Origin of the sequence: Gilliamella sp. B2772, assembly GCF_026536985.1 — a bacterium.
Classification (GTDB): domain Bacteria; phylum Pseudomonadota; class Gammaproteobacteria; order Enterobacterales; family Orbaceae; genus Gilliamella; species Gilliamella apicola_E.
On sequence record NZ_JAFNNB010000001.1, the window covers coordinates 862,863 to 920,533 of the forward strand.

General features: G+C 33.8%; 39 protein-coding genes and 4 tRNA genes (2 of these 43 cut by a window edge). 15 read left to right on the top strand and 28 right to left on the bottom strand.

Translation table 11 applies throughout. The annotated features are described in order from the left end of the window. The 12 genes from J3T98_RS04105 to manD form a co-directional block, all read right to left on the bottom strand. Positions 1-1,276: the 5' portion of an RNA polymerase factor sigma-54 gene (locus J3T98_RS04105; RefSeq protein ID WP_416380524.1), read on the bottom strand. The gene continues 140 nt to the left of window position 1, outside the view; the window shows 1,276 of its 1,416 coding nt (coding positions 1-1,276); it begins with the start codon at positions 1,274-1,276; its stop codon lies off the left edge, out of view. A 6-nt stretch (positions 1,277-1,282) separates the two neighbouring features. Then, entirely contained in the window at positions 1,283-2,008 is a 726-nt protein-coding gene (lptB, locus tag J3T98_RS04110; RefSeq protein ID WP_065562280.1) for an LPS export ABC transporter ATP-binding protein, read from the bottom strand. A 1-nt stretch (position 2,009) separates the two neighbouring features. Further along, the gene (gene lptA, locus J3T98_RS04115; protein WP_267330076.1) at positions 2,010-2,564 is read right to left on the bottom strand and encodes a lipopolysaccharide transport periplasmic protein LptA; all 555 of its coding nucleotides are present in this window, start codon (positions 2,562-2,564) and stop codon (positions 2,010-2,012) included. 3 nt (positions 2,565-2,567) lie between these two features. After that, complete coding sequence (gene lptC, locus J3T98_RS04120) at positions 2,568-3,134, bottom strand: LPS export ABC transporter periplasmic protein LptC (protein ID WP_065562282.1); 567 nt, start codon at positions 3,132-3,134, stop codon at positions 2,568-2,570. A 101-nt stretch (positions 3,135-3,235) separates the two neighbouring features. After that, positions 3,236-3,514: an acylphosphatase gene (gene yccX, locus J3T98_RS04125; RefSeq protein WP_267357528.1), complete on the bottom strand. Its 279-nt coding sequence runs from the start codon at positions 3,512-3,514 to the stop codon at positions 3,236-3,238. 318 nt (positions 3,515-3,832) lie between these two features. Next, a complete protein-coding gene (locus J3T98_RS04130) occupies positions 3,833-7,000 on the bottom strand; it encodes a filamentous hemagglutinin N-terminal domain-containing protein (protein WP_267357526.1) in 3,168 nt (1,055 codons plus the stop codon). Positions 7,001-7,775: 775 nt separating this feature from the next. Beyond that, a complete protein-coding gene (locus tag J3T98_RS04135) occupies positions 7,776-9,470 on the bottom strand; it encodes a ShlB/FhaC/HecB family hemolysin secretion/activation protein (RefSeq protein ID WP_267362203.1) in 1,695 nt (564 codons plus the stop codon). Between the two features lie 315 nt (positions 9,471-9,785). After that, positions 9,786-10,469, bottom strand: a complete 684-nt coding sequence (locus J3T98_RS04140; protein WP_220225096.1) for a GntR family transcriptional regulator — start codon at positions 10,467-10,469, stop codon at positions 9,786-9,788. A gap of 132 nt (positions 10,470-10,601) precedes the next feature. After that, positions 10,602-12,083 (bottom strand): mannitol dehydrogenase family protein, encoded by a 1,482-nt coding sequence (locus J3T98_RS04145; RefSeq protein WP_267357522.1) that lies wholly within the window; start codon positions 12,081-12,083, stop codon positions 10,602-10,604. Positions 12,084-12,095: 12 nt separating this feature from the next. After that, entirely contained in the window at positions 12,096-13,448 is a 1,353-nt protein-coding gene (locus J3T98_RS04150; protein ID WP_220225098.1) for an MFS transporter, read from the bottom strand. A 57-nt stretch (positions 13,449-13,505) separates the two neighbouring features. After that, entirely contained in the window at positions 13,506-14,522 is a 1,017-nt protein-coding gene (locus J3T98_RS04155; RefSeq protein ID WP_267362204.1) for a Zn-dependent oxidoreductase, read from the bottom strand. Between the two features lie 15 nt (positions 14,523-14,537). Then, entirely contained in the window at positions 14,538-15,752 is a 1,215-nt protein-coding gene (gene manD, locus J3T98_RS04160; protein ID WP_220225100.1) for a D-mannonate dehydratase ManD, read from the bottom strand. A 424-nt stretch (positions 15,753-16,176) separates the two neighbouring features. On the opposite strand from manD, the gene J3T98_RS04165 reads away from it, so the two are divergent. Both J3T98_RS04165 and pabB read left to right on the top strand, forming a co-directional pair. Then, entirely contained in the window at positions 16,177-16,743 is a 567-nt protein-coding gene (locus tag J3T98_RS04165) for an anthranilate synthase component II (protein WP_065734224.1), read from the top strand. A gap of 2 nt (positions 16,744-16,745) precedes the next feature. Beyond that, a complete protein-coding gene (gene pabB, locus J3T98_RS04170) occupies positions 16,746-18,482 on the top strand; it encodes an aminodeoxychorismate synthase component I (RefSeq protein WP_267357518.1) in 1,737 nt (578 codons plus the stop codon). 58 nt (positions 18,483-18,540) lie between these two features. On the opposite strand, the gene J3T98_RS04175 is transcribed toward pabB, so the two are convergent. The 3 genes from J3T98_RS04175 to J3T98_RS04185 are packed head-to-tail and all read right to left on the bottom strand — an operon-like array spanning position 18,541 to position 22,010. Continuing rightward, positions 18,541-19,119 (bottom strand): PqiC family protein, encoded by a 579-nt coding sequence (locus J3T98_RS04175; protein ID WP_267357517.1) that lies wholly within the window; start codon positions 19,117-19,119, stop codon positions 18,541-18,543. After that, positions 19,119-20,756 carry an intermembrane transport protein PqiB gene (gene pqiB, locus J3T98_RS04180; RefSeq protein WP_267357516.1) on the bottom strand — a complete coding sequence of 546 codons (1,638 nt, stop codon included), beginning with the start codon at positions 20,754-20,756 and terminating at the stop codon, positions 19,119-19,121. Before pqiB ends, J3T98_RS04175 begins: the two co-directional genes overlap by 1 nt. A gap of 15 nt (positions 20,757-20,771) precedes the next feature. After that, complete coding sequence (locus J3T98_RS04185; protein WP_267362205.1) at positions 20,772-22,010, bottom strand: PqiA/YebS family transporter subunit; 1,239 nt, start codon at positions 22,008-22,010, stop codon at positions 20,772-20,774. A gap of 419 nt (positions 22,011-22,429) precedes the next feature. Here J3T98_RS04185 and recA point away from each other — a divergent pair, with 419 nt between their 5' ends. From recA to J3T98_RS04225, 8 genes are all read left to right on the top strand, one after another. After that, a complete protein-coding gene (recA, locus tag J3T98_RS04190) occupies positions 22,430-23,476 on the top strand; it encodes a recombinase RecA (protein WP_065562294.1) in 1,047 nt (348 codons plus the stop codon). Then, the gene (locus J3T98_RS04195; RefSeq protein ID WP_267357515.1) at positions 23,476-23,976 is read left to right on the top strand and encodes a regulatory protein RecX; all 501 of its coding nucleotides are present in this window, start codon (positions 23,476-23,478) and stop codon (positions 23,974-23,976) included. The genes recA and J3T98_RS04195 overlap by 1 nt, the downstream gene beginning before the upstream one ends. 196 nt (positions 23,977-24,172) lie before the next feature. Then, positions 24,173-26,806: an alanine--tRNA ligase gene (gene alaS, locus J3T98_RS04200; RefSeq protein ID WP_220225106.1), complete on the top strand. Its 2,634-nt coding sequence runs from the start codon at positions 24,173-24,175 to the stop codon at positions 26,804-26,806. Between the two features lie 139 nt (positions 26,807-26,945). Then, on the top strand, positions 26,946-27,146 hold the full coding sequence (gene csrA / locus J3T98_RS04205) for a carbon storage regulator CsrA (protein WP_065562297.1): 201 nt from the start codon (positions 26,946-26,948) through the stop codon (positions 27,144-27,146). A 123-nt stretch (positions 27,147-27,269) separates the two neighbouring features. Next, positions 27,270-27,362 (top strand) — tRNA-Ser (locus J3T98_RS04210). 18 nt (positions 27,363-27,380) lie between these two features. Next, positions 27,381-27,457: transfer RNA gene (locus J3T98_RS04215), tRNA-Arg, on the top strand. Between the two features lie 17 nt (positions 27,458-27,474). Next, positions 27,475-27,551 (top strand) — tRNA-Arg (locus J3T98_RS04220). Positions 27,552-27,570: 19 nt separating this feature from the next. Next, positions 27,571-27,647 (top strand) — tRNA-Arg (locus J3T98_RS04225). A gap of 503 nt (positions 27,648-28,150) precedes the next feature. On the opposite strand, the gene J3T98_RS04230 is transcribed toward J3T98_RS04225, so the two are convergent. Beyond that, positions 28,151-28,423, bottom strand: a complete 273-nt coding sequence (locus tag J3T98_RS04230) for a DUF4190 domain-containing protein (protein WP_267362206.1) — start codon at positions 28,421-28,423, stop codon at positions 28,151-28,153. 600 nt (positions 28,424-29,023) lie between these two features. Here J3T98_RS04230 and serS point away from each other — a divergent pair. Next, entirely contained in the window at positions 29,024-30,316 is a 1,293-nt protein-coding gene (serS, locus tag J3T98_RS04235; RefSeq protein WP_267362207.1) for a serine--tRNA ligase, read from the top strand. Positions 30,317-30,390: 74 nt separating this feature from the next. After that, a complete protein-coding gene (gene rarD, locus J3T98_RS04240; protein ID WP_267357513.1) occupies positions 30,391-31,287 on the top strand; it encodes an EamA family transporter RarD in 897 nt (298 codons plus the stop codon). A 53-nt stretch (positions 31,288-31,340) separates the two neighbouring features. Here the strand turns inward: rarD and pflA are convergent, their stop codons facing one another. From pflA to J3T98_RS04275, 7 genes are all read right to left on the bottom strand, one after another. Continuing rightward, positions 31,341-32,099 (bottom strand): pyruvate formate lyase 1-activating protein, encoded by a 759-nt coding sequence (pflA, locus tag J3T98_RS04245; protein WP_267330064.1) that lies wholly within the window; start codon positions 32,097-32,099, stop codon positions 31,341-31,343. Positions 32,100-32,360: 261 nt separating this feature from the next. After that, complete coding sequence (gene pflB / locus J3T98_RS04250; RefSeq protein ID WP_220225109.1) at positions 32,361-34,643, bottom strand: formate C-acetyltransferase; 2,283 nt, start codon at positions 34,641-34,643, stop codon at positions 32,361-32,363. A gap of 64 nt (positions 34,644-34,707) precedes the next feature. Then, positions 34,708-35,556: a formate transporter FocA gene (gene focA / locus J3T98_RS04255; RefSeq protein WP_267362208.1), complete on the bottom strand. Its 849-nt coding sequence runs from the start codon at positions 35,554-35,556 to the stop codon at positions 34,708-34,710. A 294-nt stretch (positions 35,557-35,850) separates the two neighbouring features. Then, the gene (locus tag J3T98_RS04260) at positions 35,851-45,666 is read right to left on the bottom strand and encodes an SdrD B-like domain-containing protein (protein WP_267362209.1); all 9,816 of its coding nucleotides are present in this window, start codon (positions 45,664-45,666) and stop codon (positions 35,851-35,853) included. Next, complete coding sequence (locus J3T98_RS04265; protein ID WP_267362210.1) at positions 45,666-49,208, bottom strand: hypothetical protein; 3,543 nt, start codon at positions 49,206-49,208, stop codon at positions 45,666-45,668. The genes J3T98_RS04260 and J3T98_RS04265 overlap by 1 nt, the downstream gene beginning before the upstream one ends. 387 nt (positions 49,209-49,595) lie before the next feature. Further along, positions 49,596-50,666: a membrane-bound lytic murein transglycosylase MltC gene (gene mltC / locus J3T98_RS04270; protein WP_267362211.1), complete on the bottom strand. Its 1,071-nt coding sequence runs from the start codon at positions 50,664-50,666 to the stop codon at positions 49,596-49,598. Positions 50,667-50,675: 9 nt separating this feature from the next. Continuing rightward, positions 50,676-50,945 carry an oxidative damage protection protein gene (locus tag J3T98_RS04275; RefSeq protein WP_065562305.1) on the bottom strand — a complete coding sequence of 90 codons (270 nt, stop codon included), beginning with the start codon at positions 50,943-50,945 and terminating at the stop codon, positions 50,676-50,678. Positions 50,946-51,145: 200 nt separating this feature from the next. On the opposite strand from J3T98_RS04275, the gene J3T98_RS04280 reads away from it, so the two are divergent. From J3T98_RS04280 to J3T98_RS04290, 3 genes are all read left to right on the top strand, one after another. After that, on the top strand, positions 51,146-52,357 hold the full coding sequence (locus J3T98_RS04280; RefSeq protein ID WP_267362212.1) for an aspartate aminotransferase family protein: 1,212 nt from the start codon (positions 51,146-51,148) through the stop codon (positions 52,355-52,357). 67 nt (positions 52,358-52,424) lie between these two features. Continuing rightward, positions 52,425-53,036, top strand: a complete 612-nt coding sequence (gene yihA / locus J3T98_RS04285) for a ribosome biogenesis GTP-binding protein YihA/YsxC (protein WP_416380604.1) — start codon at positions 52,425-52,427, stop codon at positions 53,034-53,036. A 12-nt stretch (positions 53,037-53,048) separates the two neighbouring features. Further along, positions 53,049-54,035 carry a serine/threonine protein kinase gene (locus J3T98_RS04290; RefSeq protein WP_267362213.1) on the top strand — a complete coding sequence of 329 codons (987 nt, stop codon included), beginning with the start codon at positions 53,049-53,051 and terminating at the stop codon, positions 54,033-54,035. Between the two features lie 89 nt (positions 54,036-54,124). Here J3T98_RS04290 and J3T98_RS04295 read toward each other — a convergent pair whose 3' ends face one another. The 5 genes from J3T98_RS04295 to J3T98_RS04315 all read right to left on the bottom strand — a co-directional run. Next, entirely contained in the window at positions 54,125-54,421 is a 297-nt protein-coding gene (locus tag J3T98_RS04295; RefSeq protein WP_065562309.1) for a GIY-YIG nuclease family protein, read from the bottom strand. Positions 54,422-54,504: 83 nt separating this feature from the next. Next, the gene (locus J3T98_RS04300; RefSeq protein WP_267362214.1) at positions 54,505-55,140 is read right to left on the bottom strand and encodes a histidine phosphatase family protein; all 636 of its coding nucleotides are present in this window, start codon (positions 55,138-55,140) and stop codon (positions 54,505-54,507) included. A gap of 14 nt (positions 55,141-55,154) precedes the next feature. Then, entirely contained in the window at positions 55,155-55,526 is a 372-nt protein-coding gene (locus J3T98_RS04305; protein WP_267362215.1) for a hypothetical protein, read from the bottom strand. An 82-nt stretch (positions 55,527-55,608) separates the two neighbouring features. Further along, positions 55,609-56,643, bottom strand: a complete 1,035-nt coding sequence (locus J3T98_RS04310; protein WP_267362216.1) for a zinc-dependent dehydrogenase — start codon at positions 56,641-56,643, stop codon at positions 55,609-55,611. Continuing rightward, on the bottom strand, positions 56,621-57,671 hold the 3' portion of the coding sequence (locus J3T98_RS04315) for an FGGY-family carbohydrate kinase (RefSeq protein ID WP_267362217.1). The gene runs 482 nt beyond the window's last position; 1,051 of the gene's 1,533 nt are visible here — the last part of the coding sequence; its start codon lies off the right edge, out of view; its stop codon occupies positions 56,621-56,623. Before J3T98_RS04315 ends, J3T98_RS04310 begins: the two co-directional genes overlap by 23 nt.

Here is a 57,671-nt window from a genome sequence, read left to right on the forward strand (position 1 = left end):
CATCTGAAATATATTTTTTAATTAATGCCCGAATTGCTGTGGAAGAGGCTTCCCCACCGGATTGAGTGTTAACATGACTTGAGAAAAAGAATTTTAACTCAAAAATACCGGTTGGGCATTGTAAATATTTTTGCGTTGTCACTCGTGAAATAGTCGATTCATGCATATCTATAGCTTCAGCAACATCAGATAAAATCATTGGCTTCATATATTCAGCGCCATTTTCAAAAAAGTCTTGTTGATGCTCAACAATAAATTGACTAACTTTTAATAACGTCTCGTTACGATTCTCGACACTTTTTATAAACCAATTAGCGTCTTGTAAATGTGAGCGAATATATTGGCTGTCATGTTCATTGCTGACTTTTTCCATCGCAGCATAGTGTTGATTAATACGTAGCGTTGGAACAGTATCATTATTTAATTCTGCTATCCATTTACCATCAATTTTTTTCACTACAACGTCCGGAATAACATAATCAGGTGGCGTGGTATTAACAGAATCCCCCGGATAAGGCTGTAAATGTTGAATAAAGTTAATAGCTTCTTTTAGTTGCTCATCAGAAGCATTTAATCGTTTTTTCAGTGTCCGGTAATCATGACTTGCTAATAAATCTAAATAGTCATTGATGATCTCTTTTACTAACGCCGGTGGTGTTACATGTTGGATTTGAATAGATAAACATTCTTGTAATGTTCTTGCTCCAACCCCGATGGGATCAAAATGCCAAATTCGCTTTAATACTGCTTCAACCTCGTCGAGCTCAATTTCATTATTACCTTGTTCCTCTAAAATTTCTTCAGTTGAAACAGTCAGGTAACCTCTTTCGTCTATTGCTTCAATAATGGATAGCGCAATTGCACGATCTACCTCACTAAAAGGCGTTAAATCTAATTGCCAATTTAAATAATCATGCAAGGTTTCGTGTGTTTCACCTTGATAGATAGGTAACTCATCATTACGATAATCTGAATAGGTTCCTGATGGTGTGCCTGCAGTATAGATATCATCTAAAGTTGCATCTAAAGGAATATCCTCTGGGATTTCTTGACTATCGAGTGCTTCACGAGTATCAATATTTTCGCTAGGCTCATGCTCTTCAACATTGATCTCATCGTATTGATCAGCAACCTCTAATAGTGGATTGTTTTCAAGTGCGGTTTGAATTTCTTGTCGTAATTCTAATGTAGACAATTGCAACATTCGAATCGCCAGTTGCAATTGTGGCGTCATTGACAACTGTTGCGATACCTTCAGTTGTAACCCTTGTTTCATCATAATCTATAATCTGAATTCATGTCCTAAGTAAACACGTTTTACATATTCATTATTTAATATGCTATCTGGCGTACCTTCAGCAATTAAATGTCCCTTATTTACTATATAGGCACGTTCACAAACATCAAGCGTTTCACGGACATTATGATCCGTAATTAGTACCCCTAACCCACGATCTCGCAGATGTTTGATGATATTTTTGATATCAATAACAGAAATCGGATCAACCCCAGCGAATGGTTCATCAAGTAAAATAAATTTTGGATTAGCAGCTAAAGCTCGAGCAATTTCAACTCTTCGTCTTTCACCGCCTGATAAAGATTGGCCTATATTGTCTCGAATATGTGTGATATGAAATTCTTCAAGTAACTCTTCTGCTCGATTTAATTTTTCATTTTTGTCAATATCTTGGCGTGTTTCTAAGATAGCCATAATATTGTCTATAACAGATAATTTTCTAAATATTGAGGCTTCTTGAGGTAGATAACCAATACCTTTTTGAGCACGCTCATGTAATGGTAAAATACTGATATCATGATCATCAAGATAGATTCTTCCTGCATTTAAAGTCACAATGCCAACTACCATATAAAAAGTAGTAGTTTTACCCGCACCGTTAGGACCAAGTAAACCAACAATTTCACCAGAATTGACTGTGAGACTTACATCTTCAACAACACGTCGTTTTTTATAAACTTTTGCGAGGTTTTCAGCTTTTAAAATTGACATTTTATTTATTCATCTCTTTAACTTGACTTGGGATGATAGTAGATTTCACCCGTCCTGAATTACCCGGCTGCGCAAGTATTCGTTGTTTTTTGACATCATAAGTAATGATCGGACTTTTTATACGGTTATCTTGCTGAATAAGCTCCGCATCACCTTGTAGTACAATATTACTTTCTTTCACATCATAAATAACTTGTGATGAATGACCTGTTACAACTTTATTATTTTTAGGCATAATTTGCTTATATCTTACAGGGTTACCATATCCAGTAATTTTTTGTTTGGTAGAGTCTTGCATATCGGTTATAACAACCTTATCAGCCCAAATGGTAAGACCTTCCTGAACAATCTGTACATTACCACTAAAGGTAATAATATTTTTTTCAATATCGATTTGTTGGTTATCTGCATCAATTGTAATAGGTTTATCATTAACAACCATCTTTTGATCTTTTTGAGGGGAAGACGCTTCAAAATTAGGCTCATTTGCAAAACAAGCAAATGATACATATAACATAAAAAATAATGGATAAATTGCTTGTTTTCTCAATCTCATTTTTTATTGTGCCTCAGTATTATAATAGGTTTTTATATTCTCAAGTATATTTGCCGTCTTTTCTCTTAAATCGCCAACTAACCCTGTCCCCGTCGATAAAAAGCCAATCCCTTTTATTTTTACAGGATCATTTGATGTGACAAGTTGTGTTTTTAAATCGACCACTGCGTTATCTGTCAATACTTGCTGTAATTGTGAATCAGGTGATAAATTTGTTAATTGTACATCTTGATAAAGGTAGATTAATTTATCATTAGTCAATGTTGCACGTTTTGCTTGAATATGCCAAGTCGCGGCATGTTCCTGATCGTAAAGCGTGACATTAGGTAAATCAAAATCTGTATTTTCATTGCTATCAAAATGTTTTACTTTGCTTGAAGCAATTTTATATACCATAGTGCCTGATAAATCATAGACATTGGTTATCATCTCATCACTTTGATAAATGGGTGTATCAGGCGAATTTGCGTTTGATGGTGCGACCGAAACACTATCTTCTGTTTGGTAAACAGAATAAATACCAATTATCAGAATAAGGAGTAGGATACAGATTAAATTTTTTTTATTCATAGTTTACGTTAATTATGTAAATAAAGTTAATCACTAATAAAAGTAGACCTTTATTACAAATCACCCAAAAATTGCCTTATTTTACTTTATTTTTTAGTAAATTAATATCTAACATTAAAAGAAGTTAAATCATTTTGGGGTACCATTTGAATAATTTTAATATTTGAAATTTTTGCTGAAGTTGGTCCTCCAGAATTAAGCCAATTGACTAGTGAATCTATCTGTTTACTTTCGCCAAGTGCGATAATTTCAACATCACCATTATCTAAATTTTTGACGTAACCTGATAAATTAAGTTTTTTTGCTTCCTGATAAGTAAAAAATCGAAATCCAACACCTTGAACTCTTCCACTAACCTGTATTTTAATTTGTTTTATCATCATATAACCTAAATAATTCAAGTTTACCTATTAGCCTAAATCAGTTATCGTTTTAATTAAACACTAATATTAATATTTTGGTTAAAATTTATTAAATTATTTAAAACATTAGTAATCTATCAGGCTGATTTTCTTTTGAGTGAAATTGATAATATGGCTTCTAGTTTATTTAATTTTCAACCATCAATACTAATTAAGTAAAAGTAAGGTTGCATAAAACACATAAAAAAGATCCTAGATTATTTTGCCTTAAAACAGGATAAATAAACTAGGATCTTATTTTATTTAAGTAATGTTTTTGAAATTCAATTAAAATGATTAATTTTCAATTATTGTATTTTGATTGTTATCAACAAAATCGCCTTGCATATAGCCTTTATTGATAAATTCAACCATATTGCCATGTATTGTTTCTGTAATCATACTACCCTGACTTGAATTTTCAAATTTATCACCTGATAATCTAATATGTATGTTTGATTTCAATTTGCCATCATTTTTGATGTTTTTACCATTAATATTAATAGCGTGATTAGCTAAAATTGATCCTTCATTGTGTATTTGATTTCCCTTTATATCAATTTGCCAATTTGAGCTTAATTCACCTGATCTGTAATTTTTGACATTGTTTGAATCAAATCTTAGATAGTTAGCTGAATATAATTTGTTATGATTCTCAACATCGGTTGAACTAATATCGAAATTATGAAGAGCATTTGCATTACCATAATTTTCAAATTTATCACCTGCTATGGAAATATCAGCACCCTTAATTACGCCAAGCCAATCATTTTTGAAGTTTTTTGCATTAATAACAGCCTTGATAGTATCTATCAAACCATTATTTAGGATATTATCACCTCTCAAATCAATTTGCTTATCGGATTTTAAAATACCTGTTGAGTTGTTTGTAAAATTGGTAGAGTTAATTGTAAGGTATTCTCTAGATAACAAATTTGAAGCATTCATAACATCAGTTGAATTAATATAGAAATTATGTTCTGCTCGTGCACTACCATAATTATCGAATTTATTACCACTTATCGTAATATCACCACCTTTAATTACTCCATACCAATCATTTTTGAAACTATCTCCAAAAATGATAGCTTTTTTAGACGCTATTATTTCACCAGTATTGACACCACTTTCAGTATTAATTTTGATATCACCACTATTGAGTGTACCAATCACTTTAGTGCCATCTTCTGTAGTATAACGTCTATTGTTAAACTCTTTCTTGGCTTTAATTTCAATAAGATCAGCTGATTTTATTTGTGAACGATTTTGGAAATCATGTGCTTGAATTTTAACAATATGGTCGGATTCAATTGATGAACCATGATCATTATTTAAATATTCCGTATTCAAGTTAACTTGATTTTTTGCAAAAATTTTGGCGTAGTTATCAATTTTTTTAAACGCAAGGTCCAATACATTTTCTGCACGAATTTGACCTTTATTATCTAAAGTATCACCTTCTAAATTAACATTTCTACCTTCTATAGTAGCTCCATCTCTATTGTGTAGTGTTAATACATAGCCTTTTAAGTCTTGTTTTGCCTGTAATTTTCCAATATTTTCAAGGTAATCGACTTCTAATTCCAGATTTTCAATTGGCTCAATTTTTCCATAATTAATTAATTTAATTGCATTAATATCAGCATTGTTTGCAACTATATTTCCGTACCAATCATTTATTAATGATTCAGATTTTATGTTTAATTGATTGCCGGCAATTATATCTTTTTGGTTTCCAAATTCATGAGTCAAAATATTCAAATTATTATTTGAGTATATCACGCCTTTATTAACCAGTTTATCAGCTTTAAATTGAACATTCTCACCCTTAACAAGACCAGCTGAATTATTGGTTTCAAAAATATTACTTACTACTGATACTTGCTTGTCGCTCGAAAGTTCTCCTGAATTGGTAACATCTAACACGTGAACAGTAAGGTCTTCTGAAGCATGAGCTTTACTTCTGTTAAATAATTTATCACCTTGTAAAAGTATGTGTTTGGCTGAAATAGAACCACCGTAATCGTTTATAATTTCTTTACTAGCAATATGAACTTCATTATCAGCTGACATATTACCTTGATTTTGGGTAAGTTCAGACTTAATATCAATTCTATTTTTTACTTTCATATCACCAGTATTTTTAGTTACATAACTTGTAACATCAACATCTTGAGCGTCAATTGTTGCCCCAAAACCATTATTAAATTCATTACCTTGAGCTGTTACCGTTTTACCTGCAGTAATTACACCATTATTACCAGTCCAACTCCCTGATGAAAAATTAACATTTTCTCTTGCCTGTAATGTGCCATTATTTTTGATTTCGTGATAACTAGCTAATGATATATTCTTATTTAAACTTTTTATTTTTCCATTATTTTCGATAGCATTACCTTTACTTCTCAAACTTACATCACCAACAGCATCTATTATATTTTCATTAACAACTTTACCATCAGTAGTAATATTGATAGAACCAGCGTTGGTATATATTTTACCTTGATTACGTACACCTACACCATTTTCTGTACCTACCATAGTAATTTTACCGGCATACATTCCACCTAATGCGGAAACATCAAGCGCAAATTCAGGTTTATCTGAATTAGAATCCGCACCTTGTCTTTCAACCTTACTTAAATCAGCACTGACTTTATTTTTGCCTGTTACAATATTGACTTCATTATCTGCCCATAACTTTGCATTAATTGAAACTGAACGAGAAATTAAATCAGTATAATTTTGACCGCCACTACGTAAACCATCACCTTGGATTTCAATTTTACCTTGTCGGACATCGTAACCTTTTAATTCGCCATCTTCCATGATCGGCTTACCTGTAGTTAATGTTGTACGATCAGCATTAATAAAACCGCAACCATTACAAGTAATACCCGCAGCATTAGCAATAACCACTTGAGCTTTTTGACCCGCTACTTCAATAGAGCCAAGTAGTTGACTTGGATTATTAGAATTTACTTCATTTAAAATGACTCTTGCATTATTTTTTAATCCTTTATTCCCATTAATATTTCCTGCTAACTCGGTATTTGTATCGGTGAGTGAGTTATTAAGAATCAAACCATCTTTTGATACATCAAATTGTGTAAATTTGTTATGTGATATACCGCCTTTAGTTGGAGATACGATATCAACTTGTGTCGTACCATTATTTAATTCTTGAACATTAGGTCTTTGATTTTTTCCTGCACTAGGATCTACAACGACACCACCTGCATAACTATTACTAACAACACTTACCATACCTAAAACAACATAAGATAAGAAAACTATAGGTTTTAAAACTGCTTTTTTCTTACCTATAATATCCGCTTGAGTATTCGTATCTTTTTTTCTTTGACTCTTACCTGAAATAGCTTGATGTGATTTAACAATTTCAGACACCACAATAAATAATCCACGAGCTTGATTAAAAATAATCCGATAAAAATTTTTATTCATAGTATTTCGCCTTTCATCTTATTTTGTTATTCAAATGTCTAAACAAAAAGTTATTATTTCCAATAAAAACGATTTATTTACAACGATTAATATCTACCACAAAATAAATTGCAAATAATTAGTTATTTACAACTTATAACAATATGATTTATTTATCTTTTATAACCAATAAATAAAACTATATTTTTAGAGAACTACTTTTACTACAAACTTAACTTTAACTATAAAATATAATCCATTTTCCTAGCTACCATTAAATCCAATTTATTGTTATGAAAGAGTTATTTAAATTATCTATAAGATATTCAAAGAAAAACCAAAGCATCAAATGTACTTACTTTATTTAAAAAGGGGAAAGGATATGTAGCATCCAAACAGGCAAATTAAAAATTAATAGCCATTTATTGAAGACAAATTAAATGTGATCAATAAAAAGTCTCCTTTTTAATATTACTCATACCATAAAACCATATTACTAAGTTGTATTACGTTACTGACATTAATAAATATTAAAAATCACAAAAACTTTTTACTACAAAATGATAATTAAAAACTCAATTAATTCTTGATAAATTGTGGTGTATCTCTTAACAAAAGCTTATAAAGCTATTGCTTATATTATAATAATACTCAATATAACATAAGATAAAAGATTTTTTCATTATTTATATACATAATTTTTATTTGTTTTCTAACTAATCCTTAGTTTATCAACAATTTTTTATTATAGAGTTTTTTTTGGTAAAAATTTATTACAAATAAAGAAACTGAAATACTAGTAAGTCCAATTTAAATAAAAGGCAACTGTTAAATGATTTGTTTTAAAATTATTCGGTTTGTGCAATGGCACTCCAGCAAATACATCATAATAGACATTAAATTGTTGCCCCCGTATACCAAGTGCTGAACCAACAAGCCGTTTACCGCTCAACCGTTCTGAATTTCGCCCACTTACTTGCCCAGCATCTAAGCCAAAATATAATTGTTGCCTTATAGGCATTTGCCAAATCAAATCATTACGCAGATACCAGCCATTATCAGCCGTCAACATTTGCTCGCCATCAAATCCTCTAACAGTCCAACGACTTCCGATCGAAAATCGATCAGGCGGTGTTAATTTATTACCTCGTGTCATTTGACCATTATAATCAACACTATAAGCAAAATTCTGATTACCTAGATTAAATGGAGCATAAAATGAAATATCAAACTTGAAAATATTAGTCAACGCACTAGCTATATTTATTTCTTCTTCTCGAGCTTTTTCTGCACCGAACCAACGAACTCCTTTTTGATACCAGACATCAACATCTAAAGTCATATCGTTAATATAATGACGATGTTGTAACCCTAATTTCCAATTAGTTGTTTTCCGGCGCTGATTTTCAAGTTCAAGGTCATTCATAAAGTTGTGAGATTGTCTTAAATTAATACCATAACTTAATGTTGTTTTTTGTGTTGAACTACGGTGCAATACCCGGCTAACTTTAAAATTATAATTTTTACTTCGACCTTTATATTGATAATCTACAATACCGGGGATATTTTGGTGATAAGTATTGCCATAAATTAAAGCATCAAACATCCAATATCCATAGGGGATTGAATATGAAAAATAATAATCCCGGTTGCCATATTTGTCTTTATTTTCAAGATCATGGTCACCAGAAACATAAAATGAGTCGCTAAATCCAAGAGGATTATCTAGATAGAAAGTTAATCCACCTAAATAACGTCCCGTATCTTTAGTGCCTGAGTTATCTACAGACATTCCTACCCGCCAAAACTTTGATTGATTGCGTTTTATAACAATTTCGGTTTCCCCTTCTTTAGCACCAGGGATTAACTCGATTTTAGCATCTACAGTAGGAATTCTTTGTAAATTCTCTAAACCTTGTTCAAGTGATCGTAAATTAAGTAATTCACCACTTCTTAAAGGAATACTGGTATACAAATTTGCATAGGTATCACTATCTTTTGAATAGTGTATACTTTTTACTGCCCCCTTTAAGATTAATAGAGTGAAAGTACCCTGTGATAAATCTTGTTGTGGAGCAACCACACGAGTAGTAATAAAGCCATAATTAATAAGTTGGTTTTGCAATTCGGTCATCAATAAATTCAGACCTTGAGTACCTAAACAACGCCCTTCGGCTTGCTTTGTTAAAGGACTTAATGGAACATAAAAAGGTAAAGTTTCTTTTTCTAATAACTTAACATGAGCAATCGGGAAACATAATTTTTCTTCTGGAAAATCAATATTATTAATTTTCTTTAATGGGGATAATAAATTAACATCAGGCGTTTTGGGGGATAGCGCTTCTTCCGCTGCTTTTTGCCGTTCCTGTTGATAAATTAGCTGTTTGTCACTAACTTTTTGATTTTGATTGGTTACTTGCGAATCTGCCTCAACATAACCAACAAGAATAAAGACTACTACAATAACTGATAACTTCCTGACATTCATCATTTTCTTTACCAAAATTATAATATTTATGCTTTTGTGCTGTTATATGTTAAAACGATTACATGATTTAGTCTATAAAAAGAATTAATCAAAAATTATGATACAAAAAAATAAAGTTTAAAAACATCAATTCATCAATAAGAAAAGTTAAATAACTCTTCTTTTTTGAGGCAATCAGCGATATTTAGATATATAAAAACATTGATGAATATTTCTTAAATTAGCACACAATGAAAAAAACTAAATTTTATTTATTTTTATTTAAGAAAAAATGATAATGAAAATATATAATGTTTATCGCCTTTGAAATATAAAAAATTAATCAACAAACCATTCATTATGCTGTTGTGATACTATTTTTATCGTTTTTAATATAGTTGATAAATGCTCATGAAGTGCAAGTATTGCCATTTCTGGATCATGCTTTTTTAATGCAATAACAATTTTTTCATGCTGTTTAACTAGATCTTCTGGTGGGGATATATCTTCTAAAGTAAGGTATCTGACCCTGTCCATCATTGCTTTGATATTTTCGACGGTGTCCCATGCCATGGGACAATCAACAACATTCATTATAATCTGATGAAATTCATCATCTTTTTCAAGAAAATAACCAATATCTTTATGTTTGTTAGCTTCAATTTGTTCTTTTAAATTTTTTTCAAGTAATAAAAGATCTGAATCATTAATTTCTTGTGCTGCGCGTTTAATAATTGCACACTCAACAGCATCACGAATAAATTGACCATCAATTACTTTTTTAACAGATATTTTACTTACAAAGGTGCCACGTTGTGGAAGAATTTGGACCAATCCAGCTTCTGCTAGTTTAATAAAAGCTTCACGAACTGGTTGGCGTGAAACATTAAATTGACCCGAAATGTCTTTTTCAGACAATAAAACACCTGGTAATACTCGGCAAGTGATAATGGCCTTTCTTAATTGGCGATATATTTGTTGATTAACAGGTTCTGAGATAGTTAACGCTTCAGATTTGAACATATATTACTTTCAAAAAACAAATTACAAGAAAAGAGAATATAGGGGATTTTTGAATATAAGAAAAGTTTTTTATTTAATAATAAAAGTGCAATCATCTAAAGATGATTGCACTTTGCTTATTAATTAGTGGAATTAAAAATTTTGAGTTATTTGTTTAACTGTCTCTTTCGCTCCTATGTCTCTTAAAGAATGATAAGCTTTAGTTACCTGTGCAATAAACAATGGATTTTGGGGTAGATCCTCTCCAAAAACATGTTTTAAAGATAACAGCGCATTAACTCGATCTTGATTATCAGAACTATTTAAAACCAACTCTTTTAATTTCTCAGCTGCTGGATCGCAAACTTCAATAACGTTACCACTATCATCCACGCCACTAACATAACGCATCCAAGCTGCAATACCTAAAGCTAAACAATCAAATGGTGTACCATTAGCCAAATGATATCTAACAGAATCAAGCATACGTTGAGGAAGCTTTAATGTTCCATCCATTGCGATTTGCCATGTACGATGTTTTAAACCGGTGTTGCGATATCGATCTAGTAATGAATCAGCATAAGCTGACAAATCAACATTTTTCACCCGTAATGTAGTTGCTTGCTCATTTAACATTAAATGCCTAGCTGCTTTAACATAATTAGGATCTTGCATACATTCATCAATATGCATATAACCAGCTAAATAACCTAAATAAGCGAAAAATGAATGGCTACCATTTAACATACGCAATTTCATCTCTTCATAAGGCAGTACATCATTAACTAATTCTGCTCCTGCTTTTTGCCACTCTGGACGACCAGCCACAAAATTATCTTCAATCACCCATTGTCTAAATGGTTCACCAGCAATACCTGCCGGATCATCAATACCACCAAGTTGTTTTTTTATTTTAGCCATTGTTTCTGGCGTTGCAGCGGGTACAATTCGATCAACCATTGTTGATGGGAAAGTAACATTTTCCTCAATCCATTGCGCTAAACTTTCATCGCGCTGCTTAGCCAAGGCTAACACAACATTACGAGTAACATGTCCATTTTCTGGCATATTGTCACAAGACATAACTGTAAAAGGTTTTAAACCTTGCTCTTTACGTAAACGTAGGGCTTCTACAATGACACCAGGAACAGATTTGGGTGTATGTGGATTAGTTATATCATGAATAATCAATGGATTATTAGTATCAATTGATGCCGTTGATGGTAGATAGCAATAACCTTTTTCGGTTACAGTGATTGACACAATTGCAATTTCTGGACGAGTCATCACATCTAAGACTTTCTGAATTCCATCAACATCTGCATGTAATGCTTCTTTTGCAATACCTACAACACGAGTATTCCAGTTGTCATAAGACATTTCACACACACTAAATAAACAATCTTGTTGTTTTAAATCTTGAATTTGTGCTTCACCACCTATCAAGTTAACTTCACAATATCCCCAATCGCTATCATATTGTGCAGCCAATATATCTGCATAAATAGCTTGATGAGCACGATGAAATGCCCCAAAACCAAGATGAACAATTTTGGTTTTAATTTTGCTTCTATCATAAGTTGGAACAACTACCTCTTTAGGTAGTTGTGATAAAGTTTGATTCGATAATCTCATTATTTCTTCCGTTTAATTTTTACTATCTGCCGCATCATGTAAGTCAGCTAAATCACGATCTTTTACCTCAGGCATAAGAATAGCCGAGATAAGACCAATACATGAGTAAACAATAATCATAGCCACAATTGGCCACCAATCATTTACCATTTTACAGAAAATTCCAGCCAGAATTGGGCCAAATCCTACGGCAATTAAACCACCTGCTTCTTTAGATATTGCCATTTGGGTGAATCGATTTCGAGCACCGAACATTTCGGCCATGGTGATGTTTTCTAGGGCAAATAAACCTAAAACTGCAATATTATGAATGAGAATCAAACATAATGTAATAGTATTTACAGAATGATTTATATCTACAATGATAGATAACATTGGGTATGCTAGTATAATTGCAGACAATGTTAGTATTATATAAGGAATTTTTCGACCAATCTTATCTGATAACCAACCTAAGAAAGGAATAGTCAAGAAGCCGACAATTGAACTAAACATAATTGCATCAGTTGGAATACTTTTATTAAATAATAATGCTTGCACTAAATATCCCGCTAAGAAAGTTTGGATTAGCCCAGAATTTCCTGCTTGACCAAAACGTAATCCTGTAGCTAACCAAAATGATTTACTTTTAAACATTTCAAGTAATGAGATATGTTTTGTAACATCATTATCATTTTTTAGCGTATTAGTATCATTAACCTCATCAAATACAGGGCTTTCTTTTAAATTCATTCTTAACCAAATTGCAAAAATCATAACAATAACACTTGCTATAAATGGAATGCGCCAACCCCATGCAACTAATTGATCTTTATCTAATAAAAAGAACATAAATGCCCATATTGCTGTTGCACTTAATGTCCCACAGTTAGTTCCCATTGCAACTAATGAAGAAATTACTCCTCTTTTCCCTTTCGGTGCATATTCAGCGAGCATTGTTCCTGCACCAGAAATTTCAGCACCGGCACCTAATCCTTGAATTATACGTAAAATAACCAACATCAATGGCGCTAAAATACCTACTTGAGCATAAGTTGGTAGTACACCAATTAACGTAGTACATACCCCCATCATGGTAATAGTAATGAATAGAACTTTTTTACGACCGATAGCATCACCCATGCGACCAAAAACGAAGGCACCAATGATTCGTGCAACATAACCAGCACCATAAGTACCCATTGCTAAAATCAACGCCATAATAGCAGATTGTTCTGGAAAGAAAATTTCATGAAAAACTAAAGCAGCACCTAAAGAATATAATTGAAAATCCATAAATTCTAAAGCTGTTCCTAACCAACCTGATACTGCAGCTTTAACTAAATCCGAAGTATCCCTCTCACACTTATTTCCTATATTATTCATACTGTTCTCTCTTTTAATATTTTATCTAAAAAGGTTTTTCACAAGACTTTTTTAGTGCTAATTAAAGGTCAATAAAACTTTGCAGCAATGTTTCTGATCTTTTTCAAAAGTTTCAATCGCTTGAATTACTTGGGTATAATCAAATTGATGTGTGATTAACTTTTTGGGGTCGATTAATTTTTTCTTTAACCAATCGATAACAACTGGAAACTTATTCGCATTTAATCGAGAAGAAAAAATAGATAACTCTTTACTGGTTATCCCTTGTTGAGTAATTACACAAGGATCACTTGAAAAGCCCATGATTAGGATCCTTGCTGCAGGGGAGGCAATAGAAATTGCTTCTGGCAAAATCGAAGGATGACATGCAGCGTCAATTATAATTGTCGGTTTAATATTAAGTTTTTCTAATTCATTTTTCAGTGATAGATTAGTATTATTGATAACTTTATCTGCACCGCTGGTTTGTGCCATAGCCAACCGTTCATCAATTCGATCGACAACGATAACTTGTTTAACTTTATAAACATTTTTTAGCGCTTGTACTGATGTTAGTCCCATTGGACCTGCACCATAAATTAAAGCAACATCATTTTCAGCTGGTTTCAAATGACTAGTAGCATTCGCTGCAATAGTAAACGGTTCAATCATTACAGCAAATTCATTACTAATGTCATCTGGAATCGGATAGGCATTTTTGCTTGGCACTGTTGTATATTGACTAAATCCACCATCACGGTGAACGCCTAAAACAGTCAAAGATGTACAAACATTGGGACGGCCAACTGAACAAGGATAACAACAACCACAGCTAATGACGGGATCGACAGAAACACGTTCACCAATTCTTGATCGATCTACTCCTTCACCTACTTCATCAATAACACCAAAAAATTCATGTCCTATAACTCTTGGGTATTTTGCAAATGGGTTGTGCCCTCGATAAATATGACTATCTGAACCACAGATGCCAGCTAGTTTAACTTTGACTCTTACTTCACCTTTAGCTGGTTGAGGAAGTTCACGTTCCTCGATTTCCAGTTCATTAGTTTTTTTTACAACGATACTTTTCATATAAGCTCCCTCAATTTACCAATTCCACAACGTGCCATCTTCTAAACGAGCAATTGGCAAATAAGCGGGGTTGTATGGATATTTAGCTGCTAGTTTTTCATCAAAATCGATCCCTAAACCTGGTTTGTCACTTGGGTGCATATAACCATCAGTAAAGGTCCAGTTTGGTGAAAAGACTTCTAGCATTTGCTCTGAGTAACCCATAAATTCTTGAACACCAAAGTTAGGTACCCACATATCAAAATGAAGTGCAGCTGCATGACAGATTGGTGATAAATCTGAGGGGCCATGAGAGCCTGTTCTAACTTGATAAAGCGACGCAAAATCAGCTATTCGACGCATATGAGTTATACCGCCTGCATGGGTTATTGTGGTTCGGATATAGTCAATAAGCTGTTCTTCAATTAACTGTTTACAGTCCCAAATACTGTTAAATACTTCACCTACGGCAATTGGTGTTACGGTGTGTTGGCGAATTAAGCGGAAACATTCTTGATTTTCAGCTGGTGTTGGGTCTTCCATCCAAAATAGGCGATAGTCTTCAACACTTTTACCAAATCGAGCTGCTTCAATTGGTGTTAAACGATGGTGCATGTCATGCAATAAATGTTCGTTAAAACCAAATTTATTTCTCACTGCCTCAAATAATTTTGGTGTGAAATCAAGATATTTGTCTGTTGCCCAAAACTGTTCTTCTGGATAGTTACCTCGTGTTGCTGGTTCGTAAGCTAAGTTTTTACCTTTACTTTGACCGTAAGTGGTTTTCATTCCTGGTATGCCACACTGTACTCGAATGGCCTTAAAGCCCATTTCTTTATGTTTAGCATAATCATCTAAGGCTTCTTCAATATCTTTACCTGTGGTGTGGCAATACACCATTACACCGGTACGAGAAGCTCCACCTAATAATTGATAAAGTGGCATATTGGCAACTTTACCTTTGATATCCCATAACGCCATATCTATGGCTGATATCGCTGACATTGTCACAGGTCCACGACGCCAATAGGCACCTTTATAGAAATATTGGAAAATATCTTCTATTTGACTGGCATCTCGCCCTATTAATTGTGGGCAAAGATGATCTTTAAGATATGATGCGACGGAAAGTTCACGTCCATTGAGCGTTGCATCACCTACTCCATATACGCCGTCATCTGTCGTTATTTTTAGTGTGACAAAATTCCTTCCTGGACTACAAACAAAAACTTCTGCTTTTACAATTTTCATTGAATACCTCATAAATAATTTCTGTAGCAACAAATTAATTTATTAAATACTACCATACAAGTAGATTAGTATATTTTTGTGAGTAAGATCACATTAAGAAAAAATATGACAAAGAAAAAAGTGTTTTTAATATGCTTTTTAAAAGAAACGTTTAAGTAGGGATATGTTATGCTTTGAGCATTATTGACGGTGGAATATCATTTATTTTATATACCATCCAATGTTATAGATGGTTTCGATCCCCTAAATTTTTACTTAAATTGTATTGAGAAAATACGTTCCTCAAAATTTCAAAAAAAGTTGAGGAACGGGGTTTTTGAAAGCTTATATATAAACTGCTTTATGTGATATCCCTTTTTATAATAGAATCATCTGTCACATTTCAAACCTTCATTTTTTAAAATAATTAGTATTGGATATAATTTTGATTCTTCTGATTGATAACTACGATTCATTTACATTTAATATATATGATTACCTGTGCCGTGCTGGCGCGAAGGTTATGGTCATTAAAAATGATGAAAAATCTATTGATGAATTAAAACGATTGTCGTTTTCTAAAATGGTAATTTCCCCAGGGCCAGGTACGCCAGATAATGCTGGGATATCGTTGTCAGCAATTCAGGCTTTTGAGAATAAATGTCCAATACTTGGTATCTGTTTAGGCCATCAAGCGATTGCTCAATATTTTGGATTCTCGATTATTAAAGCACCTGTACCCATGCATGGAAAAATTGATGAGATCATTCATGATGAAAAGGGATTATTTTCTGGAATTAAAAATCCTCTGTCTGTTGTAAGATATCATTCGTTAATTGTACAAAATTCGTCAAATGAGTCACCTTTAACAATCACTGCTACTAATAAACAAGGGTTGATTATGGGGTTACGTCATAAAACATTACCTATCGAATCAGTACAATTCCACCCTGAAGCGATCAAGACTGAATTTGGTTTAAAAATGATAAGCAATTTTGTTAGTGAGCAATAAGCATGAAAATTTATATCGATTTTGAGGGGCAACGTAAATATTTTTGTGATCCAATAAAGATTATAAAGTCATCTGATTATCACTCAATAAAAAAACATATTGATGAGATAGAAGAGTTTATACAACAAGGTTATTTTGCCTGCGGTTATCTTGCTTATGAAAGCGCTATGGGTTTTAATGAGTCAAATAAGACCAAAATAGTCACAAAGTCAGACCAGGATTTACCTTTACTTTTTTTTGGTATTTTTGAGAGCTATACAACAATAGTTCATACTGAGTGTGCTTCACCCGAGTATTTTGAATTGTCTTGTGACACAAATATTGACGAATATCAGCAGAAAATTAGTTATATTCGATCACAAATTGAATTAGGCAATACTTATCAAACTAACTATACCATTCAATTTAACGCTCCATTCAATGGTGATCCTTTAGATTATTATCATTTTCTACAAAAAAATAATCAGGCAAATTATTGTGCCTATATTGAATTTGAAAATTATCATATTTTATCTATCTCCCCTGAGCTATTTTTTAAATTAGAAAATAGAACCATTACAACTAAACCGATGAAAGGAACAGCAGCACGAGGTTTAAATTCTGACCAAGATAAACAACAAGTGGCCTTGTTGAAGTCAGAAAAAAATCTTGCTGAAAATATGATGATTGTTGATTTACTTCGTAATGATTTAAGCAAAATATCAGTGCCAGGTTCAGTAACCGTTCCACATTTATTTACAGCAGAAAAGTATCCGACTGTCTGGCAACTCACTTCAACTATTCAAGCAACCGTAAAAGAAAATATAAGTTTGTATCAGCTATTTCAAGCGCTGTTCCCGTGTGGTTCAATTACTGGTGCGCCCAAATCAAGTACCATGCAAATCATTAGTGATATTGAAAACTCGGCCCGTGGGGTTTACTGTGGCACAATTGGTTATGTAGAACCTTTAATGAAAAAGGCAGTATTTAATATTCCAATACGAACTTTAACCATACATAATCAACAGTTGAATTATGGTGTTGGTGGTGGCATTACATGGGATTCAACTGCTGATGATGAATATCATGAGATTTTAGCTAAAACAGCTATCTTAAATCGAACGCTGACTATTCCTGAATATATTATTGAAACATTATTGCTTAAAGATGGCGAGTTGGTTTTGTTTGATATGCACTTAGATAGGTTGATAAATTCAACGAGTTATTTTGATTTTGAATGTGATATTCAAACAATTAAACAGACATTAACTAATTTAGCAAAAACTCATTCATCAGGAAGATATAAAATTAGGCTTCTGCAACCTAAATATGGCCAAGCAAAAATAAGTCTCGATAAACTTACTCATTCAATGGTAATTGATAAGCTTGATTTTGCACCCAAATGTGTCGATAAGGAAAACACTTTTCTCTATCATAAAACGACTAATCGACAACACTTTCACGAATTAGCAGTTGGGCAAGAATATATCAATTATAATCAATATGATGAAATCACTGAGTTTGTTAATGGTAATATTGCGTTGTTGATTAATGAAAAGTGGGTAACACCAACTATTACTTCGGGTTTACTTGCTGGTACTATGCGACAGTATTATTTGGATAATCATCAATTAACCGAGCAAAAGATTGTCAAACAAGATATTTTGCAAGCCGAGAAAATAGCATTTATTAATAGTGTGCGAGGATGGGTTGAAATTAAAGACCAGATATTAGATAAATTAAAAGCACAGTTTTCATGATCTGAAATTAAGAGCAGAGAACATTCCGTCATCATATTGACGGAATGTTTAGTAAGTATTAATGTTTAATTGAATTTGCAAAGTCTAATTCTTCATTTTGCCAGCCTTCGGATAAGGCTTTTACCAAAGCATCATAACCATTTGTTGCAAGTGGAACATGACGTTCAATAGCTTTAGTAACGATTTTACCTTTCTTATCTGTCACTACCCAGCGTCCTTTTATGATTGCATCGCCATTATAACCGCCATGGAAACCATCAATAAAAAGTTTAACTGTAAGAGATGGTGTGGTAATTGATTTAGTTGACACCAAATAATTAGGTAAAATTTGAGTTAAGTCTTGTGATAATCGATCGGCAAGTTGTTGAGACAGCGTTGATGCCCATAAATGATTAGTTGCTGTGACATATTTTATGTCCTGTGTTTGCAGAACAATACCGGGTTTGTTTAAGAAACTAGCTACCTCAATGGACTCAATCCAAATAAAATGATCTGTAGTTTGTGTCATTCTTGAGCCAGTCAAATTACTAGTTAATTGAAAATAACTTTTACTCGGTGCATTTGATGAACAACCAATTATAGTTCCTAATAATGTCACCAATATCGTAACTTTTAGCGTTCGAATTAATTTAACCATTATTTCTTACCTCTGGCTTTGGGTTCTTGGTCTTTTTTATTTGGCGCTGAGAAAATCAATGCATTACTTTTATTATTTAATGTATTAAGTAAAGGGGTCAGCTCGTCCATCATTAGTTGAATTTTCTGTAAACTTTCGATCATTTGCGTGTTAAGTTCAGATCCCGGTTGCAACCCTTTCATGGTCTCGTGTAATGAACGAATTGCCTTTTGTAAATCCTTAGGCATAGCTTGCATCTCTTTACTCGCCATAATTTGATTTAATGAATTCATTAGTTTTTCACTTGATTCTAATGATTTATTAAATTGTGTCATCGTGTTATTCAACGGTAAACTGTTAAAGTTGTCGAGTAATTGCAATATTTTTGCTTGAATTTGAGCAAATCCTGTTGATGTTGTTTCGATAGTATCGTAACCATATTGGTTAGCTAATTTTATATTGTATTTATTTTTTAAATCAGGATAAAAATCTAGATCAATATAAAGCGCACCAGTAAACATATTGGACGTTTTTAATGATGCTCTTAGTCCATTTTTTTGTTCATCTTTTATCAAAGCTGCTATATCGATCTTATCATCAACTAATTCTGATAGACGATCAGGCTCTATTCTGATTAATACTGGTACTTTTTGGTTGAGAATTGATCTTTCTTTTAACATTTCTGTGGTATAAAACGGTACTTTACTCACTGTACCCAATCTTATACCATGATATTCCACTGGCGCACCTTCGGTTAATCCCGATATGGAATCAGTAATCATAATTAGAAATTCTTTATATTCAGTGTACTGTGAATCTTGAATCGATTTTCTATCTTCATATAATTTATAGACATCATGTTGCTTCGCCGGTTCACCTAGTTTTGCGCCATCTGGTAAATCAAAGCTGATTCCACCAGACATTAGAACATCTAACGAAGGAACTTCAAGACTTGCTCCACGTGATGATAAAGATAAATTGATACCACCCTCTTTCCAAAAGCGTACATTTTCGGTAACTAATGCATCATAGGGTTTGGTTATAAAAACTTGATATTTCATTTTACGAGCATCGACATCAAATAAGGACGTTTCAACATTACCGACTTGATAACCACGGAACATCACTTTTGCACCACGAGGTACTACACCACTTTGGTCACTTTCTAAATTTAAGCGAATTCCTTTTATACTTGGATCAGATAACGGTGGTGTATCAGATAGAATAAATGGGTTATTTTTGAAACTATGCGTATCGTTGCCTGAGACCAGTTCAATATATACACCAGATAAAATAGTGCCTAGTCCTGTCACACCATCACGGCCAATTTCAGGTTTAACTACCCAAAAAATTGAGTCATTTTTTAACAATGGTTCCATATCATTATAAATTCGACCTTTTATGACGACTTTCTTGTAGTCATCAGATAATGTCACTTCATCAACTATACCAACGTCAACACTACGATTTTTGATTACTGTCTTACCTGCAATAATGCCATTTGCATCATTGGCTAATAAGGTAAAAGATGTGCCTCTATCAGCAAAGTGGGCATAGATAATCCATAATCCAACAACGGCGGTTACTATGGGAATAATCCATATTGCAGAAATTGCTCGGATTTTAATTATTTTTGCTATTTTTCTTGAGGTTGCCATATTATTCCTATTATTCTATTTTTGATTTCGATCCCAAAGTAAGCGTGGATCAAATTTTTGGGATGCAATCATAGTAATGATGACGACGGTTGCGAAAAAAGTAACACCAATATCAGGATAAACTCCCATCATTTGTTGGTTTCTAACTAAAGAACAAACTACAGAAACAACAAAGATATCTATCATTGACCATTTACCAATAAATTCTACCGCATTATATAATTTCTTCATTTTTAAGCAATTATGTTTATTTTTATCTTTCACGGCTAAAGCAAAATAACATAACCAGCTGAGTGAAATAATCTTTAAAATTGGAATAACCACACTTGCGGAAAAGATAACTAATGCCACTGGTACATCCCCTGACTGCCACATATAGATAACACCATCCATAATAGTTGAGGTCGACGCTGAGCCAAATACAACTGTGATCATAATTCCGAATAAATTAGCGGGAATATAAATTATTAATGAAGTTACCAATAATGCAATTGTCCATTGTATTTTATCTCGCCCTCTTACTTGGCTTTTTTGTTTACATCTTGGGCATTTGGCATACTCAACAGGGACGATTGCATGGCAACATTGACACAATTTTATATTTTGAGAAATTCCCGTCTCACCAACTTCTAGTGCTTTTATTGAAAAATTACTTCGATGAATTTCATTCCAGATTTTACCCGGAGTGAAGATAACTAAAGCTTTAATATAAAAGAATACGAATAAACAAAATGCCCAAAATGTGCTAGTGACACCAATATTGCCATAACTCATTAATTTAACGAAACTAACTAATATGCCTGTTAAAAATATTTCAGGCATACACCAATGTTGGAATTTTTCATAAACAATAAGTAAATCTCTTTTCCGATATTTGGTTAAATTAATATTTGAACAAAGTAAGGCAATAATAGATAAATTGAGTAATGGAAAGACTAATACGAAAAAAATAAATAATGCTGAAATATAACTATATTTATCAATAAAAAGTATTCTTGGAATGTCTAGCACACTTACGCCATTGACATTACCAACTAAATTGATATCAATAAAAACAAAACCACAAGCAACAATGAGCATAATTAGAGAGCAAATTGCATACATTGCCGCTCTAAACTTCATATTGACATTGTTTTTAAATAATATTGTATTACATCGTGGACAAACAGCTTTGTGGCCAACTGCAACATCAGCTAATTCGATGACCAAATCACAATGAGAACACAATACATAGTCTTGACTATCAGTGGTCATTATTTTCCTTTATTTATGTTTTAAGCTATAAAGATGTTTTTGATTAGCATAACATTTAGGTATAAAAATCTTCAATGATTATAATATGTTGAGGCAATTAATTTAATACATCAATAACGACTAAAATTTATTTCTATCATCATACCAAATGGTCTTTTTTTATGAAAGTATTACCTAATTAAATTACCTTAATTTGATTATTCTCATTTTTTAAAAGCTCTATTTTTTAGTCGCCTTTTTAAATAATTCAATATCTTTTTCAGCACTAGATCATAAACAAATTCTGCAAAAAATTAATAAATTTTGTGACCAATTTCACAGAGTTAACTAATTTATGAATGTTTATAAAAAAAACTTGATACTGTATAACAATACAGTATAATGTACCCCAATATCCTTACTTATTGGAATTTTATTATATGAATGAAAACAAACAACGTGCACTTTCTGCAGCATTAAGCCAAATCGAGAAACAATTTGGTAAAGGTTCAATAATGCGTTTAGGTGATACTCAGACACTAGACGTAGATGCGGTTTCAACAGGTTCTTTAGGGTTAGATATTGCATTAGGTATCGGCGGCTTGCCAATGGGAAGAATTGTTGAAATTTTTGGGCCGGAGTCATCAGGGAAAACAACATTAACATTATCTGTTATTGCTCAAGCACAAAAAGAAGGTAAAACCTGTGCATTTATCGATGCTGAACATGCTTTAGATCCTATCTATGCAGCTAAGTTAGGTGTTCAAGTCGATGATTTATTAGTTTCTCAACCTGATACAGGAGAGCAAGCTCTTGAAATTTGTGATGCATTAGTTCGTTCTGGTGCAGTTGATGTGATTATTGTGGACTCGGTTGCAGCATTAACACCAAAAGCAGAAATTGAAGGTGAAATGGGCGATTCTCACATGGGGTTACAAGCACGCTTAATGTCTCAAGCATTACGTAAATTAACCGCTAATATCAAAAATGCAAATTGTCTTGTCGTTTTCATTAACCAAATTCGTATGAAAATTGGTGTAATGTTTGGAAATCCAGAAACCACTACCGGTGGTAATGCCTTAAAATTCTATGCATCTGTTCGTTTAGATATTCGTCGTACTGGTGCGGTAAAAGAAGGCGAAGATGTTATTGGTAGTGATACGCGTGTAAAAGTAGTTAAAAATAAAGTAGCTGCGCCGTTTAGACAAGCTGAATTCCAAATCCTTTATGGATGTGGTATCTCTAAAGAAGGTGAATTGATTGATTTAGGTGTTAAACATAAATTAGTCGATAAGGCTGGAGCTTGGTATAGCTACAACGGTGAGAAAGTAGGTCAAGGTAAAGCAAATTCAATTAAGTTTTTACAAGAACATCCTGAAATTGCCAAAGAACTTGAAACTAAATTACGCGATTTATTGTTAAACAGTCCTGCTGTTTTCTCTGCTGATGATGAAGACGTTTCGGCAGATGATGAAAGCTTTGAGTAATGGAAAAAAAACTCAATAAATTAATCTTAAATAAAGCTGTGCAATTACTTGCACAGCGTGATCACTCATCATGCGAACTTAGCCGAAAATTAACATTATTTTTTAGCAAAAAAATTACTTGCTCAAAAGATGATTATCCAGAACAACTAAATAAGTTAAAAACAGAAATAGGACATGTAATTGCACACTGTACTAATCAACATTGGATGGATGATAAGCAGTATATTGAAAAGTATATCTTTATGCGTGCTCATAAAGGTTATGGAAAATATAAAATAAGCTTGGAATTAAAACAGCGAGGTTTGTCATCAGATCTTAGTAGAGAGTTATTACTTTTAGCTGATATTGATTGGTCAAAAATTGCACATCATCAATTATTAAAAAAGTTCAAACTTATCGACCCCCAGAATAATCAACAAAAACAAAAAGTAATACAATTTTTAAAAGCTCGAGGATTTACACAACTTGATATAAAAACTGCGTATAGTTTGTTGACTTAAATTATTATAGTCCCTACAATATTACTTAGATAATACCCATTACGTAAAAAGCTCTCAAGATCTTTTAATTTTATTCCTTATTACTTATTAATAGTAACTAGATCAATCGTTGTACTAAGAATATTTACTTTTCAACTTAAGTTGTAACGGGTATATTACTATGTCTAAAAATTTATCGTTTAATATGGAAGCATAAATGAAAAGCACTGCAGAAATTCGTCAAAGTTTTCTTGACTTTTTCCATAGCAAAGGACACGAAATCGTTGCAAGTAGTTCCCTTGTTCCACACAATGACCCAACACTTTTATTTACAAATGCGGGAATGAATCAGTTTAAAGATGTTTTTCTTGGTATTGATAAAAGACCTTATACCAGAGCAACAACATCTCAACGTTGTGTGCGAGCAGGCGGAAAACATAATGACCTTGACAACGTAGGTTATACTGCTAGGCATCATACTTTTTTTGAAATGCTTGGGAATTTCAGTTTTGGCGATTATTTTAAACGTGATGCGATTCATTTTGCTTGGGAACTACTAACCAGTGAAAAATGGTTTAATCTACCAAAAGACAGATTGACGGTTACTGTTTATGCAACTGATGATGAAGCATTTGCTATTTGGGAAAATGAAATCGGTATTCCTAAAGAGCGTATCATCCGCATAGGCGATAATAAAGGTGCACCATATGCATCCGATAACTTTTGGCAAATGGGTGATACAGGACCTTGTGGACCTTGTACAGAAATTTTTTATGATCATGGTGATCATATATGGGGTGGACCACCTGGAAGTGCTGAAGAAGATGGTGACAGATTTATTGAAATTTGGAATCTCGTCTTTATGCAATTTAACCGTCTCGCTGATGGTACTATGGAACCTTTGCCTAAACCATCAGTTGATACTGGTATGGGGCTTGAACGAATAGCAGCTGTGTTACAACATGTCAATTCAAATTATGATATTGATCTGTTTAAAACATTAATAAAAGCTGCAGCTGAAATCATTCAAGTTAAAGATTTAGAAAGTAAATCATTAAGAGTAATTGCAGATCATATACGTTCTTGCGCCTTTTTAGTTTCTGATGGAGTCCTACCTTCAAATGAAGGGCGTGGTTATGTATTACGTCGAATTATTCGCCGAGCAGTACGCCATGGACATATGTTAGGTGCTAAAGATATTTTCTTCTATAAGCTAGTTAAACCATTAATTGACGTAATGGGAAGTGCTGCTAATGAATTAGCAAATAATCAAAAGATAGTTGAAAATACACTTAAAACTGAAGAAGAGCAGTTCTTAAAAACATTAGAACGGGGTTTATTCTTACTTGACCAAGAGTTAGGTAAGATTACTAACAATGTATTACCTGGCGATATTGCTTTTAAACTCTATGATACTTATGGTTTTCCATTAGATTTAACCGCTGACGTTTGTCGCGAGAAGAATATCACTATTGATGAAAATGGCTTTAATCAATGCATGGAAGAACAACGTAAACGAGCTCGTGAATCTAGTTCATTCAGCGTTGATTATAGCAATATGATTAAGCTTGATGATAAGACAGAGTTTTTAGGTTATCAGTCTAGCGAAGCTTCAGGAAAAGTGATTGCAATCTTCCAAAATGGAAACAAAGTTGAAACAATAAATGCCGGTGATCAAGCTGTTGTCATATTAGATAAAACACCATTTTATGGTGAATCTGGTGGTCAAGTTGGCGATAAAGGTGTATTAACCGCTGCCGATTTAGTATTTAACGTTTCAGACAGCCAGAAATATGGTAAAAGCATTGGTCATATAGGTAAGGTCACCAAAGGATCATTGAAAGTTGGTGATATAGTAACAGCTGCAATCGATGTAGAGATACGTGAACGCATTCGTCGTAATCATTCTGCAACACATTTATTACAAGCCGCGTTACAACGTATTTTAGGAAGTCATGTACATCAAAAAGGATCATTAGTTAACGATAGCTATCTTCGGTTTGATTTTTCACATAATCAACCGATTACATCAGAACAAATTGAAGAAATTGAAAATTTAGTTAATCAACAAATTCGACGTAATTTACCAGTAGACATAGAACTCATGCCTATTGATCAGGCTAAAAATAAAGGTGCTATGGCGCTATTTGGTGAAAAATACGAAGATATTGTAAGAGTATTAACTATGGGAGATTTCTCCATTGAGCTTTGCGGTGGAACACATGTTGATAGAACTGGAGATATAGGACTATTTAAAATTATTTCTGAGTCAAGTATTGCATCAGGAGTACGTCGTATTGAAGCTACTTCAGGTCAAAATGCGATGGAATATATACACCATGAATCCAATTTGCTAAATCAAATTGGACAATTGGTTAAAAGTGATAAATCTGCTGTTTTATCACGAATCGAGCAACTGCTCGATCAAACCAAAACACTTGAAAAAGCAATAGAGCAGTTAAAAGCCCAACAAGCTAGCCAACAAAGTGGGCAATTGCTTAATCAATGTGTGGAAATCAATAATAAAAACTTACTAATTGCTAAGGTTGATAACGTCGAGGCAAAAATGTTACGTACCATGATTGATGATCTTAAAAATCAATTAAAAACTGGTGTAATTATTTTAGCCGCTGTCAATGATGGCAAAATCAATTTAGCTGCTGGTGTAACCAATGATTTATTAAACATTGTTAAAGCTGGCGAATTAGTTTCTCAATTAGCATTAAAAGTAGGTGGTAAAGGCGGTGGGCGGCCTGATTTCGCTCAAGCAGGTGGAATGGATCTTTCGGCGTTACCAGAAGCGTTATCTTCTGTAAAAAAGGAAATCAGTAATAAATTACAAGCAAGTTAGCCGGAAGTACTCCAGTGTTGTTAATTAGACATTAGTGTATTTCTGTAAAATTACGTCTTTCTATCTTATCGATAGTAGGCTGACGAAGCTATATCTTAAAATTGTTTGGATATATACTTAACTGATATTAGGAGATCTAATGTTAATTTTAACTAGGAGAGTAGGTGAAACACTTATCATTGGTGACGATGTTGTTATTACCGTCTTGGGCGTGAAAGGCAATCAGGTCAGAGTCGGTATTAACGCACCTAAAGAAGTTTCTATTCATAGAGAAGAAATTTACAACCGTATTCATCAATCACAAGACAAAGTTGATGAATTAGTTCAACCCAAAGAGTAATATTGGGCACTAAATAAACAACCAGCACGTGTTCGCAAAAAAATGTTTGACTTATTTTTTGTAGAACGTAATATGTGCGCCACACATTATGATTTTGTTGTTCAAGCAGAGTCATAATGTTTTGGTGAGATGGCCGAGAGGCTGAAGGCGCTCCCCTGCTAAGGGAGTATGCGGTCAAAAGCTGCATCGAGGGTTCGAATCCCTCTCTCACCGCCATTTTAAAAATTAAAATATGCATCCGTAGCTCAGCTGGATAGAGTACCCGGCTACGAACCGGGCGGTCAGGGGTTCGAATCCCTTCGGATGCACCATTTTAAAAACCTAATACGCATCCGTAGCTCAGCTGGATAGAGTACCCGGCTACGAACCGGGCGGTCAGGGGTTCGAATCCCTTCGGATGCACCATTTTTTTACGAACTTACAAGCATCCGTAGCTCAGCTGGATAGAGCACTCGGCTTCGAACCGAGCGGTCAGGGGTTCGAATCCCTTCGGGTGCGCCATTTAAGCATCCTAAAAACCTTCTTCGATTTATAATGCCAATTAAACGTTATATTGAATATCATAAAAGGTTATACTCATTAACAATGTTATTTACTTTTAGCTTATTAGGACTACAAACTATTTTAAAAACGTTGAATGCTATAAATCACTATACAAAGCTTTTTCTGTTTTCCCTTAAATATTACCCTACCCGCTCTTAAAAAGCTTCGTACGAGCTTAAATTTTAAATTGGCAATAATAAAATTAAAGTACATCGACTTAGAAAAATAAAGTTATAAAAAGAACATCAAGGACAACCGAAAAATAATTACTTAAAAGCTTTGTTTATACTTTCAATGATGAAATTAAAGAATTAAATATTAAGAAGCCTATATTGAATGTTTGATATGAAATGCAATGCGTTTATTGCAGAAACAATTGGGTATTTATTAGAACACAATCTTTTATTCATAATAAGCTGACAGCTTTTAATTCACCATAACATTATTCTTTATTTATGAGATTAATGGTTAGCTGATAATAATATACTGCCAATTACGAAAAAGAATAAAAACCATAATACAAGGGTAATGATTCCACAAACGATTCCTGCTGTTGCAAAACCAGAACCACTTTTGTTATTAGTTTTTATATCACTTTTAGCAACTGCACTTAATACTATAGCTACAATAGCTAATACAATGCTTTTAAGGCCTATTGGGATTAGTGATATAATTCCGCAAACCATCCCTGCTATAGCTAAACCACTTATTACTTTATATTGCTGTTGATCCACTTATTTTTTGCTCCGTAAAGATTTCGAAAAGTTAAACAAATTGTGATTAAGTATAATATTATCGGTTTAGCAGATCAATCTAAGACAGATTCCACTTTACCAATGGCAAATCATAATAATTTATTCCATTAAATATCTTAATAAGATTTATATCAGCAAAAATAAACATATAATCTTAAATAAATGGTTTGTACGTTGATTTACAACTATGAAATACAGAAAAATAGACTTCAACTCAAAATACAGCATTGGTATTATAAAATTTACTAAAAAATGATTGTTAATAACTTGTATTTGTTTTTCCTTTTATGAATAATAGTTAAGTTAAAATATTCAACAGTATTAGCAAATAAAATAATAGATAAAATTTATATATGTATAAAATCAGCATATATAAAAAATGATTATTTTTTATCCTATTGAACTACTTTGATTTATGGCTATCAGTTAGATTTCTTCGGGTTTACCACTTCGGTTGAAACCCGATATAATTCTAGTATACTAAGCTCACAAATTTCATATGTGTTATTCATCATATTTTTTGTTAACGCAAACAGAAAATTAAATAGATAACATTAATAAACGATAATGGACTTTTTTATGTTGGACCCAAATTTACTTCGAAACGAATTAGATCTTGTTGCTAGCAAATTAGCACGTCGTGGTTTTAAATTAGATGTTGAAACCATTCGACAATTAGAAGAAAAGCGCAAAATATTACAAGTTGAAACTGAAAATTTACAAGCACAGCGTAATGCCCGCTCTAAAGCTATTGGGGAAGCTAAAGCACGTGGTGAAGATATTTCAGTTGTACGAGAAGAAGTAAACCAATTAGGCGAAAAGCTTAACAGCGCTAAAGCAGAGCTTGATCTCCTTTTAAACCAAATTAAAGATATTGCATCCAACATTCCAAATATTCCTGATGACTCTGTACCCGATGGTAAAGATGAAAGCGATAATGTTGAGGTATCTCGTTTTGGTACACCAAGGACTTTTGATTTTCCAATCCAAGACCATGTCGCTTTAGGTGAACGTTTTGGTGGCCTTGATTTTGCTGCTGGGGTAAAACTTACTGGTGCACGTTTTGTGGTGATGAAATCACAATTAGCCCGTTTACATCGAGCGATTACTCAATTTATGTTAGATCTGCATACTGAACAACATGGCTATGCTGAAATTTATGTTCCATATCTTGTTAATCATGCTACCTTATTTGGCACAGGTCAATTACCTAAATTTGCAGGTGATCTTTTCCATACTAAACCTCTCGATGAAGAAGCTGAAAGCAGTAACTATGCATTAATTCCAACAGCAGAAGTGCCGGTAACTAACTTAGTGCGTGATGAGATACTTGATGAAAGCCAGCTTCCGATGAAAATGACTGCTCATACACCTTGTTTCCGTTCTGAAGCAGGCTCTTATGGCAAAGATACCCGTGGCTTAATTCGTATGCATCAGTTTGATAAAGTCGAGCTTGTGCAAATTGTTAAACCGGAAGAATCAATGAAAGCTTTAGAAGAGCTGACAGCACATGCGGAAAAGGTTTTACAGCTACTTGAATTGCCATACCGTAAAATCGTATTGTGTACCGGCGATATGGGCTTTGGTTCATGCAAAACTTACGATCTTGAAGTTTGGGTACCGGCTCAAAACACTTATCGAGAAATCTCGTCTTGTTCTAATATGTGGGATTTCCAAGCTCGCCGAATGCAAGCTCGATATCGTAATAAATCGGATAACAAAACTTATTTAGTCCATACCTTAAATGGCTCAGGATTAGCTGTTGGACGCACATTAGTGGCAATTATGGAAAACTACCAACAGGCAGACGGAAGCATTAAAGTGCCTTCTGTTTTAGTGCCATATATGAATGGTGTTGAAGTAATCGGTTAACCATGTACTAAAAGTTTGCTTACTTCATTTTTAGCGCTATTAATTAGCGCTATTTTTTTATTAAAGGTGGAAAAATGATTAAAGGTGTTGTTCTTTCAATACTCGCATCATGCCTTTTTGGCTTACTTTACTACTATCCGGTTTTACTACAGCCTCTTCCTGTGATTGACATCTTTTGCTGGCGTTTATTAACCTCGTTTCCAGCCATAGTGGTGTTAGTCTTTATAGAACACCAGTGGTCCGCAATTAGGGATTTATTTAAGCGTATTAGAGAGCAACCGATGATTTTAGTCGGATTGATCTTTTCCTCCCTATTGTTAACTATTCAGATGTTAATTTTCATTTGGGCACCGCTTAATGGGCATGGCTTATCTGCTTCTTTAGGTTATTTCTTATTACCATTAACCATGGTGATTTCAGGTCAGATTTTTTACAAGGAAAAACTCAGCTTTTTGCAAAAGATTGCCGTTTGCCTTGCTACTATCGGCGTAGCCGTTGAAATCTATACCACAGGCGCATTTTCGTGGGAAACAGCAGTGGTTGCATTGGGTTACCCCATTTACTTTATTACACGTCGTAAATTGCAAATAGAGGGGATTTGTGGTACCTTTTCCGACTTCTTTTTTATATTTATTGGTTGCGTGATTTATTTCGCCTTTAATTACCCATTTAGCCAGATTGTGAGTGATATTACGCACTTTCACATTTTTATCCCAATGCTGGGGATCATTACTGCTATCGCCTTTGCTATGTACTTCTTAGCTAGACGACTATTACCTTTGGGATTATTTGGTTTGCTTGGATATGTTGAACCCGTTTTATTAACGCTTGTATCAGTTCTATTTTTGCATGAATCGATCTCGGCACAACATATTGTCTCTTACAGCTTTATTTGGTTGTCAGTATGCGTACTTGCGCTGGAGGGAACGATTTTTGTTTTGCGAGCAATAAAGCGTAAAAGAATTAGATAAAAAAGGATAGCAACGAAAAAGGTACCATAGCTGGTACCTTTTTTATTATCATGTTATTTACTAAATGTAACCGATTGACCATAACTTTCTATGATCTGTTGTATTCTGTCTAAGGTTTCTCGCGGTGGCGCCTCTACCCCTTCTAACTGATATTTATCTCCGAACGTATCCCATTTGTAAGCGCCCATTTTATGATAGGGTAATAACTCTACTCGCTCAATATTCTCCATACCTTGAATAAATTGCCCTAAAAGATGTGCGGAATTATCATCATCAGTCCACCCCGGTACAACCACATATCGTATCCAGGTTCGCTTATTAATTTTTTGTAGATATTTAGCAAACTCGAGCACACGCTTATTAGGTACGCCAACTAGTTTTTGATGTATTTCATCATTGATTTGTTTGAGATCTAACATGACTAAGTCTGTCACTTCCATAAGTGCTTCAACTGTGTGATCTAACTGTCTTGCATAACCATTGGTATCTAAGCATGTGTGAATACCTTCTTGATGACAAGCTTTGAACCATTCAGTAATAAACTCAGATTGTAGTGTCGCTTCACCGCCAGAAGCGGTTACGCCCCCGCCATTAGGCATAATAAAACTTTTGTAAGTAACGATCTCTTTCATCAATTCATCAACAGTGACTTCACGGCCTGCTTTTAAATCCCAAGTATCTCGGTTGTGGCAGTACAAGCAACGCATCAAGCAACCCTGAAAAAAAACAATGAAACGTATACCTGGCCCATCTACGGTACCAAACGACTCATAAGAGTGGATGCGACCTTTGATTGGTTGCTTTGTTGTCATAATAATATTTTGTTCCATAAAAATTCTCTAGTGCTTGCTCATATTACTTTTTTATTGTTTAAGATATTTTAACTCATATGATACTTTCTTACACCAATTGTATTAATTGGATAATTGCTTATTAAATTAATGATGAGAATAACAGTTGAAAAACGTTCTTTTTAATAATATTGATATGGAATCAATAAATCTTAATCTTATTCTGATAAAAAAATAGCGCCTCAAGTAGGCGCCATTTTAAGTTAGTATCAGTTAACTAAATTACATTGATTGTGTGAAAGTACGTGTAATAACGTCTTTTTGTTGTTCTTTAGTTAGTGAGTTGAAACGTACTGCATATCCAGAAACACGAATAGTTAATTGTGGATATTTTTCAGGGTGTTCCATCGCATCTAATAATGTTTCACGATTTAATACGTTAACATTTAAATGTTGACCACCTTCAATAGTAGCTTCGTGATGGAAGTAACCATCCATTAAACCAGCTAAGTTACGTTTACGAACATCATCATCTTTACCTAATGCATTAGGAACGATTGAGAAAGTATATGAAATACCATCTTTCGCATAAGCAAATGGTAGTTTAGCAACAGATGTTAATGAAGCAACTGCACCTTTTTGGTCACGTCCGTGCATTGGGTTAGCACCTGGTCCAAATGGAGCACCAGCACGACGACCGTCTGGAGTGTTACCTGTTTTCTTACCATATACAACGTTTGAAGTAATGGTTAATACAGACTGTGTAGGAATCGCATTACGATAAGTTTTAAGTTTTTGAATTTTCTTCATGAAACGTTCAACTAAATCAACTGCGATATCATCTACACGTGGATCGTTGTTACCGAATTGTGGATATTCACCTTCGATTTCAAAGTCCACTGCTAAACCATCTTCATCACGAATCGTTTTTACTTTTGCATATTTGATAGCTGATAATGAGTCAGCAGCAACAGATAGACCTGCAATACCACATGCCATTGTACGAATAATGTCACGATCATGTAGTGCCATTAATGATGCTTCATAGCTGTATTTGTCATGCATATAGTGAATTGCATTTAGTGCAGTTACGTATTGTTTTGCTAACCAATCCATAAAGTGATCTAAACGAGCAAATACTTTGTCAAAATCAAGGTATTCGTCAGTGATTGGATCTTCTTTTGGTCCAACTTGCATTTTAAGTTTTTCATCCACACCGCCATTGATTGCGTATAGAAGAGTTTTAGCAAGGTTGGCACGCGCACCGAAGAATTGCATTTGTTTACCAACGATCATCGGGCTTACACAACATGCGATTGCATAGTCATCGTTATTGAAGTCAGGACGCATTAAATCATCATTTTCATATTGTAATGATGAGGTATCAATAGATACTTTAGATGCGAACTCTTTGAATCCACTTGGTAACTGTTCTGACCAAAGAATAGTCATGTTAGGCTCAGGTGATGGACCCATTGTATATAGTGTGTTTAAGAAACGGAATGAAGTTTTAGTAACTAAAGTACGTCCGTCAACACCCATACCTGCGATTGATTCAGTTGCCCAAATTGGGTCACCAGAGAATAATTCATCATATTCAGGCGTACGTAAGAAACGAACCATACGTAATTTCATAACGAAATGGTCAACAATTTCTTGAGCGTCTTTTTCAGTAATTAAACCTGCTTCAAGGTCACGTTGGAAGTAAATATCAAAGAATGTAGAAGTACGACCAAGAGACATTGCCGCACCATTTTGAGATTTAACTGCAGCTAAGTAACCGAAATATGTCCATTGCACTGCTTCTTGAGCTGTTTTAGCTGGTCCAGAAATGTCGTAGCCATATTTAGCTGCCATTTCTTTGATTTGACCAAGAGCACGATGTTGTTCAGCGATTTCTTCACGACGTTGCATAGTCATTGCTAAATCAACACCATTTTCAAAATCAGCTTGTAATGAATTGAATTGAGCAAATTTATCTTGCATTAAGAAGTCGATACCGTAAAGTGCAACACGACGGTAATCACCAATGATACGACCACGACCATAAGCATCAGGAAGACCAGTGATAACACCTGATTTACGACAACGAAGGATATCCGGAGTATAGATGTCAAACACGCCTTGGTTATGTGTTTTACGATAGTCAGTAAAGATTTTTTTGACTAATGGATCAAGCGTTCTGTTGTAAGCTTTACAAGAGTTCTCGATCATTTTGATACCACCAAACGGGATAATCGCGCGTTTTAATGGTTTTTCAGTTTGTAAACCAACAATCTTCTCTAAATCTTTTTCGATATAACCTGCATCATGAGCAGTAATAGTAGAGATTACACTTGTATCAAAATCTACAGGAGCATGAGTAGCATTTTCAATTTTAATGCCTTCCATGACTTTATCCCATAATTTAGTTGTAGCATCTGTTGCGCCAGCTAAAAAAGATTCATCACCCTCATATGGTGTGTAATTTTTTTGAATGAAATCGCGAACATTGACATTACTTTGCCAATCACCCTCTTTAAATCCTTTCCAAGCTGCTGCTTGTACTTCGTTTAAATTACTCATAGTTATTAACCTCAGGTTTACAAAAATATCTATCTACTCTTACATAAGGGTAAATATTATAAAATCAATGTGGCTTACGAAGATGTAAAGCCCAATTAGGGATAGCGACTAACAAGCCTCCTAAAATATTCCCGATAGTAACAGGAATTAAATTATTTACAATAAAATGCTCAACGGTTAATGCCTTAAATGAATCAGGAGATATTCCAACAGTAGTCCAAAACTCAGGTGATGCAAAATTATTAATTACAATTCCCATAGGAATCATAAACATATTTGCAATACTATGTTCAAAACCACTTGCAACAAACATTGCTACAGGTAATACCATAATTAGCATTTTATCAAGTAGACTGCGACCAGCATAACTCATCCAAGCAGCTAAGCAAACCATTAAATTAGCTAATAAACCAAGAAATACAGCTTCGATGAAAGTATGATGTAATTTATGATCTGCGGTTTGTAATACATTCAATCCCCACAAACCATTGGCTACCATATATTGCCCAGAAAACCAAATAATTCCTACAAATATTATAGCACCGATAAAGTTACCAATATAGACCAAAATCCAATTACGGAACATTTTTATCCAACTAATTTTATGTGTCATTTTAGGTAAAATGGTTAAAATAGTTGAAGTAAAAAGATCTGTTCCACAACATACAACAAGCATCAAACCTAACGAGAAGCAGATACCGCCAACTAATTTAGCCAAGCCAAAAGCAACGGTTGAAGTTCCTGTTGTAGCAGTAATATAGAAAACGAATGCGATAGAGATAAAAACACCTGCAAGGATAGCTGATACTATGGTACTAGTAGGGTTTTTATTTACTTTATAGTTGCCAAGTTCCTCGGCGATTTGGGTCATTTGCGCGGGAGAAAACGAGTCCACAAGCTTATCATTACTCAAGTTGACATCCTCAAAAAAACTATGCTTTTATGAGGCGCATAGTATACTACTAATTTAAGTCAGATCATCAATTTTTTAGTTAAAAAAAAACATTTTTTTTAACCAATTGTTTTTTTTAGTTACTTTTCAATGTTTTTTTTCTGCACTTAAATAGTTAATATTTAGAGATAAACAATTATAAATCAATGTAATTATCAGTTAGAAATATAAAATTCCGCCCTTTTCCTAATAAATCAGAAAAGGACGGAAATTAAGGTGGTTTAAAATTTGGATCTTACGATCCAAATTCATTTGTTATTGACTCTTTTCCTCTGAAACTGTGAAGTCAACTTTACTTGGTAAGCCTGGTGATACTCTCACTACTTTAGGATTACGCCCAATTACTTCATAGCCTTTCGGTAGTGATCTTGTATCTAATTTAAGAACAAAATTCGCACCTCGTTCCCAACGTCCGCCAGATACACCAACTATGTGATAACGGCCACTAGCATCAGTTGTAATAATTTCACCACGTACAGTAACTAGTTTTACACCACCTAAGCCTTCTTCACCTTCGTCCTGAACGCCATTACCATTTTTATCAACATACACTTTTCCGAAGATTAGTGCATCATCAAATAATGGATCAGCAGTAACAGTTACTGTTGCCTGAGAAGTATTAGATACAACTTTTCCATTTATTGAATTAACTGCTACAGCTGTATTAGTGTATTCACCTTGAGTGACACCAGCACCAACAACAAGCATATAGGTAAAGGTTAATTCACCTTTTGGTTTTAATTGAATAAGTTGTGAATTTACTGTTCTTCCTCCAGTAGGATCTTCAACTTTTTTACCATTAAGGCGAGTGGAGCCTTTAACAAATTTAAAGCCTGCTGGTAAAACGTCTTTGATCTTAATAGTTGAAACGCGTGAACTATTATTCGTTATTTTAATAGAGTAAGGAACAATATCACCAACCGTTACCTTATCTTTTAATGCAATTTTAGCAATAGTTATATCAGCATCTGAACTACGATAACCTAATAAAATTCCATATGCTAAATTACTTGTTCCATCATTTACCATAACTGGTACAGTATGTTCACCACCTACACCATTAAAGTTTATTGTAGCCGGTGGGTTAGAGAGATTAATTAAATCATGCTCTACTAAATTGCCACTAGCATCTCTATACTTATCAAATGATGGTATTAGATCATATAAAGGATTACCTCGACCTACACTAACAGTTCCATCATTATAATCGCCATAAAGAACACGGATAAAGTAACGTGCGCTTGTACTACGAGTAGTATCACTGATTAGATTACGGAAATTAAATTTACCATTGTCATTGCTGGTCGAAACAATTGGACGACCATTTCTATCCATTATATGGTTTTTATTACCATCTAATAAGTAAACTTTAACTCCAGATAAACCTTTATAACCAGATACTCCAGTTAAACCAGCACCTTGATTATCATCTAGAACTTTACCTTCGATAATACCACCATTGATATAACCAAAGTTTTGATCAGATAACTTACCTGTAATATTTATAACGGCAATATTCGCAGTTTGCGGTAATTTTAATTCACCACTTGCATTATGATGGGCATCATCAGGGTCAAAGCTAGCTTTTAGTGTTGATGGTACGCCAGCAATTTCAATACTCCATTTGCCCGGAATAAGATTAGCAACATCATAATCTATATCACCAGCAGCTAAATTACGTGTGAAGTTAATTGACGGATTATTCACATTTTTAAAGGTAATTGTTATTGGAGCATTAATAGCTGTATCTATTGAAGGATTATATTCTCCATCATCATTATTATCCAAGAACACTTTACCTTTAATGCCACTAATACCACTCCAAGCAAATGTAACGTTTTTAGCTTGATCTGTTGCACTAGCAAACTGATAGGTTTCTTCCATCAAGTTATCTGTTTTATTGATTGTTGCGGCAATATTACTATCAGTAAGCATGAAGCTACTAATGTAACTATTACTTCCCATACTAACTTTAACTTTATAACTAATACCAGAAGCTAAATTGTCAAATTGATATTTACCAAGCTCATCAATATTTGTTCCAGTAGTAGTTGCGGCTTTCTTATCAATTAAATTATCGTCTACAAATAACTCAACTTGATAATTTGGAATTAGAGAATCAATACCGATATCCCGAGATGAAATAGCATTACCATCTTGAGTATCAACATCAATTACAACTTGACCGCTAATACTTGCTTGTCCCTTCAATCCAAAATCAACATTTGTGACCAAATTAGAAGATGTTGCTTCAATTTTAATTCTTGTTCCATTTGTTATAGATGTTGAATTTGAACCTTGAGGCTGAATTACATAACTGTAACTATAACCTGCAACGGCTGTTGCGTTTACAGTTACATCCCATTGACCTTCAGCTATATTATTAATTTCATATTGACCATTAGGATCACTAATTGCAGTTAATACTATATTATGATCATTAACATCTCTTGCCTCAACGGTAACTCCCGCTAAAGTTGTATCGTATGTTTGATGCACACCTTTTCCAGAAACATCTTTATAAATAGTTCCTTTCAAGGTTTTTTGGCTCTTATAACCATAGTCAATCTGAGCAAGATCTTGAGTAGCAGATGTTAATGCTAATATATCATGATTAATTGCAGCTCCACCATTTATCATAGCTGGACTGAAACTGATTTGATAGCCAGCTCTAGTCAAATTACTATCATTAACAGTCAATTCATAATCATTATATGCGGTAAGGTTTTCAAACTTATAACTACCGTCACTTCCTGTAGTTGTTGAAATAGCGGTTGTACCGTTTAAACCATTTGCTTTAAGGGTAACCTCTACACCGCTTAATGGTCTATCAATTGATGCTGCATGATAATTTAAACCGACATTATCATTTACATCCACGTCAACAACAACTTTACCTGATATTTTTGCACTACCTTTCAAACCGAAATTAATATTTTTTCCTACCGTATCATTTGACGCGATTATTATTTTCAATTCGCCAGGGTTAACTTCGCTAATAGTTGCATTACCTACGGCAGCATCAAAATAACTATAATTCCAACCTGACGGTGAATTTGAAATTTTAATTATCCAAGTACCAGCAGTTAGATTGTTTAGTGAATAACTACCATCTGCAAGAGAAACTGCATTAATAGCTAAATTATTACTTTGATTAACTGCGGTAATTCCAACACCAGCTAACGGAGGATAATTAGTATTATGCTGACCATTCCCCATAATGTCTTGATAGATATGTCCACTTATACCTAAATTAGATTTATAACCAAAGTCATTCCTATCTGATTGCGCAGCATCGCCTGAAATAGAAATTGTCGCAATATCCGAAGCAGTATTTGCTGATGCTTGACCAGAAGGACTAAAGCTAATGACATAACCATTTAATTTATTAGATGGGTCAGTCACTCTAATTCGGTAGCTGCCATTGGCTAAATTATCAAAAGTAAATTCACCATCACTATTCGATACCGCTTCCTTATAAATAACGGTATCACTATTTGGGTCTATCAATTTTATAGTTAAACCATCGACACCAGTATCGAGTGATGACAATTGCTCATCCGCATCATTATCAAACACGACTTTACCAGTAATCTTAGCTTGGCCTTTCATACCTAAATCAAGATTGATCTCATTGCCAGTATTTGAATCTACTTCATAAGTGATACTGTTATTATTGACAACAGTTGGGGTTACCAATTTTTCAACAAAATAACTATAGGTTAAATCAGTTCGTGTCGGATGAGAAACAGATACTGTCCATTTACCTTCAGTAATATTATTGAAGGTAAATTCACCATTACTTCCTACAGTTTTAGTATAAGTTACATGCTTATTGTTAATCAATATGCCTTCAACTTTAACTACCGCCCCATCAAGTTTTGGATTAAATGTTTTTTCAGACTCATTCCCACCGATATCTAAATAAACATTCCCTGATAATTTACGAGCAAATTGATACCCAAACGCTCTTGTATTTGGATTTGTTTCAAAACTTGTATCATTTGGTCCATTAACATTAAACGTTGCTGTCGCAGATGCAGGTGATGGATATCCAGGACTAAAGACTAATTTATAATTAGAATCACTCACATTACTACTTATTTCATAATTATAAGCGCTCAATCCTGTTATTTCGAAAAGACCGTTTGATGCATCAACAGTAAATTCTTTTGTTTTAAATCCAGCTTTATTGGTTGCCGAAGTTAGTGTTATTTTCGGAGTTATAGGAGTAGCTAGCTGACCAAAGCTCATATCGTTAGAACTATATTGTTCATCACTATCACTATCAATAACGACATAACCGGTAATCTTACTATTACCTCGATAACCAATATCAATGTTATCAACAACACTTTGAGTAGTTGTCACTTCAACTTCTAACGATAAATTATTACCTGATTGTATTGGAACAACATTATTTCCAATAGTCGTATAATTTAGAACATAACTATTCCAATCAGTTATTGTTTGTGAAGATGCTGTTGAAATAGCCCATTTTCCTACCGGAACATTATCAAATGCAAAGTTACCATTTGGATCAGTTGTTGCTTCAAATGAAGTTTGTCCACCACTGAAAGTTGAACTTGATACTTTCGTTAGAACCAGTTTAACACCTGCAAAACTAGTGTCTGCACCGGTTCTATCTTTGCTATCATCAACATCAATAACAATTTGTCCTGATATTCGTCCAGTATATTTGAAAGCTGTACTGCTATTAAAATCATTATCAGTTAAAGGTTCAAAATTGAATGTATTAGTATTATTCGGTATATCAGTCGCTGGTACTAATACAGTCGAATTAGGCGTACTAACCTTAATTTGATAATTATAATCTTTTGGTAATTTATCAAACAAATATTGCCCATTTTTCGATGCATTACCATTCAATGCAATATTAGCCGTTTTTGTCTTCTTAAGCGTTTTAAAAGTATTTGTATTTGGTACTTGATAAGATAATTCAACCTCAACATCATTAGTCAGTTTTTGATCAGTTTTAATCTTATCATTATTATTATCTATCCAAACATCACCACCTAGTTGTTGTTTACCTAAAACTACATAGTGATTATCTAATGATCCCTCTTCTTTCAATGCTTTTACAGGAATAACAATATCTTGTACTCTATTACCTGCTTTACTGAATTTAAAGTCATAGTCCGGAAGAGTGTTCATTTCAATTTTAACTGAGTAATCAACATCATTTCCATATAAAAGATCTGCAAAATGATAGTGCCCATCGGTTGTCAATTGTGTCATTAACAACTGACCTGTACCATTTAAACCATCATAAAGCTTAACTGTTACTTGGTGTGAACTATTGATTAAATGTGCATACTCATTCAAATGACTTGTATCAGTATTAGTATCACTAAAATCAACATAAATATTACCTTGGATACCATCATGGCTTGCTTTGCTATAGAAGAAGGTTTTATCCGTTACCCCTGTATTAGTAATAGCAATACCTGAAATAGTATCAATTGGTTGAATGGTACTCACACTATTTCTAACAATAGCATAATTTGCTGGTGGTTGTTTCACATTTACCTTATAAGTTCCACTCGGCAAATTATAAAAGTGGTATTCGCCATTAGAATCACTATATTGACGTGCTAACTCTTTACCATTTCCATCAACTAAACTTAATAAAACATTCTTTAATGGTTTATAGTTTGCTGGTTCTGGATCATCAATCAATGTTTTACCAGCAATACCACTATTTTTTGCTGTAGGACTATTAATACCATCTGAAGGATTTGGGTTCGTTCCTCCTGCTAATAAAAAGTATTTACTTCTTTGACTTTCTCTTCCTGTACTAAAATTGATTGGAGATAAAATCGTATTAGTATTATTATCCACATTAGAAATAACACCATAACCAGTTGGAGGTACAATTTCTATAAAATAAGTATCATTGAGTTGATTTTTATCTAAATCAAAACTGTAAACCCCAATTTGATTTGTTTGTATTGTCTTAAATGGTGAACTATTCGTAGAACCTTTATACAAATTAATAGTAACATTTTGTACTGGCATATCACCTGTTTTATCAAAATGAATATCTGCTACACCATTATTATTAATATCAATCAATACATAGCCATAAATAGAAGTGTCACCTTCTTTTTTATAAAGAAAATCTAACGCTCCACTAGTAACAGTTGGATTACTTTGTGTAATTTTGATATTAGAAATTGTGTCAGATAAACTTTTTAATTCATAACGAGTCTTATCTAAACCTTCATCTGTGACTTTAATTGTATAGTCATCATATAAAAGATTTGTAAACTTATAATTACCGTCACGATCGGTCGTTGTAAATGAGTATAAATTACCATCACGATATAATTCTACTCGAACTCCAGTCATTGGTACGTCACCGCTACTAGGCTCAAAAGCGCCATTATTATCGTAGTCGTAATAAAGTTTCCCACCAATTTCTGTTGTTTCTCTTAATCTTAATAACCAATATTGATCTCGAGCACCACTTGGCGATATTCCAACTTTCATATACTCCAAACCCTTTTGTACCTTGTTGGGTAAGAAGTTTCCTTTTATTTCACTGCTATTTCCTACTATTTCAAATGCATTATCTAATCCTTTGAGTTTTAACATCATATTGGAAAGGTATAATTTATTTTTTCTTCTTGAGGTAGATAGATTATAAACAAAGCTACCTTTTTGTTTTACTTCATTATCAGTAAAATCTGGTGTATCAAAGATTGATTCAAAATTTCCATTGTAATACTTATTGTAAAGACGAGGAGTAAACACCCCTTCAACAGTTATTTGGGAAGAATTATATTTTTCTAATTGTTCCTTAGTTAACAATATTGACTGTTCATTCTTAACATTTGAACCAGTAACATCTAAATACAAGTTACCTGTAATACCTTCAGTTAAAGCATCTGGAGCACTAGTTGCTTGCATAAACCACTGTTTATCTGCTTGCATATCATTAGCTAAAGAACCATCAGCTAAAACTTCAAACTCTAATGTACCAGGACTAGTGGCTGGATCTTGATCTGCTATATCAATATAGTCAAAAGTGTTAGTGTCATGAACAATTCGATATTTGCCCTTTGGTAGTGATTTTAAATTGAATGTTCGATAATAATCACCAAGTTTAGACCAATATGCCCATTTATTAGTCTCCTTATCCCAATAATATAATACAAAGAGCCCTTTACCATTTTCACTTGATTGATCACCAGCATATTCAGTGTCACCATTTAAATCATTAACTGGACCACCAGAAATAGTACCTTTACCTTGCATAAGAAAGTTTTTAGTAATAGGTGCATCAAGTTTTGTAAAGCTAACTCTATAAAAAGGATATAAATTCTCACGAGGATTAGTAACTGTTTTTATTCCATCATATTTTACCTTAATCATGTAATTTTTATTAGCAGTTACACCATTAAGTTGACTATCAAATAAATACTCGCCTTTATCATCTGTAATTTTCTTATCAAGGAAATTCCTACCGTTTTCTGTACAATCGCTTTCATCACCATCTTGGCAAAGTAAAACAGTTGCATATTTCAATGGCAAATCATTAGAATTATAAAGTTGTCCAGTCTGTATTATACTGTCGCCTAGCCATGTATCAAGATATACGGTTCCTCGTATTACATATTCATTGACTTTCAATTTATACCAAAAATTAGTATTAGTATTATATGTATTACCTCCATTAACTGATATTTCAATTTGTGAGATTGTTCTTTGGTTATTACTTGGATCTATTAAAAAACCGTTATTTTTATCGTTATTTTCAAATACTAAATCACCGTCTTTTATATTACTAGCTAAACCATATATTTGTTTGGCAGTAATTCGATAATCACCGTTTGGTATATTTGTAAATTCATATTTACCATTTTCATCAGTAGAAAAGACAGTAAATTCAGTCCATCTACCTTGAACTTTCCTTTCTAAAACAACTCGATTATATTTAATAGGAGTATCATAACCAGGTACATAACTACCTAAAGCATCAGGGTGACTATTATTTAAATAAATATAACCTGATATAGTATTTCTTTGTTTAGGTGTGAAATATAATGCATCTTCCCAATTTTTACCAGGAATTACAGTTATTTCATAATTCTGGTTTCTTGATCTAGGTGTATCTAAAAGAGTATCATCATAATCCACGACTGAATAATAAAATAAACCAGCGCGATCAACGAAATAATTTTGAGAACCTCTTAAACCATAAAATCCTGGTGTTTGATATGAAACTTCAAGTTTATTATTTTTAGAATCAGTTGCTTGTGTAACCCCATCTTCTTCATAAAACACTATTTTGGTATAGGTACCTGCCGACTGAGCCTCTAATCCATTGTAAGTTGTACTCCAGCTCCAATGTCCACCAGCTGTTTCTAGATAATTAACAACAAATAAATCACCTAGCTTATCTAGTATTGATGAATACCAGAAATTTTGATTTGCTATTTTATCACCTAAATTAGGTAAAATAATTTCTTTTCCAGCAATATTGTCTTTTGTGTTATTGCTTAATGTCACTTTACCTTTATGACTACTTCTTGATTTTGGTGAAGTACTTGTTGATTTACCATCCGTATCATTGATGAAAAAGAATTTACTTTTATCAATACCTTTTTCAGTCAATACAACTTTGTAATCTTTACCTTTAGTAAGACCTATAAATTGGTAAAACCCTGAAGAACCATCTGTGTTTACAGTAGAAATTTTCTTCCATGCAGAACCATCATGTTGATGAAGTTCAACTACAGTTGCAATACCAACATCTCCGGCCGAAGCATCATAAAGGTTATTGCCCGTTTTACCAGAATCAGGACCTGCTTGAATATATTTTTGAATTTTAAAAACATTACCAGATATACTTGATAAAGTTTTATCTTTTGGATCGATTTGAAAAACGAAATCAGGACCAGTAGGAATACCTATTGCATCGGGTATTTTTGCTTTCTTTTTTAAATCACTTTGTAAGTATTTATATGGAGGAGCTGGTACGCCCGATACTACAATATCATAAGTCGCTACAGGTAAGTCGATGAAACCATAGAAACCATCAACCCCAGTTGTAACAGTTGTTGTTCCCATTACAGGAATATTGGTATTTTCATAATAAATATTTACTTTGATACCTTCTATACCTATATCTGTATTGACCGTATACAGTCCATCATTATCTATATCGGTTACAACAACACCATCTAGTTTATTTTGATTTCGTTGTTTAAGATTAAAAGAGCCTTTTTGTACCGCCCCTTTCATTAAGAATTTAACTTTGTCTTCATAAACATTATTACCATTAGGTAAGGTTACATCCCACAATTTATACTTTAAATTTTTTAGGAAGACATCAACTTCGTTATCGAAGTAAACAGTATATTCATCATTCAATAATGTATTTTTTATCTCTATCTCACCATTAGTATCAGTATTTAACACTATGACATTTTTGGTTGATGAATTAAGTAATTTAACAGGGATATTACCAACCCCCTGATTATTATCATTTTTAACTTTAAGATAAATTGATCCTCCATTACCTTTTAAAAATAGGTTTTGACCTAATTCCCCCGTCATACCATTTATCGAAACTGACTTCGCTACACTTTCATTATTACTAGTTTTTACTTCAATCTTATAAGAACCTAATGAAGAGACATCAAATTGAAATGTCCCACTATCATCAGTTTGTACGCTAGCAATTTTTGCACCTGTATAGTCTTTTAATTCAACAGGTAAGTTCTTTAATGGGAAGTTAACATTATTAGATTTTCCATCATAGTCTAAAAATACTTTACCTGATATCGGTATTGCATTTGCTGCAGATAATGCCATAAACGAAATAAAAAATGAGAACAACACCAAATTAAAGTGTTTTATTATCGCTTTATAATTAAAAATTTTTACTAATGATCTTTCTTTAGATTTTGCGTTATGCTCAGTTCGCATTATCTTATCTCCTGATATGCGTAAATTCTTTTTAACGTTTTCAACTTTTTGATCTGATTTAACTTGCATATGTAAATGCGGTTGACCATTTTTAACTTTTTGCCAACTTTTCATTAGAAACTCCCCACGACATTTACAAACCAACCATGTGAACGATAGTTCAGGTGCGTTAAGTTATCGTTATAATCAGTGAAGTTGTAACCTACACCCATCTTGATATTGTCACCAACATTGCGATAAACACTTGTGACTAAACCATCTTTATGGTCATCAGCTAAACTTGTGCGTAAGGTTCTTCCTTCTACTTGATATTCCCAATCGCCAAGCTTGTAATTGACTCTTAAGGCATATAAGTCTGCGCCTGATGAGTACCAATTACTTTCGCTTTTGTAACGTAAATGCCCTTGACGGTGCGCCGCTTTAAACGCCGTTTCCCAATTTGCATTCCATTCATAAACCCCTTCTAACGACCACACCCAGCTCTTCTGATCATATAAGCTTGATGTGTAACTTTTACTGCCTGATGAGGTAGAGTTTGCGATTAGTTGATCGTCAGGATCTAATCCATATACATAGGTTAGTTTTCCAAACAGATTTAGGTTATTAATGGCTTGGGGTCGATAAGCAAAACCAACCATAGATTCAGTATAATTGCTCACAACTTTATCATCGCGTTCACCTAATGTTTTAGCAAAATCAAACTGAGTAAGCCAACTTAAGTTCTCACTTACGATAGTTTTAGCTCGGTTTGTCGTTACCCATTGTTTGATACGCTCACTCGCTTCATCTATACGATATTCAAGGCGGTTACGCATTTGAAATTTGTCATTTTTAAAGCCATAACCTACTGCATATACATCTCGGCGAGTTTCATCATTTCCCGTCAGACTGGTACTATTTCGATTACGGTTATTTACTCGACCTATAGAGTAAGACCCTTCGACATATTGCGCTTCAGTTGGCTTATAATTGACACCATAGATATCTGAAGTAGTGTGATCGATTTTGCTGGTTTTAAATTGACGCTCAGAATATAACTCCATTTTACTTGTCGCATTGGTTTTTCCACCAAAAACAGTAGTTATTCCACGACCAGAAGTTGAATCGACATCATTTAATAATTTAGTGTATAAACTGGTTCGTTCATTAACATCCCAGCTACCTTGTACACCACCTCCTGCACCTCGGTTAGAACCAAAAACTTCAGCACCGATATTGATGTTTTCTGTCACTTGAGAGTTATAACCTAACGTTGTGCGGTTATCATCGGCAACATCGCCTGATTTATTTAAGGTTAATTGTTGGATGATATAACCTTTATCTCGACCATCAAAAAATGAACGTTCTAATTTTGCTGCCACTAATGTTTCTTTAGTTGAATCACTACCATAATTATGATCATTTCGTTGTTGGAGCTCTAAAGCGGTTTTATATAATTCACCTAAGGCAGTGTAATATTGTGCACGAGTAATTCGTTCAACGTAATTTGCTTTATCTTTTTCTTGGCTATGACCAACCAATACACCTTGTTTATCTGGTTCAAAGTCATAACGCAATTCACCGCCCCACTCTTCTAAATCACTACTACGAGCTTTAGCAAAAGATGAAAAACCTTCTTGTTGCATCGAGTAATAGCCTTTGAAGCTTAGTGGAACATCTTTTTCGGTAAAATCATTAAAATCGATTTTTTGTTCTATTTTCCAAGCGGCTCCACGAGTATCACCTGATAGCACAGTTTCAGTAAATGATAGACCACCATTGCTCGATACAAATATATCATTCATTTTCGCTTTGGTTTTGGCGTATTCTAATTGAGTATGTGTTCCTTGCGTTGGCCTTACAATTAAATCCACACCTTTCAATTCATAATTATCACCACTAGCCTGATCTTCACTTAGGTAAGTCCCCCCAATACGTAGATAATCGTTTAACCAGTGATAAGCTCTTCCACCAAATACTTTCTGACCTTCAAGATCAAATCCATCCGAGTAATATTCATATTCAGCAATAATCCAAACTGGGTCACCACCAACTAAATTTCCACCTTCGATAATAGAACTACCCGAGCCACCACTGGAGGTCATCGGTAATGGTTTAGTTAGCATTATACGACCTTGGAATTGGTTAACTTCATAATCCACACCTTCGTTTAAGGTGCTGGTGCTTAATACTCGTCCAGTGTTACGATCACGCACTTCGACAGAAAGTTTTAAACTACCCTGAGTTACACGTTGATGTTTCAAAAAGTATAAGCTACCACCCGTTGAGGCTAATTCATTGTGACTACCTCGTGTTTCACCATTTGATAAAAATATGGTGGCTAATGTACGAGTATCACCATATTTTGTTGTCTGCTCACTTTCATGGTAAAGCTTAGCACCGTATAGACTTCGGTTAAAATTTGCAAATTCATTGCCAGTAATTTGGGTATTATAATTACCCCATAACCCGTAATTTTTTCCTTTCTCTAACTTAACATAGAATTTACCTTCGGTATCAACATCACTTTCAGTGGTTGAGTCATCACCATAAATTGGATAATAAGCTTGAGGATCGATTTCTCGAACAAAACGCGTTGGGTCTTTTTCACCTAAATGACCAAACGCATTTTTTAATTTGGTTTCGGTGGTATCTAAATGAGCTGTTAAACGATAATCTTCTTTATTGGCTTTTAAATAAAATGCGACTCGACCATCCCAACTACCTTTACCACTATAATGATGGCTATCAGCATCTTCCACTATTGATTGACCTTCACCACTAACATTATTTTGAGCATAAGTGACATCAACAATACCGACATAAAAAACATCATTTTCTTTTTGAACAACTAATTTTTCGTTTTGTGAATGAGTTTGACCAAATTCATCTTTCCAAGTTAAATCGAACTGATATTCTCCTGGCGATAAGATCATCTCTCGCATAGCACGACCACTATTGTCCACCACCAATCGTTCACCATTTAACATCACATCTTTTTTATCTTTTAGTCCCGCCATTTGAATGACAACTTTACGATCCTGCGCACCACTGACAATGCCTTGATGATCGATCCGACTTTCTCCAAAACCAGGAATAGTACTATCTGATTTTAATTTACCAAAGGTCAAGTTAGTGGCTGGTGAGAAAGAAACATTAGATTTGCTATATGAAATAAATTCACTCTCTTGTTTTATACCACGCCCTAATGTACTAAAGTTAACGGCATGAACGTTATCTTTTAAACCGTCATGACTAGTCGTGGTTAAAATCGCTTTATAATCACTATCAATTGACAATGGTTCTCCATTGTCGGTATCACCTTGCCACAATAGTGCTTCATATGGGCTAATTTCATTAAACTTCAATGTTTTTATTGGATGTTGGTTATCAACATCAGATTGGCGATAAATAGTGATTTGATATTCTGCTATTTTACTCGGATAGTTGGTATAAACATAAAGCCCCATTGGGGTATTGAATAAACCTTGGGATGTTAATTTAAGTTTCGGATTATAGATACTTAAATTTAGTTTTTCCGCTGAATTAAATTCATCGCGGATAATATTTAATTTTGGTACGGTCTCTGTACTCGCATAAACACTATTTGAACCAAGTAAAAATGCAGCACTTATACTTAGATAAGAAATGTTACGGAAACGATTAAATTTGACCATGAACTATTATTTCCTTTCACTTAAATACATCTTGTTGTTATAAAAATAGAGCTGAAGAAATTTCAAAATTAAAGAAATGAAAATTTTCTATATGTTCATTTACAAACATATAAATATTAGAAATTTATTATAAAAATGTTGATATATTCTAGATTTGCCATTGATAGCCAGCAACTTCATATTTGATAAGAGTTGTAAGTCAAAATATTATTATAAAACAAATTATTATGCGTTATTTACAACTCTTGTGGTAAGCTATTTTTAAGAAATGAAAGGGGAAGGTTAAAATATTAAATTTTGCATAAGAAATTTAATATTTGTTAAAAGGACCATCACAATATTATTTATTTAAAATAATGTGATAGTCCTATAAAAAATAGATACTTTTTATTTATTATCTAGAATTCTACTAACTTTGATAAGATAATTTCGTGACTCTTGAGAAACATGTGAAGTCACTAATTTGCGATAAACTTGTTGAGGTGTCATGGAGTTAATTATATTGATCGCCTCATTTCGGTCATCAGAAAAAGTACGTAATACACTTCCAGCCCCACCATTATAAGAGGTGATCATTGCATATCGTAGTGATATTGGATTATTTATGCCTGCTAAATACTTCGTTTTTAGTAAAGATAAATAGGCAGTTCCCATATCAACATTATTACGAGGGTCAAGTAAAAACTGACGACTCGGTTCACCTGGTTTTCCACGCAACTTGAAGATGTCTCGACCAGCAGTATGTTGTTGTACTTGCATTAATCCTAATGCATCTGTACGACTTACCGCAAATGGGTTAAATGCTGATTCAACTTCCATAATAGCTAAAATCAATCGTTCATCAATAAAGTAACGATTTGAGGCTTCAGTCACTAAAGGTAAGAATTTTCTTGCACGTTGATTAATGTGGTTTGGAACAAGTTTGATTTCAACATAAGTGATTTTATGAGCTCCAGAAGAGCGTACTTTTAAAGTATTGGCAAGCAAATAATCGGCAAAGCTATTTGCCCTACCACTCCAACGAATTGGTTGTCTTTCTTGATCAAGAACCTGGTTATATAAAAAAGGTTCTTGTGATAAATCCTGACTTATTTTATCTCGCCTGATAATATCAACAGGTTCTGGCATAAGTAATGTTGATACAATTGCGTCCTTCAAATTATTGATTGGTGTATCAGATAAAGTTTCAATGGTAATTATCCCAGAAACAAAATTGATATGAACTCGAGTTTGTAGATTATCTTCATATTGAACATAATCTTTAGGACCAGCAATAAGAACCTCTTTAGGTCCCCAGATTTGTTCTATATTATTAGCGTACTGACTTATTAAAATATTAAATGCATTAGTATCTTTTATATAATAGTCTTCATCAGTTTTTTTGTTATTTGAGCCAGGACAGGCTGTTAATAAACTTACTGAAATGAGTAATGTTAGAATTTTAAAATTGTTTTTCATTGTAATCTCTCAATTTTCAGGTTTATATCCATCAATAACCACATCTTCACCTTCAAACAAAAACTTTATCATTTCGGTTTCAATTTTTTTACGATGTTCTAAATTCATCATATTAAGCTTATTTTCATTAATTAACATTGTTTGCTTCTTAAGCCATTCTTGCCATGCTATTTTAGAAATTTCATTATAAATACGCTTGCCTAGCTCTCCTGGGTAAAGCTGAAAATCTAGACCTTCGGATTCTTTTTTTAAATAATGGCAATAAATAATACGACTCATATTTATTCCTATTTTATTAACGATTATTAATTAATCGCTAATTATACCCGAAAATAATTGCAGAAAAGAATAAAATATACAAAATATCCAACTTTTTTAAATGAATATAAATTCAGTATTTATGAATAAATATTTACTTTACTATCTTTATAAATAACATAAAATAGAAAAATACTGTTAGATAAGATAAGGATCGTATAATGCAGCCAGAAATAACACGAGAACTGTTTGACAAAGTAATCCTACCCGTTTACTCACCAGCTAAATTTATACCTATTAAAGGGAAAGGTAGTAGAGTATGGGATCAACATGGTGAAGAGTATATCGATTTTGCAGGAGGGATTGCGGTTAACGCGCTTGGTCATTGCCATCCTAGGCTAATTAATGCCTTACACCAACAAAGTGAACAATTATGGCATGTAAGTAATGTTTTTACCAATGAACCGGCTTTACGCCTTGCCCAAAAAATTATTAATAATACCTTTGCTCAGCGCGTTTTCTTTGCTAATTCAGGCGCTGAAGCAAATGAAGCTGCTTTCAAATTAGCAAGATACTATGCGGCTCAAAAATATACTCCTTATAAAACTAAAATTATCTCGTTTTATCAATCGTTTCACGGTCGCACCTTTTTTACAGTATCAGTGGGTGGACAAGCTAAATACTCCGATGGTTTTGGTCCTAAACCTGCTGATATTATTCATGTCCCTTTTAATAATTTAGATGCCGTTAAAGCAGTAATGGATGATCATACGTGTGCCGTGGTGTTAGAACCGGTACAAGGAGAAGGAGGATTAACCTCAGCAACACCAGAATTTTTAAAAGGTGTACGAGCGCTTTGCGACCAATATAATGCCTTGTTAATCTTCGATGAAGTACAATGTGGAATGGGAAGAACGGGTACTTTATACACTTATCAACAATATGACGTAGTTCCAGATATTTTAACTTCCGCAAAGGCACTTGGCGGAGGATTCCCTATCAGTGCAATGTTAACAACCGATGACATAGCATCAGTAATGCACCCTGGTGTTCACGGCACAACTTATGGTGGCAACCCTCTTGCTTGTGCAGTTGGTTGTGAAGCATTTGATATTATCAACACACCTGATGTACTTCAAGGCGTTCAAAAACGCCGAGCAATCTTTATTGAACAACTTGAAAATATAAATGATAAATTCAAAGTATTTCGAGAATACCGTGGTAAAGGACTACTTTTAGGTGCTGAATTACAGCCAGTGTTTCATAATAAAGCACGTGACTTCTTGAATGTTGCCTCCGAATTTAAAGTAATGATCCTTAATGCAGGACCAAATGTGCTTCGTTTTACCCCTTCACTAATTATATCTGAAGACGAAATAAACGAAGGAATGAACCAACTTAGTAAAGCAGTCGAAAAAGTTGTCAATTCCTAAGTTTTTCTATACAGTAACGGCATTTTAAGTGATTAAGTGCCGTTAATGCACTTAAAGGACATTTTTTATGACCGACATTCGACCATTAAACTATGCTAAAACGCATTTTATTTTAAGTGCCCCCGATATTTCACATTTACCAATTGATAGTGGCGTTGAAGTTGCCTTTGCCGGCAGATCTAATGCCGGTAAATCAAGTGCACTTAACACATTAACCAATCAAAAATCTTTAGCAAGAACTAGTAAAACACCGGGACGAACGCAACTTATTAACCTATTTGAAGTGGAAGAAAATTGTCGTTTAGTCGATTTACCGGGCTATGGTTATGCACAAGTTCCGGAAGCGATTAAACGCAAATGGCAAAAATCATTAGGCGAATATCTGCAAAAACGAGAAAGCTTAAAAGGCTTAATTGTATTAATGGATGTTCGGCATCCGCTTAAAGATCTCGACCAACAAATGATTGAATGGGCTGTATCAGTTGATATTCCTGTTATGCTACTGTTAACTAAAGCCGATAAACTCGCTTCAGGCGCATTAAAAAAACAGGTTAACATGGTTAAAGAAGCTATCTTACCTTTTCAAGGTGATATTACTGTTGCACCGTTTTCATCGCCAAAACGTATCGGCTTAGAGCCTTTGAAACAGAAATTAGACCAATGGTTCAGACAGCAATAAAGGAACGCTAAAATGGATAGTTCAGCCTTTTCATTTCAATCATTATCACCCGACGTTATTTTTGCTAGTTTGGCAACCATTGGTATTCGGGTTGATTCCGGGCTGACTGCTTTAAATAGTTATGAAAATCGTGTCTATCAATTTTCTGATGAGGATCGCATACGATATGTCGCCAAATACTATCGCCCCTATCGTTGGAATCAGGCACAAATTCTTGAAGAGCATCAATTTACTAAGCAACTATCAGAAGCTAATATTCCTGTCGCTGCACCATTAACCTTTAATGGTCAGACTTTGCATGAATATGAAGGCTACCTATTTGCTCTGTTCCCAAGTGTAGGAGGACGGCAATATGAAAGTGATAATATCGAGCAAATGGAATCGGTAGCCACTTTGCTGGGACGTATTCATCAAATTGGTGCAAAACAACCTTTTATTTATCGCCCCACAATTGGACTGGAAGAATATCTTTATCAGCCTAAAGAAGTTTTGTTAACCTCTAATTTGATCCCTAAGAAAATCCATGACGAACTCAAGACCAGTTTAACCCACTTAATACAGATTGTTGAGCAGCATTGGCATACCGATTGGCAACCAATTCGCCTTCATGCTGATTGCCATGCGGGTAATATATTATGGCGTGATAGTGCCATGTTTGTCGATTTTGATGATGCACGTAATGGACCAGCGATTCAAGATATTTGGATGTTACTCAATGGCGATCGAAAAGCACAACAATTGCAACTTGATAGCATTCTTGAATGCTATCAAGAGTTTTATGATTTTGATATGAACCAACTGAGTTTAATTGAACCACTTAGAGCAATGAGAATGGTGCACTACCTGGCTTGGATAGTTCAGCGTTGGCAAGACCGAGCTTTTCCAATCGCATTTCCTTGGATAATCGATGCTGATTTTTGGTATCAGCAATTAGCTGAATTTAATCGTCAAAGTCAAGCCATTAAAGCGCCACCGCTACAATTGATGTCAATGTTTTAAATTGAGCAGTATCAAGAATAAATTACGCCAAATAACCTCTATTGCAAATCAGGACAATAATATCATTCAATATTCTGCAATTGAGCAAATCATCGATTGATCAAAGTTAATAAATTCACTAAGTCGGGGGCGTTTGCCACCAGTTGCTCTTTTTTCTGTTTAGAAAGCTGTTTTATACGATACTCAAGTTTCAATGCGGTTGATCTGTCACCTACACTGATTTGATAAACAACGGTTAAATTATGATGCCCTTTAAGGTGTTTAGCTCCTTTACCATTTTGATGCTGGCGTAAACGCCTGGCGACATCAGTTGTGATACCGGTATATAAAGAGTGTTTAGCCGTTCTGATAATATACAAAATCCAAATAGCAGAATGATTACCCATAACCAAATTTAAAACGCAGATGTAATTTAGATGGATATAATACGCTGTTTAACCAATTTAATCAGTAAAGTCCCGTTCTATTATTAGAGATGATCGGTTTGATTAATCGATGTCAACGTAAAATAACCACACGAGTCAATATCATCTTGTTTATAATTAATAATGCTAATGCTGGTATTTGCTAAAATTTCTGTATTTTGTAAATGTTCTTGCCAATTTCCACCCGTAAGAACATAAATCAGTTGTCTTAACAATGAACCATGCGAAACAATTAAAATATTTCCATGATGATTTTCAGTTATGATATCGTCAATTGCCTGTATGGAACGCATAAATACACTTCTAAAATCTTCTCCTTGATTGTCAGCTATTGAATATTTTTGGGCATCAGTTTGTAAATAGATAAAGTTTGGGTCAGCATAATAATCGGGCACAAATTTACCCTCCCATTGACCAAAATCAATCTCTTTTAATCCTTTATGCAAATTTAAGGAAATATCTCGGTTATTAATAATAAGCTTTGCAGTATCAACAGCCCTCTTCTGTGGGCTTACATAAGCGTTAACAAAATTCACCTTGTCTACTGCTTTAGCAGTTAATTTTGCTTGATTAATACCATTTAAAGTGAGTTGAGAATCTGATGATCCTTGAAATAACTGTAATTGATTCCATTTTGTTTCACCATGGCGGACAAAATAAAGATTGATGTTTTTAAACATAAAGTTGTTACCTTTCAATTTTTTGAAGTAGAGAAATATTTTTTAAGGCTGATTGATTTGATGACATAACTAAATAGTGAAAAATAGATCAAAAAATAAATTATATTGTTACCTGTACCGATTTGCTGTGAAGATAAATAGATAATCTCTACTGTTGTGGTAATTAAACAAAGAAAAAAGTAAAAAGTGAGATAAATTGGCGTGTTCTGATTTTTTTTGATAATCAAATAAATCAACAGCGCAATACAGCACAGTATGACCAAGTAAAGCAGTGTTGAAAAAACATCTAATTGAAAATGAGCAAAATTCGAATATAAACCATAACTGATAGAATAAAAGTTAATCAATAACACAACTAAAATAAGAATAATCGATACTTTTTTCATCTGTTCTACCTTATTAATACTAAATTTTGCTCATCTCATCATTGCCAATGATTGTGCTGTTTTAAACAAAGTAATTGGCTTGTTATAGTTCAGTTTTTATGACAACTTTTAATACTGATTGTTTAGGATCAGTCGATAAGTCAATCGCTTCGCTTAATTTATCTAAAGGAAAAACGTGGGTTATCATTTCTTGAGTATTGAGCTTTTTCTTCTCAAGTAGATCTAACGCTTCCGGGAACTCATAAGGTGTCACCGAATAAGTGCCGATAATACTAATTTCATCCTTAAAGAAACGGCTGGCATCAATATTCACCATTTTATTTTTATCAAACCCGGAAAAGACAATGATTTTCCCCGCCCTTCTTACCAGATTAATTGCATCAGACACTAATGATGAAACCCCGGCAGCAATAACAACGACATCAACACCTTGCCCATGAGTGATTTTATTCACTTCTTCAAAAATATTTTTCTCTGCAATATTAATTGCATAATCACATCCTACTTTTAGTGCTGTTTGTAATTTAAATTCAGACATATCACTAATAATGACTTTATTTGCGCCTTTAATTTTGGCTAATTGCGCATGTAAGATGCCGATTGTTCCGGCGCCCATAATAAGTACACTATCATTAGGTCTAATATCTGCTTGCTTAAGACCATGCAAACAACAAGCAATAGGTTCAATTAAGGTAGCTTCTTCATCTGTAACACTATCGGAAACCTTATGGGTCAAATGCTTTAAATGTAATTCGGGAATACGAATAAATTGTGCAAAACCACCGGGATCGATATTATTTGTTCTAAATTGCTCACAAATTGTGTAATGTCCTTTATTACAATAGTGGCAAGTAAAACAAGGAACATGTATTGCGGTGATAACTCTATCGCCCAACTCAAAACGATCAACGTTTTGGCCTTTTTTAACAATCTCACCGACTACTTCATGTCCTAGCACGGTAGGCTTATTAACACTATCGCCCCTAATTTTTTGAATATCGGTACCACACAAACCACAGGCGAGCATTTTTATCAATACTTCATTATCAGAAATATCAGGAATCGGAAGATCCTCTGTTCTTAAATCGTTTTGTTTATAACATACTAACGCTTTCATCTTTATTGTCCTTTTTACTTTGAAATTCTAAACAGTTTTTTAAATCAAAAAATGGCTGGTAATAGTGTTTAAAAACGGAATTGTAATAGTGATTTATTTGCAAATTGGGGATATACCGAACCATATAGTTATCACTCTGCTTATCTGAATTTTTATCAATATAGTGATTTTGATATCCGGCTAACATGACTGCGCCTTTGCAAACCGCTTCTTTGATATTACACGATATGATTTCTCGACCAAGAATGTCGGCTTTTAACTGCAACCACAGTGGATTTTTTGCCGCCGCACCGATTACCTTTATTATGGGGTGATAGCTTGCGGTTAATTGCTCAATAGTGGTCAAGGTATTTTTTAATTCAAAACACAATCCTTGAAAAACAGCCAATAATATATTTGATAAAGTGCTGTTTTCATCAAACCCATACCAAAGCCCTTTGGCATCAATATTACGCTTAGGTGGTCCACTTCCCCGCAAATGCGGAATAAAGATTGATAGGTTTGCTTTGAGGTAAGGTAAATCGGTCAGTTTGCCAAGCAATGAATCGATTAATTGATTAAATTCATCATCACTCACCGAAAAAGATCGTTTAAACCACTCAATGCTATATCCCGCTGACGGAAGCGAAGCATAAAGCGTATATAAATCATCAATAACATATTGCCCATTTGATAGATGACTATCTAAAAAACCGTTGTCAAAATTGGCTTGATTACGTAATAACAGTAATCCTTCAGTGGTGCCGGTTGAGTTTAAAATTTCACCCGGTTTAAGTTCGGCTGCGATCGAACCACACATATGGTCATGACCACCAATTGAAACCATGATTGACTGACTACAATTGAGTTTTTGGGCCAATGCTGGTTTAAGTTTCGCAATATTTTTGCCGGATTGAACAAGATCGCAAAATAGATGATTAAGCGCAAAAGCTGACGCAATTTTTTGTGACCAACAATGATTTTTCAGATCATAAACCAGCGTTCTTGACGCAAGTGAAGGCTCTGCTCTTTTTACATCAGTCAATTTA

Bases quoted from the DNA above. Each gene is read 5' to 3' on its own strand.
- J3T98_RS04260 (WP_267362209.1), bottom strand. From the start codon at position 45,666: ATGAAAAGTTGGCAAAAAGTTAAAAATGGTCAACCGCATTTACATATG.
- serS (WP_267362207.1), top strand. From the start codon at position 29,024: ATGTTGGACCCAAATTTACTTCGAAACGAATTAGATCTTGTTGCTAGC.
- J3T98_RS04265 (WP_267362210.1), bottom strand. From the start codon at position 49,208: ATGGTCAAATTTAATCGTTTCCGTAACATTTCTTATCTAAGTATAAGT.
- J3T98_RS04130 (WP_267357526.1), bottom strand. From the start codon at position 7,000: ATGAATAAAAATTTTTATCGGATTATTTTTAATCAAGCTCGTGGATTA.
- J3T98_RS04140 (WP_220225096.1), bottom strand. From the start codon at position 10,469: ATGTTCAAATCTGAAGCGTTAACTATCTCAGAACCTGTTAATCAACAA.
- J3T98_RS04300 (WP_267362214.1), bottom strand. From the start codon at position 55,140: ATGTTTAAAAACATCAATCTTTATTTTGTCCGCCATGGTGAAACAAAA.
- J3T98_RS04150 (WP_220225098.1), bottom strand. From the start codon at position 13,448: ATGAATAATATAGGAAATAAGTGTGAGAGGGATACTTCGGATTTAGTT.
- lptB (WP_065562280.1), bottom strand. From the start codon at position 2,008: ATGTCAATTTTAAAAGCTGAAAACCTCGCAAAAGTTTATAAAAAACGA.
- csrA (WP_065562297.1), top strand. From the start codon at position 26,946: ATGTTAATTTTAACTAGGAGAGTAGGTGAAACACTTATCATTGGTGAC.
- alaS (WP_220225106.1), top strand. From the start codon at position 24,173: ATGAAAAGCACTGCAGAAATTCGTCAAAGTTTTCTTGACTTTTTCCAT.
- rarD (WP_267357513.1), top strand. From the start codon at position 30,391: ATGATTAAAGGTGTTGTTCTTTCAATACTCGCATCATGCCTTTTTGGC.
- J3T98_RS04280 (WP_267362212.1), top strand. From the start codon at position 51,146: ATGCAGCCAGAAATAACACGAGAACTGTTTGACAAAGTAATCCTACCC.
- J3T98_RS04275 (WP_065562305.1), bottom strand. From the start codon at position 50,945: ATGAGTCGTATTATTTATTGCCATTATTTAAAAAAAGAATCCGAAGGT.
- J3T98_RS04135 (WP_267362203.1), bottom strand. From the start codon at position 9,470: ATGATGAATGTCAGGAAGTTATCAGTTATTGTAGTAGTCTTTATTCTT.
- yccX (WP_267357528.1), bottom strand. From the start codon at position 3,514: ATGATAAAACAAATTAAAATACAGGTTAGTGGAAGAGTTCAAGGTGTT.
- J3T98_RS04155 (WP_267362204.1), bottom strand. From the start codon at position 14,522: ATGAAAAGTATCGTTGTAAAAAAAACTAATGAACTGGAAATCGAGGAA.
- pqiB (WP_267357516.1), bottom strand. From the start codon at position 20,756: ATGGCAACCTCAAGAAAAATAGCAAAAATAATTAAAATCCGAGCAATT.
- J3T98_RS04305 (WP_267362215.1), bottom strand. From the start codon at position 55,526: ATGAAAAAAGTATCGATTATTCTTATTTTAGTTGTGTTATTGATTAAC.
- J3T98_RS04290 (WP_267362213.1), top strand. From the start codon at position 53,049: ATGGATAGTTCAGCCTTTTCATTTCAATCATTATCACCCGACGTTATT.
- manD (WP_220225100.1), bottom strand. From the start codon at position 15,752: ATGAAAATTGTAAAAGCAGAAGTTTTTGTTTGTAGTCCAGGAAGGAAT.
- J3T98_RS04295 (WP_065562309.1), bottom strand. From the start codon at position 54,421: ATGGGTAATCATTCTGCTATTTGGATTTTGTATATTATCAGAACGGCT.
- lptA (WP_267330076.1), bottom strand. From the start codon at position 2,564: ATGAGATTGAGAAAACAAGCAATTTATCCATTATTTTTTATGTTATAT.
- lptC (WP_065562282.1), bottom strand. From the start codon at position 3,134: ATGAATAAAAAAAATTTAATCTGTATCCTACTCCTTATTCTGATAATT.
- J3T98_RS04310 (WP_267362216.1), bottom strand. From the start codon at position 56,643: ATGAAAGCGTTAGTATGTTATAAACAAAACGATTTAAGAACAGAGGAT.
- pabB (WP_267357518.1), top strand. From the start codon at position 16,746: ATGAAAATTTATATCGATTTTGAGGGGCAACGTAAATATTTTTGTGAT.
- J3T98_RS04185 (WP_267362205.1), bottom strand. From the start codon at position 22,010: ATGACCACTGATAGTCAAGACTATGTATTGTGTTCTCATTGTGATTTG.
- recA (WP_065562294.1), top strand. From the start codon at position 22,430: ATGAATGAAAACAAACAACGTGCACTTTCTGCAGCATTAAGCCAAATC.
- mltC (WP_267362211.1), bottom strand. From the start codon at position 50,666: ATGAAAAACAATTTTAAAATTCTAACATTACTCATTTCAGTAAGTTTA.
- pflA (WP_267330064.1), bottom strand. From the start codon at position 32,099: ATGACAACAAAGCAACCAATCAAAGGTCGCATCCACTCTTATGAGTCG.
- pflB (WP_220225109.1), bottom strand. From the start codon at position 34,643: ATGAGTAATTTAAACGAAGTACAAGCAGCAGCTTGGAAAGGATTTAAA.
- yihA (WP_416380604.1), top strand. From the start codon at position 52,425: ATGACCGACATTCGACCATTAAACTATGCTAAAACGCATTTTATTTTA.
- J3T98_RS04175 (WP_267357517.1), bottom strand. From the start codon at position 19,119: ATGGTTAAATTAATTCGAACGCTAAAAGTTACGATATTGGTGACATTA.
- J3T98_RS04195 (WP_267357515.1), top strand. From the start codon at position 23,476: ATGGAAAAAAAACTCAATAAATTAATCTTAAATAAAGCTGTGCAATTA.
- J3T98_RS04145 (WP_267357522.1), bottom strand. From the start codon at position 12,083: ATGAGATTATCGAATCAAACTTTATCACAACTACCTAAAGAGGTAGTT.